Source organism: Methylosinus sp. shoA (assembly GCF_059718125.1).
In genome coordinates, this window is the sequence record NZ_AP046091.1 from 3,509,872 (window position 1) to 3,565,036 (window position 55,165).

Sequence of the window (55,165 nt, forward strand, 5' to 3'; positions counted from 1 at the left end):
TGAAATGTTTTTGCCGAAACGCGAATACCTCTGCTTTTTACTACAGCTCTGGCGATCGAAGATATTTGGTCTATTACGTCCTCACGCCTCGACTCGATGCCGGATTTTGCGCTCGCAATCTGAAAATGCGTGACTATTCCAACTATAAGCCCCTTAACGGATCTTGACCGGACAGCTTCTCGGTTTTCATTGATTCTATTGACGCTGCGCGCGATGTAGAACAAATTTTTCCAAATGCTATCCGGTATTTGGTCTGGATTTTCGGCAGCAAACTCGACGATCGATGCGCAATACGCCATTTCCCGGTCGGAGGGGGAATGCGGGAATAGCATCATGGCCTCGATTTGCGCCAAATGGAGACGGTTCGGGCGAGTAATAAAATCGGGATCGAGCTTGAGAATGGCGGGAGCGGTTTCACTCATTTGCGTCTGCTCCGCTTCGTATTATCGGACAACGTTGCGACTTCCGCGCCAGCCTTGCCCTGCATCGCCGCGGCGATCGTTGCGCCGATCGTGTCGGCGGCGCGGCGCAGCGGGTCCGCGTCCAGATGCGCGTATCGCGCCGTCGTCGCGGCCTGCGTATGGCCGAGCAGCTTGCCGATGATCGGCAGGCCGAGCGACGCGCCGGCGCCGACGCTGGCGAAGCTGTGGCGCAGATCGTGGAGCCGCACGCCCTCGAGGCCCGCGGCCTGCCGAACCGCCGCCCATGGGCGTTGCAGGTCGGCGCGCGGCGCGCCGTCCTTCGCGCCGGCGATGATATGCGGATTGCCTTCGATGCGCGGCAGGTCCGACAGCACGGCGAGCGCGGCGGCGCCGAGATAGATCGGCTTGCGGCCGGTCTTGCTGTCCGCCAGGAACAACATGCCGCGCTGGAAATCGACCTGCGACCATTGCGCGTCCAGGATCTCGCGAAGCCGCGCGCCGGTGAGAATGAGCAGCCGAATCGCCGCGACCGCGAAAGGGTCGAGCTTAACGAGCCTGTTCTCCGGCTTCGGCGCGTGCTTCGCCTTCGCCTTGGTCGCGTCGACCGCATAGGGCAGGCCGGCCGTCTCGCCCTCGGCGAGCGCCGCGCCGAGTCGGCCGAGCTCGTCGGAGGTGAGGAAGCGCTCGCGCTTGCTCTCGCGATAGCGATCGATCTCGCGCGCCGGGTTGTCGCCTTTGGGAACGAAGCCGCTCGCCATGCCCCAGGCGAACAGCTTCGCCCAGGTCGAGAGCGCGCGATTGGCGACATAGGGGCTCGCCGCCAGCTTCGCATGCAGCGTGGCGATTTGTGCGCGCGTGACGGCCTCGGCCTTCGCGGAGCCGTGCGCATCCTTCAGCCGCGCGAGCGCCGCCTTGTAGGAGGCCCGCGTCGAGGGCTTCAGCTTGCCGTCGACATGCTCGACTTCGAACGCGTCGCAGAGCGTCGCGACCGTCTGCGCCTTGCGCCGGTCGGCGAGTTCCTGCGCCGGATCGGCGCCGAGCCGCGCCCGCGCCAGCAGCTCGCCGGCCGCCTTTCTCGCTTGCTCCGGCGTCAGAGCGCCCACCTTGCCGATGGTGACGCGGCGCTTGGCGACGCCGCGGCCGCCGCCGTTGGGCCGATATTCGACGACGAAGGACTTCACCCCACTCGGCATGACGCGAAGGCCGAAACCGGGAAGGTCCGCGTCATAGGCGACGAACGGCTTGGCGATCGGTGCCAACGTGTCGACGGCGCGCTTGGTGAGCTTGACGATCATCCCCGAACCCCCGACTTATTTCCCATGTCGCCACATCACAGGCCCCGGAAAATCGCCACCATGTCGCCACCGTGCGGGGTATGCTGGGAAAAGGTCGGAAAAGATGATCGAACGAAAGTCACGATTCCGCAATGGGTTCGGTAAACGTCATCCACAAGCGGAAAACGCCAGAAATGTGCCAAAATGGGACTTTTAATCAGAGGGTCATGGGTTCGAGTCCCATCGCGCTCACCAAGGAAACCAATGCAATAGATAGGCGAAGCCGAAGGTGAGGGCGTAGCTTCGGCTTCAGAGTCGCCACGGCGACGAAAAACGGGGGCGGCGGGCAGGGTTCGCCATGTTCGACCTCGAATTCGCGATTCGTGCATTGGCGCTCGCTGCGCTGGCGTTGTTCTTGACGCCCGTGCGTGCGCTCGGCCTCTCCGCGAGAACGCGACGCTTCGTCCGACGCGCCGCTATCGCGCTTCTCGCCCTCGCGATCATCGTCGCCTTGGGCGCCACGCTCGACTGGTTCCTGAAGGGCGGACAGCCGGCGGCGGCGCGGTTCGATCGTTACATGCGGCCGTAGCAGTCGGCTGGGCTCACTTCGGCCCCGGCGATCCTCGGCGAGACGCTTCGTGGAGAGCGGCCCCGACGAATGTCGGCAGCCAGCCGCCGGGACGAGTGAGATCCAGCCGTTCCGGCCGTCGCGAAGCCCTGCCGGAAACGAGCGTGACGGCGCCCCGATAGGCCCATACCCGGAGATCGGTCCACAGCTTCGCCTCGCCGGCCTCGAGCGTCGATTTCGAAACGCACTTTTGCGCCACATAGCCCGGACCATGGCTCACGAGTCGTCGTAGGCGCGCTCGTCCGACCGCGTCGCTATCGAGGAGGCCGCGTCCGGCAAAGCCGTGCAAAGGCTTGAACACGAAATCGCTCTTCTCGCGCGCGAGCCGATCGATGTTGTCGCGACGCAAGACATGCGTCTCCGGCACGTGCTCGCTCAGCATGCGCCGGTCGCTCGGAGAAATCCCCAATTCGTCGTCTCGCTGCGGCAGCGACAGCCATTCGAGCAGTCGCTTGTCGCTGCGCGTCGAATAGGTGAAAGGGTTTGGGGCGACATAGACGGCGCCGCTCTCATGAGCGTCGCGCAAGGCCCGAAGCTCTTCGGACTCCCACAAGAAATCCGTCGAGCGATTAACGACGAATCCGACTGATTGTTCACTGAAGAGAAGGCTTCGGCCGTCCCAGCGGATGTCTGCGGGAGCCCCGAGGCCAACTCGCCGACCCTGCCGTCGGAAGAGGTCGAAGAGCAAGAGCAACTCTTGCCGAAATTTGCCGCTGCGTAAAGATTGCTCGTCGTCCAGAATGAGAATGAACTTGTCGGCGGCTTCTCCGAAAAACCCCTTCGCTTCCCGCTCCACCATCTCGACAATGCGTCGCTCCACGGCGGAGACCGACGGCGGCGCCTCGATGGCTTCGCCGTCGATTGGTTCCCCGGTCTCGAAATAGAGGCGATTGATCACGGCGGCGAGAAGAAGGCCCGAGCCATTGTCGTTGAACTCGATGAGCCGCCAGCCGCCCTCGGTCGGAAAATGAAAATCCCACGCGCTGAAGAAGCAGATTTCGGGGCTCGCGCGCCTCGCGACCGGCGGCGCCTCGCGCCGAACCGCGGCGCGCCATTTCTCGGTGGTCGTGATCCTGTCGAAGACACGGATGAACTCGCCGATCTCGTCGAGAGCGCGTCGCGAGACGATCTGACGCGCGGCGACGACAGAAAATTCGTCCGGAACCGCGCCGAGCCCCGCGGCTTCCAGAGCGCCGAAGAATCTATTCGCGAATTCCCCGTCGTTGCGCAATTTCAGCCCCCGTCGGCGAACGCTGCGCGCGACGATCGCGACATTGCCGCGCCGTCGAGCGGCGTGTCTTCATCGGCGGCCGGAGCTGTGCCCCAGCGCCCAGACATAAGCGGCGACCGCCTCGACGTTCTCTTTCGAGAGCTCGACGCCTCCGAGCGGAGGCATGGCGCCGGTGTGCTGCCTGGGCTCGGCCACGCCCTCCTCGATCGTCTTGGTGAGTCCCGCGAGGCTGCCGTCCGACCAGAGCCATGAGCCCGTGTTCAGCGCCGCGCCGACCGGCGTTCCGACGCCGTCCGCGCCATGGCATCCGGCGCATGTCGCGCCTCCCGCCTCTCCGTGGAAGACTTTCTTGCCGAACGCCACTCTCTCCGCGTTCGAGCCGGGCGGAACGGGCAGCGCAGCCTCGACGCCAGCGTCGGGATGGAGGCCTTCGGGCGGCGCAGCGCCGGGCGACGCGGCTCCCTGTGTGCGGACTGCCGGCGCGGCTTCGATCGGCGCGCTCTCGTCGCCGAAATACGTCACGCGCCAGATGCGTCCGGCCTGATCGTCGGAGATGAAGAGCGAACCATCGGGGGCGACGGCGAGGCCGCTCGGCCTATGCGCGGCGCGTCCCGGCTCCCTGTAGCGTCCCGCGAAGCCGTCGGCGAAGACGATGTGATCCCCCGCTGGCTTGCCGTCGGCGAGCGGCTGGAACACCACATTGTAACCGCCCTGCGGTCCCGGCGCGCGATTCCACGAGCCGTGGAAGGCGATGAAGGCGCCGCCCGAATAGGCCTTCGGGAAGAGCGAGCCGCGATAGATTTTCAGATCGTTCGGCGCCCAATGCGCGGGGTAATGGGCGATCGGGGCCTTCGCCTTCTCGCACACGCCGATCTTCTCGCCGCCGTCCCCGCCATATTCCGGCGCGAGGACGAGCCTCTTGCGACGAGGGTCGAAATAGCAATTGGGCCAGCCGTACCAGGCGCCGCGCTTCGCAACCATGATCTGTTCGGCCGGGAGCTCGAAGCCCTGATCCGCGGTGAAGAGCTCGGGCCAGTCCTCGTGCAGCTGGTCGCGGCCGTGCTGCGTGACGAAGAGGCGCCCGGCCGAGTCGAAGTCCAAGCCCTCGGTGTTGCGGCTGCCCGAAAAATAGCGCTCCTTCGGCGAAAAGGTCTGGCCGAGCGTGTTCGCGTCATAGCGCCAGACGCCGGCGCGCGTCTCTAGCTCCGTGCAGGGGTCATTGCCCGGCGAATGCGGCATGCGGTTCTTCACTTCGCAGGCGTTGGTCGCCGATCCCATGGAAACGAAGAGACGGCCTTCTGCGTCGATGGCGAAGGGATGCATGGGGTGATCGCCGGTGATCGGCATGCCGGAGAGAACGACCTCCGGCCGCGCGTCGCCGGTCGGCGCCCCGGAGCCGATATCGTAGCGCACGATCTCGTCGTTCGCCTCGGCGTAGATCCAATTTTTATAGCGCCAGACTCCCGTCCCACCATGCGCGCCCTCAGTGAAGCTCGGCCCGAAGCGAACTCGAACATCGGCCTTGCCGGTTCCTTTCGAATCCTTCAGCGCGATGAGGAAGCCGCCGTCATGCGGCTTGTCGTCGCCATAATAGACGCCGCTCCAGCTGTTGACGTAGAGCGTGCCATCGGGCGCGACCGCCATCTGGCGCGCATGTCCGATGCGGTCGGCGAACACAGTGGCGCAGAAGCCCCTCGGCAGAGAGAGGCCGGCGTCCTCGACGCAGCGGCTTTTCGTCTCCTCGGCCCGAGCGGGCGCGACGGTGACGCAGGACGAGACGACGCCCACGGCCAGAGCGAGGGCGCGTCGACGGGAAGAATTCGCCAAATTCATCACATTCTCCTCGAAGTCGATGGTCGTGGCGCAAGGATCGATCATTCGCCGATCCGAACCGGCGTGATCTTGAACGGAAGCTTCGGCAGGCCTTTCTCTTTCCGATCGAAGAGATGCGAGAGCTGGCCTTCCGTCACCCATGCGACGCCGTCGATGGTCGCGACGGACGTCGGTTCGTCGAGCCCGCTCTCGATGGTTTCGATCGTCGCCGCGTCGCCCGATATCGTCACGCGGTCGAGCGAGCCGGCGCCTTCGACCAGGAGGAAAGCGTTCCCGGAAAGGCGCCGCAGAGCGTCCGGCAAGCGGATCGGACGTGAGGTCGTCAATTTGACGACGGCGCCCGCCTTGCCGCCCTCGATCGTCACGCGGAAGAGTTCGCCGCCGTCGAACGTATCGACATAGAGGTTGCCGTCGCCGCCTATGGCGACGCCATCGAGGCCGACGCCGTTCGGCGGCTGAAACCGCGCGTCCTCGGCGAAGACTTCCAGAGCCTCGGCTCCAGGGCGAAGGCGCAGAATCTGTGGGGCGAGCGAGTTGGTGACAAAGATCGCGCCGTCGTCGGCGACCGCGATGTCGTTGCAGAGCGTCGCTCGGCCCGGGAGAGCGTAGCTCGCCTTGCCGTGGCCGGTCGCGAGGTCGAAAGCTTTCAGATGGCTGCCGGCGACCGAGCTCGGTCCGGCGACGCCGGACCCCGATGCGTCGTTGGAGCAGACCCAGAGCGTGCCCGTCTTTGCGTCGGCGTGGACGCCGAAGGTCGAGCGGGAGCCGAAGGCCCCCGGAGCGATCCACGTCTCGGCTCGGCCGGCTCCGGGCCCGACGCGCTGGACGCCGCCGGACGCGGCGCTGCCGACGTAGAGCGCGCCGTCGGGCCCCGCGGTGACGCTTTCGGGGTAAGCCTCGGCCCCTCCGATCTCGATGGCTACCGGGGAGGCCGAGGCGCATGCGTTCGCGGCGAGCGCCGCGACAATGGCGAGGCATGCGCGGAAGGCGGAAGAAAGCTTCATCGGCGGCGATCCTCTCGATCGATGGTTTTGCGAAAGCGGCGGCTCGGGGCGAGCGCCCAGTGGAGACATGCGATAAATGACGCGCGGCGCGATGGAGCAAAGCTCCCCGCTTCTCGCTTGGTCCGCGACAGCCGACGATTGCGCTCTATTCCTTCCACCTGTGAAGGTTCTGTAGCGTCACGCTAAAGTGAGGCTGCGCGAGGCGGCGATGACCCGCTCTGACGCGGGCGTGGGCGGCGCGTTCTGCCCGCGCCGGTCAAGAAACAGAAATCAGGTGTTCGATGACGCCGACAATCGAGCTGCTCGTCTTATTGCTAGCCGTCGTCGCGGCGATCGCCATCCTCGCGAATCGACTCGAGATACCCTCGTCCATTGTTCTGGTGGCGGCCGGCGTGCTGCTGGCGCTCATGCCGGGGCTCCCCGCCGTCGAACTGGCGCCCGAAGTCGTCCTGCTGCTCGTTCTGCCGCCTGTCATCTACACCGCCTCCTTCAACATGAGCTGGCGCGAGTTCCGATTCAATCTGCGCCCGATCGCTCTGCTCGCCATCGGCGGCGTCCTATTGACGACCGTCGTGGTCGCCGCCGCGGCGCATTGGCTGCTCGGTCTCGATTGGCCGGTCGGCTTCGTCCTGGGGGCGATCGTGTCTCCGCCGGATGCGATTGCGCCGCTGTCCATCGCGCGGCGGTTGCAGCTGCCGCGGCGGATAGTCGTCATTCTGGAAGGCGAAGGCCTGGCGAACGACGCGACAGCATTAATTCTCTATCGCTTCGCCATCGCGGCGGTCAGCCTCGGCGTGTTTTCGTTCGGCGAGGCCGTCGGAACGTTCGTCGCGATCATCGTCGGCGAAATCTTATGGGGCGTCGGCGTCGGCTGGGTCACGCTGAGACTGAGACGGTGGGTGAATGAACCTCTGATCGAGATCCTGCTGTCGCTGTTGACGCCCTTTCTCGCCTTCTGGCCCCCGGAACATCTCGGCGGCTCGGGCGTGCTGGCGACCGTGACCGCCGGTCTCTACATCGGCTGGAACGGTCCTCGCCTCATCAGTCCGGCGACGCGATTGCAGGGCGTGTTCTTCTGGGAGTTCTTCACTTATGTGATCGAGGGCATGCTATTTCTGGTCACGGGGTTGCAGACGCGCGTCGTCATCGACCGCATCGGCGACTATCCGACGTCCCGTCTCGCGGCCGCCGTCGTCGTCATCGCCGCCGTGCTGATCGCAGCGCGCTTCATCGGGATTTTCCCGGCGACCTATGTTCCGAGATCGATGCTGGTGGGATTTTTCAGGGGCAGGTCACTCGCCGCCATCGCCGAAATGAGGAAGTTATGCCGACCAGAAGCAAGGGCGTCAGACTATGGCTCCGTCCCGCCTGCCGTAGTCGGTCGGGGCGCGTCGAACCATCCTGCTGGATCATCCGCGACGGAGACTGGCAAATCCGCACTGGATGCGGCCCTGATGCTCGCGAAGAAGCTGAAAAAAGCTCGCCGACTACATCTCCAAGAAATACAAGCCGGAAAGGCGCGAACGTGATATCGGCGAAATTCTGATCGCCGACGTCATCGCGATTTATTTGGCCGATATCGTCGATGGCCAACCAGGCGCGGACAAGGCCGCGGAACGAGCCGAGCGGCTGCTCGCATTTTTCGGGACGAAGCGTCTTGCCGAGATCAACGGCGCCCTCTGCCGAGAATATGCGCGGTCGCGCTTCGGCAAGTCGTCGGAGACGCGGAAGGGCGGCAAGAAAGGGACCGGCGGTGGCGCCCGCCGCGATCTTCAGGACCTTTCTGCGGCGATCGGGCATCACCAATCCGAGGGGCTTCACCGCGGCGAGGTCAAGGTGGTCTTGCCGCCGCGCGGCAAAGCGCGACAACGCTGGCTTACGCGCTCGGAAACGGCCAGGTTGCTCTGGGTGTGTCGCACGACGCGCGAAATCCAAGAGGGGGCAGAGACCGAGAAGAGACCATTCGCGCATCTCGTCCGCTTCCTGCTGCTCGGGCTCTATACGGGCTCACGGCCAGGAGCGGTTTTCAACGCGACATGGTTCGATGGTCCCGGCCTGTCCTTGATCGACATCGATCGAGGGGTCTTTCATCGACATAAAAACGGCGCGAACGAGACTGCGAAGCGCCAGCCGGCCGTAAGGCTCGCTCCGTTCCTCCGGCGCATGTGTCGGAAATGGAAACGCGAGGACGAGGCGGATAAGCGCCGGCCGATTTATGTCGTCCATCATCACGGAGCAAAGATCGCGAGTGTCAAGACGGCATTGACGCGGGCGTGCAAGCTCGCCGCCATAGATGGTGGGGTAACCGCCTACACGTTGCGACATTCGTGCGCCTCGTGGTTCGTGTCCAAGGGCGTTCCGACGTTCCAGGTCACTGATTTCTTAGGGACATCGGAACAAATGATTATCGAGCATTACGGGCATCTCGCACCCGACTATCAGGAAGGGGCGGTGCGAGCGCTCTCGCGCAAATAAGCGAAGCTGTGCGCAAAGCTGTGCGCAATGACGTGAGACGCAATGCGGAATGCCTGTAACAGTCTGATTTGATTGGTGGGCCGGGCAGGACTCGAACCTGCAACCAGACCGTTATGAGCGGCCGGCTCTGACCATTGAGCTACCGGCCCCGCCGCCGTAAGGGCGCTCCGGGGAGTCCTGCTCCTATAGCGAAATCCGTCTCCTCTGCAACCGCGCGGCCACGAAATCTCGCCGAAGTTCGATTTCCAGCGGCGCGCCGTACGGCGATGCGCTAGATTGATACGTCACGCCGGACGGTTCCGGCGCCATCGGTCCTGGAGCGGCGATGACTTATTGTTGCGGCATTCTCGTGCGCGACGGCCTCGTGATGATCGCCGACACGCGCACCAACGCCGGGCTCGACAATATCTCCACCTTTCGCAAGCTGCACGTCTTCGAGCGGCCGGGCGAGCGGGTGATGATGCTCGCCACCGCCGGCAATCTCTCGGTCACTCAGAGCGCGGTCAATCTCTTGATCGAAGGGCTCGAAAATCCCGAGACGCACGAGGTCGAGACGCTGATGAAGGCGCCCGGCATGCTGCAGGCAGCCCAGCTCGTCGGCCGCGCTGTGCGGCGCTCCCACGCCATCGCCGGCGAGGGCGGAGAGCCGTCGGGCGTCAGTTTCGACGTGTCGCTGCTGTTCGGCGGCCAGATCGAGGGCGGGGCGCTGCGCCTCTTCATGATCTACACCGCCGGCAATTTCATCGAATGCACGCGGGACACGCCCTATCTGCAGATCGGCGAGCACAAATACGGCAAGCCGATCCTCGACCGGGCGGTCGGCTACGACACCGATGTGCTGGATGCGCTGAAGATCGGCCTCATTTCGATGGATTCGACGATCCGATCCAATCTCTCCGTCGGCTTGCCGATCGACATCGCGCTGGTGCGCCGCGACGCGCTGCGCGCCGAGATTTCGACGCGGATCGACGGGAGCGACTCCTATTTTCGCGATCTGCGCGACAGCTGGTCGCGCGCGCTGCGCGCCGCGCATATCGCGATCCCGACGCCCCCTTACGGCGGCCGGAGCGAATGACGGATCGTTCCGAGGTCGCGGCGGCGGATGCGGCGGCGATCGAACGGGCGGCGCGCCTGCTGCGAGAGGGCGGGCTCGTCGCCTTTCCCACGGAAACCGTCTACGGGCTCGGCGCCGACGCTGCTTCGGCGCGGGCTGTCGCGCGCATCTATCGCGCTAAGGGCCGGCCGAGCTTCAATCCGCTCATCGCCCATGTCGCCGATCTCGATGCCGCCTCGGCGGAGGCCGTTCTGCCGAAACCGGCGATTCGCCTGGCGGAAGCCTTCTGGCCCGGTCCGCTGACGCTCGTCGCGCCGCGCGCCGTCACGGGTTCGGTCTGCGATCTCGCATGCGCAGGGCTCTCCAGCGTCGCCTTGCGTGTTCCCGCGGCGCCGGTCGCGCTCGCGCTGATGCGCGCCGCCGGCCGGCCGATCGCGGCGCCTTCGGCCAATCGCTCGGGCCATGTCAGCCCGGTGACGGCCGCTCATGTGGTCGCGGATCTCGATGGGTTGGTCGATCTCGTGCTCGACGGCGGCCGCGCCGAACGCGGGCTCGAATCGACCATACTCTCATTCGTCGGCGAGACGCCGCGCTTGTTGCGGCCCGGCGCCGTGGCGCGCGAGGAGATCGAAGCTGCGCTGGGCATGAGCCTGGAGGACGTCGGCGGCGATGCGGCGGTCGTCGCGCCGGGAATGACCGCGTCCCATTATGCGCCGCGCGCTCGCCTGCGCCTGAACGCCGGGGAGTTGCGTGAGGGGGAGGCCGGGCTCGATTTCGCGGGGCGGCTCCGCGACGCCGGCGCGGACACGGGCGCGATGATCCTCGACCTCTCGCCGGCGGGCGATCTCGCGGAGGCGGCGGCCAATCTCTTCGGCCATTTGCGTGAACTCGACGCACTCGGCGCCGGGCGGATCGCGGTCGCTCCGATTCCTGCTCACGGCCTCGGCGAGGCGATCAATGATCGCCTGCGCCGCGCCGCAGCGCCGAGATGACGGCGAAAGCGGACTGAAGCTCGCGGTCCGCCGCGCCCCTCGAAGCGTCGGGCGTGTTTCCAGCTCCCGGATCACAATTCGCAGCGCATGGTCAGCGCCGCCTGCTTCCCGCCCGAGGGGCGCTTGTAATAATTCTCGCGCCGGCCGATCGTTGTGAAGCCGAGCCGCTCATAGACTTTGAGCGCCGCAGCATTGTCTTCTCCGACTTCGAGAAAGACGAGCCGCGCTCCGCCGCGCTCGAGATTGGTCAGATGGGCGGTGAGCAACTCGCGCCCGAGGCCGGCGCCGCGCCGCCTCGGATCGACTGCGAAGGTCAATATCTCCGCATCCGGCGGCAGCAGGCGCGACAGCGCCATGCCGCCGACCTCGTCCTTCAGTAATTTATCGTTGAAGGCGCCGTCGGCGAGCACATGCGGATCGGTCAGCATGCTCTCGAAGTCGATCTTCGACCAGGGAAAGGCGAAGGAGGCGGCGTGGAGCCGCGCGCAATCGAAGGCGTGATCCGCGCCGATCGGGCGGATGACGAAACGCGGCTGCGGAAAGAGCGTCGAGAACAGATTCATCGCCGGCGCGCTCACGCTCCGGCGGGGGCTTCGGCCGCCCCGCGGCCCTGGGGCTTGGCGTCGGGCGCCTTCAGATAGAGCGGGCGCGCCGGGGCCGTGTCGGGATTGGCCGCGAGGCCGAGCCGCGCCACGAAGGCGATGTCGGGCGCCGCCCGCGCATCGGCGATCTCGGCGGCGACGCCGGAAGCGCGCGCCTCGGCGGCGAGAAGCGGCGCGCCGGAGCCGACGAGCTTCAGCGGGCCGTCGCCCAGCGCGCGCAGCGCCTCATGCGCGCCGACGCGGCGCGGCGTCAGCAGCGTGCGCCCGTCCGGGCCATAGGCGGTCACATAGACATGGCCGTGGCGCGCGTCGATCGCCGCCGCGACGACGCCGTCGAAAGGCTCGAGAATATGAGGCGCCGCCAGCGCCGCGAGGGTCGAGACGCCGACGATCGGCGCGCGCAGCGCGAGCGCTATGGCTTGGCCGGCGGCGAGGCCGATGCGGATGCCGGTGAAGGAGCCGGGTCCGACCGTGACCGCGACGCGGTCGATCGACGCGAATCCGCCGCCCGCCGCGACGACCCGCTCGAGCAGCGGAAGCAACGCCTCCGCATGGCCGCGCTCCATCGGCGCCGTCTCGCCCGCGAGTGGCGCGGTGGCGTCCGAATCGATCACGCAGGCGGAGACGGCGGGCAGCGCCGTGTCGATGGCGAGGAGTCTCATCGGCGCCGATTATGACGCTTTTCGCGCGCCGATCAACGCGGTCTCACACCTGCTGCACGCTTCGCACCTGCGGAACATAGTGCCGGAGCAGATTCTCCACGCCGCTCTTCAGCGTGGCGGAGGAGGAGGGGCAGCCGGAGCAGGAGCCTTTCATGGCGAGAAAGACGACTCCGTCGCGAAAGCCGCGGAAGGAGATGTCGCCGCCGTCCCTCGCCACCGCCGGGCTCACGCGTGTGACGAGCAGTTGCTTGATGGTCGCAACCGTGTCGGCGTCGGCCGCGTCGAAGAACTCGGCGGGCGAGGCCTCGGCGCCGTCGGTGACGATGGGCGCGCCGGAGGTGAAATGCTCCATGATCGTGCCGAGCACGGCGGGCTTCAGATGCGCCCACTCGGCGCCCGACTTGGTGACCGAGACGAAATCCGGACCGAACATCACGGCCTCGACGCCGTCGATGGAGAGCAGCGCGCCGGCGAGCGGCGAGGCGGCGGCGGCCTCGCGGTCGCGGAATTCGCGGGCGCCCTCGGCGAGCACCGGGCGGCCGGGCAGGAATTTCAGCGTAGCGGGATTGGGCGTGGTCTCGGTCTGGATGAACATGGTCTTCTCCGCAGCGTCCGGTTCAAGGCCGGCGTGGCGACAGGCGTCCTCTCTACCATGAAATAGGGAGTGTCGCAGCACGCGCCGAGATCGCGTCGCCGCATCTCTGGGGCCGTGCAGCGATCGCACGCCGGGGACCGTCGCAATCGCGCCGGCGTTTTCACGCTTTCCCGCTCGTCTGGATTCGGGTAGAATTCCAACATTGGATTTGCGTTTTTCGTGTCGAACTTATTCGAGGCAGGAGAATATGATGAGGGCCATTCAGGGCAGACGAAAAACTGCGGCCGTGGAATTCGACGTCGAGACTTTCATGGAAAGTCTCGCAAATAAAGGTGTCGTCCTGGGACTTTATTGTGACGCTTTTGTCCGAGCGTCGCGCACGGCCGAACTGTCCGACGAGGACCACGAGACGCTGACGGCCCACAAATCGGAAATCGTGAAGTTCCTGTTGTGCAATATGAAGCCCGTGAAGTGATCGCCTCGATCGATTCTCGGCGCGCCGTCGAATCGGCGCGGTTCGACGCAGGCGGCCGGATATTCCCGGTCGCCGGCGCGTGAACCGGCTCGGCCGATGAGGAGAGCGGCCGTCACCCGGCTTTCGCCCCCGTGCGGATGATCGTCCCCACATGCTCGCCGCGCAGCGCGGCGGTCAGCCTTCCGGGGACGAGGCCGTTCACCAGCTGCACGCGCTCTATGTGGCGCGCAGTCGCCATCACCTCGAGCAGCGCGCGGTCGAAGGGCAGGGGAGCTTTCTGCTTCGCGAGCTCCGCCGCGCTCGTCTCGGCGAGCAGCTTCGCCTTCTTGCCGTCCGGTCCCTTGGGATCGGCCGTATATACCCCGTCCACATCCTCCACGATCGTCAGGCCGGCGGCGCCATAGGCGTCGGCGAGCAGGAACGCGCCCGTGTCGGCCCGATGCTGCGGGATGCGCGACGTCGGAAATTCGTGGTGGTGATAGGGCGGAAAGGCGCTGCCCACCACCGCCCGCACGGCGGTGAGATGGATGGCGAGCTGGTTGGCGATCGTCGGATGTTCGACATAGGAGACGCCTTCCGGCGCGAGCAGCGATGCGAGGATATGGCCGTTCTGTCCGGCCTCGCTCGCGGCGAGCGGGGCCAGCGAGCCCACGGGCAGGCCGAGATCCAGTCCGACGCCATAGAGATGGCGCGCCCGGATGCCGGCGCCGGTCAGGATGAGCAGGCGGTGCTCCGGCAGGAGTTTCCTGATCTCGTCCACGAGGGGGAGGATCGCTTCCGCGCCGCGATCCATGATGGAGCGGCCGCCGATCTTCACCACCTGCAGCCAGGGCAGCAGGCGGATCGGGCGCCGTCCGGCGACCGGACGGGTGAGCGCGCCGTCGAGCAGGGTCTGGCGCGCGAGCGGCGAGGCGACGTGCTTGATGCGGTCGGCTGTGTCGGTCATGATAAGAATCTTCATCTCGCGGTGATGATGGTCCCGACGTGCTCGCCAGCGAGCGCGCGGGTCAGATTGCGGGGCACGAGGCCGTTCACGACCTGCACCTCGCGCACATGGCGCGCCGTCTTCAGCAGATCGAGCACCGGGAATTCGAGGATCGAATCGTGCAGGCCCTTCGCTTTCATCTCGTCGACCGAGATCTTCGGGATGAATTTCGCGCTCTTCGCGGTCTTCGGATTGGCGGTGAAGAGGCCCCGCTCGTCCTTGACGAAGATCATCGCCTTGCAGCCGAATTGCTCGGCGAGCAGGAAACAGCCGGCGTCGGTGCGATAGGGCGGGATGACGCTCTCGGGGGCGGGGCGCATCCAGAGATTATACGGGGGCATGCCGCTGAACACGACGGCGTTGACCTCGGCGAGATAGAGCGGAACGGCCGAGAGCCCGGCGGCGTCGACCGCCGAGATTCCATGTTTTGCGAGCAGCTGGCCGAGCATTGCGGCGTTCTGGTCGGCGACGGAGGCCCCGAGCTGCGAGAGCACGCCGGCCGGCAGGCCGAGCCCGGCCGCGATCGAATAGAGATGCCGGGCGCGCGTGCCGGCGCCGGTTCCGATCAGCATCTTATGCGTCTTGCGGGCGGCGACGATCTCGTCCACCAGCGGGTAGAGCGCTGCGCGGCCGCGGTCGATGATGCTTTGTCCGCCGATCTTGATGACCGTCGCCTCGGGCAGAATACGGAAATCGGCCGACGCCTCGGCCGCCGCCAGGAGACTGGCGTCGGTGAGGGACCGCTGCATGAGGAGCGCTTCGAGCTCCGCCGTGGTGTTGGCCATGAATACGCCTTTCGTCGCTTCGATCCAGCAATATTCCTTCGATTTTGTCGATACAACTCGGGCAACTACCTTGCAATATGCGAAATTCCGGCAGGGCTGCTGCGCAATAGGAGAAAATTACGAATTCTTTACTTTACAGAAAAAAATGACACGAAATACATCGGTCGGCTCGGGCGTAGAGGTTTCGCGCCGGCCATCCGCGGATCGTCGTTCGGCGACGAATCTTCGTATTTACACATGGTCCTGCTCCTATAGCGTTCGACGGCGCGGCTCTGCGCGACGTCACGAGGGGGTTTTTCACATGATCGTCGTAAATTCCGCCGGTCGAGCCGGTCGCCGCGAGGACGAGCTGCCGATCGCCGAGGCTCCGCCGCCGCCTCCGCCGCGGGTCGAGGAGCGGCCGCGCCGGACCTCCTACACGGTCGGCGACGTTCCATCCTTCGACACGCTCGACCGCGCCGCCCGCGCCGTCACGGCGCGCTTCACTCAAGGCGTCTCGCCGCTCGCGCAAATGTCGGCATGGCTCGACTGGGCGACCCACCTCTCCCTCGCGCCGGGCCGGCAGATCGAATTAGCGCTCGCCGCGGCCCAGACTTCGGCGGTGCTCGCCTATTTCACGGCCCATGCGCTCGGCGGCGAAAACGAGGCGGGACCTTTTGCGCCGGAGACCAACGACCGGCGCTTCGCCGATCCGGCCTGGGACGCTCCGCCTTTTTCTTTGTGGAAGCAGGGTTTCCTCGCCACGGAGAGCTGGTGGCGCCTCGCGACGCGCGAGACGCGCGGCGTCACGCCCAATGACGCCGCGCGCGTGGCCTTCATGGCCAAGCAATGGCTCGGCGCTCTCTCGCCCTCCAATATCGCCTGGCTGAACCCGACCGTGATCGAGCGCACGCGGAAGGAGGCGGGCGCCAATCTCATTCGCGGAGCCGAGAATTTCTTCGAGGACGCCTTGCGCCTGCTGTTGCGGGCGCCCAATGGACACGACGGCTTCGCGGTCGGCGTCGACGTGGCGGCGACGCCGGGGGAGGTGATCTTCCGCAACGAGCTGATCGAGCTCATCCAATACGGTCCGACGACCGAGACCGTCCACGCCGAGCCGATCCTGATCGTCCCGGCCTGGATCATGAAATATTACGTGCTGGACCTCAGCCCGCAGAATTCGCTCGTGCGCTATCTCGTCGCGCAGGGCTTCACCGTCTTCATGATCTCCTGGCGCAATCCTCGTCCCGAGGACCGCGACCTCTCCTTCGACGATTATCGCGTCGCCGGCGTGCTGGCGGCGCTGACGGCGATCGACGCCGTGCTGCCCGGGCGCAAGGTCCACGCCTGCGGCTATTGCCTCGGCGGCACGCTGCTCTCCATCGCGGCGGCCGCCATGGCGCGCGACGGCGACGCGCGCCTCGCCTCGATCACATTGCTCGCGGCGCAGACCGATTTCAGTGAGCCGGGCGAGCTGATGCTGTTCGTCGACGCGGCGCAGGTCGCGTTCCTCGAGGATATGATGTGGGACCAGGGCGTGCTCGACACGCGCCAGATGGCCGGCGCCTTCGCGGCCTTGCGCTCGAACGATCTCGTCTGGGGCAAGGCGGTGCAGGACTATCTTCTCGGCGAACGCCGGAAACCGAACGATCTCATGGCCTGGAGCGCCGATCAGACACGCATGCCCTATGCGATGCACGCGCAATATCTGCGCGGGCTGTTCCTCGAGAACCGGCTGACCGCGGGGCGTTATGCGGTGGAGGGCGAGGTCGTCGCGCTGAAGGATATTTCGGCGCCCATGTTCGTCGTCGGAACCGAGACCGACCATATCGCGCCCTGGCGCTCGGTCTACAAGGCGAGCCTGTTCACCGATTGCGAACTGACCTTCGTGCTGACCAAGGGCGGCCACAACGCCGGCGTCGTGTCGGAGCCGGGGCGCCGCGGCCGCTCCTATCACATCGGTCTGCGCCGAGCCGGGGACTTCTATGTCGGTCCGGACAAATGGCTCGCCGGCGCGCGCCGCGTCGAGGGCTCCTGGTGGACGGAATGGGTCGCATGGCTCTCGGCCCGCAGCAGCGGGGCGCACGTCGCTCCTCCAGCGATGGGCGCGCGCGGTTTCCCGCCGCTCTATGCGGCGCCGGGCCATTACGTCCTTCAGGCTTGACGCGCTCGACGCGGCCGAAAATCCTTGCCAATATCGTGCGGGGCGAGGAAATGACGGACAGAGCAGGGGTCTTCTCGCCTCTCTCCGAAGGAGAGGGCGCGTCGCTCCCCCATGCGATCGCAAGGAAGGGCGGACCGCGTTGAGCTCATTGCAGCGTATCCCGTTTTTCGAAGGGCTCGACGCCGACGAGGCCGAGCGCATCGCGCGCAAATGCGTCTTTCGGCGCTTCGACGAGCGCGAGCTCGTCGTCGACTATGACGATCCTTCGAACGACGTCTATTTCATCATCTCGGGCGAGCTGCGCGTGCTGATCCGCACGCCGGCCGGCAAGGAGGTCATATTGACCGATCTGCGGCCGGGCCAGTTCTTCGGCGAGATGGCGGCGGTCGACGGCGCCGTGCGCTCCGCCAATGTCTCCGCGCTGACGCGGGCCGAACTCTGCATCATGCCGGCTGCCGTATTCAAGAACGTCGTCTTCTCTCAGCCGGCCGTGTGCGAGCGGCTGCTGCGCCTTCTCACCAAGCGCGTGCGCGACCTCAACGCCCGTCTCTTCGAGCGCTCGGTGCTCGATCTGAGGCATCGGCTCTACGCCGAGCTGCTGCGCCTCGCCTCGCCGCGCAAAGGCTTCGACGGCCAGTCGATCATCTCGCCGCCGCCGCTGCAGCACGATCTCGCCGCCCGCATCGGCTGCCGCCGCGAGCAGGTCAATCGCGAGGTGCAGGCGATGGTGCAGGAGGGCCTCGCCGAGAAGATCCGGGGCGGGCTGGTGCTGCTGCGTCCGACTCTGCTCGAGCAGCGCGTCTCCGAAAGTCTCGAGCAGGCGGGCTGAGAGCGCGCATCGCCGCGGCCGGCGGCAATCATGAGATCAGATCGGTTCGAAAATGAAGAACGGCGCCCATGGGCGCCGTTCGCTGTTCGTGGATGGGCGGGCCTGGATCAGTAGTTGTAGGCGCGCTCGCCGTGATCGGCGATGTCGAGGCCCTCGCGCTCCTGATCCGGGGCGACGCGCAGGCCGATGACCAGATCGACGAGCTTGAAGAGGATCGCCGAGCCGATCCCCGACCACAGGATGGTCGCGCCGACGGCGGTCGCCTGCGAGATCAGCTGCTGCGCCATGTCGTATTTGCCGGCGAAATTCTCGCCGATATTGGTGTAGTCGGTGATGCCGACGCCGCCGAGATCCGGGCTCACCAGAACGCCCGTGGCCAGCGCGCCGACAATGCCGCCGATGGCGTGCACGCCGAATACGTCGAGCGAGTCGTCATAGCCGAAGAAGTTCTTCACCTTGGAGACGAAGAACAGGCTGATCGGCGAGACGACGAAGCCGAGGACGATGGAGCCCACGGGGCCGACGAAGCCGGCGGCCGGCGTCACCGCGACGAGGCCCGCCACCGCGCCGGAGATGAGGCCGAGCAGGGAGGGCTTGCCCTTGACCGCCCATTCCGTCAGCAGCCAGGAGAGCCCCGCCGCGGCGGTCGCCACCATGGTGTTGACGAAGGCGAGCGCCGTTCCGCCATTGGCCTCGAGATTGGAGCCGGCGTTGAAGCCGAACCAGCCGACCCACAGCAGTGAGGCGCCGACCATGGAGAGCGTCAGCGAATGAGGCGGAAGCGCTTCCTTCCCGTAGCCGATGCGCCTGCCGATGATGATTGCGCCGACGAAGCCCGCGACGCCCGCATTGATGTGAACCACGGTGCCGCCCGCGAAGTCCAGCGCGCCGGTGCCGTTCATCCACGGCGCGAGGCCGCCGGCGATCCAGCCCGCTCCGGCGCCGATGCCGTCGATCTCGGCCTGGACGGCCGCCTTGGCTTCCTCCGTGCCGGCGGCGGCGAGCCTGGTGGCCGCGTCGACGAGCGCGTTCGGATCGGCGGCGGCCCACACCCAGTGCGCCAGCGGGAAGTAGATGATGGTGACCCACAGGAGCACGAAGAGAAGCGCGGCCGGGAATTTGATGCGCTCCGCGAAGGCGCCGACGATCAGCGCCGGGGTGATCATCGCGAAGGTCATCTGGAAGACCAGATAGGCGTATTCGGGAATGACGCGGCCCGGCGTGAAGGTCCCGACGGTCGAGGAGGCGTCGACGCCCTTCAGGAACAGCTTGTCGATTCCACCGACGAAATTGCTCAGCGAGCCGCCGTCGCCGAAGGCCAACGAATAGCCGTAGAGCGTCCACACCACGCCGACGAGGCAGACGATCGCGAAAATCTGCGTGAGCACGGAGAGCGCGTTCTTCGAACGCACGAGGCCGCCGTAGAAGAGAGCGAGGCCAGGGATCGACATCATCAGCACGAGCGCCGCAGAGATCAGCACCCAGGCGGTGTCGCCGGGATCGGGCGTCGGATCATTGGCGGCGAAGGCCGGATCGGCGGCGACGGCGGCGATCGCGACGCCGATGAGGGTCGAAGCCGCGGACAGGCTTCGAGGCAGACGAAGTCTCATTGGGAACTCCTGGTGATTTTTTCGTGAGGGTGTCAGAGGGCGTCGGCGTCGCGCTCGCCGGTGCGGATGCGGATCGTCTGCTCGAGCGGAAGAACGAAGATTTTGCCGTCGCCGATCTGGCCGGTATGCGCCGCCGTCGTGATCGCCTCGATCGCCTTGGCGACGAGCTCCGAGGTCACGGCCACCTCGATTTTCAGCTTCGGCAGGAAACTCACGGCGTATTCGGCGCCGCGGTAGATCTCGGTATGTCCCTTCTGTCGTCCATATCCCTTGACTTCCGTCACGGTGAGGCCGTGCACGCCGATATTCGTCAACGCGTCGCGGACCTCATCGAGCTTGAAGGGCTTGATGATCGCTGTCACGATTTTCATCTGCCTATCCTATGTTTTTCGACCTGCATGGCGACCGACGGCGCGTCGAGTCGACGGCGTCTGCGCGGCGATGGCCAAGACGAGCACCGTCGTGCTCACGGCCCGATCCTTCAAATGGCGTGCCAGAGGGAGAGATTTTCCGCCGCCGCCGCGCGTCGCGCAGGCGCGGCGGCGAAAGCGCGCGTCTGCGCCCGATCCTTTCGGCTGCACGCCATTGCGCGAGCGTCCATAGGCGGAGCGAGAGCGCCAATGTCGGCGGGCAGGCGCCTGAAATCGTGCAGCCGGCGCCTAGAAGATAAGCATATCCGGGCTCACGGCCGCGCCGGACGCTCGCGAATGAGCCCTTCCTGCGCGACAGAGGCGACGAGCCGCCCGTCCTGTGCGTAGACGAGACCGCGCGTCAGCGCCCGCGCGCCGGCTGCGGTCGGGCTGTCCTGCGCATAGAGCAGCCATTGGTCCGCGCGAAACGGACGATGGAACCAGACGGCGTGATCGAGGCTCGCCACCTGCATGTCGCGGTCGAAAATGGAGCGGCCGTGAACGACGAGCGCCGCATTGAGCAACGTCATGTCGGAAAGATAGGCGAGCACGCTGCGATGGGTGGCGTCGTCGTCCGGCAGGGCGCCGATCGCCTTGAACCAGATGAATTGTTGGGCAGGAATCCGTGGAGTGTGCGAAAAATAGGCGCTCGGATCGGCGAAGCGGATATCGATCGCCGCCGTCCGCGCGACGCATTCGGCGGCCATGGGCGGCAGGAAGGAGGCGAAGCGCTCGGCGAGCGCGCTCGTGGTCGGCAGGCTTTCCGGCGGCGGCGCCGCGGGCGCCGGAAAGGCGTGCTCGAGACCGGGCTCGACGATCTGGAACGAGGCCTCCATCGAAAAAATGGCCCGGTCACGCTGCGTCGCGACGACGCGCCGCGTCGTGAAGCTCGCGCCGTCGCGCACACGCTCGACGGCGTAATCGATCGGCGTGGAGGCGTCGCCGGCGAGAATGAAATAGGCGTGCAGCGAATGCGCGACGCGCTCGCGCGGCGTCGTGCGCTGCGCCGCCACCAGCGCCTGCCCGACCGCCTGACCGCCATAGACGCGTCCCGTCGCCCAGGGGCCGGCGCCGCGAAAACGGTCCACGCCGATCTCGTCGAGATCGAGGACCCGGAGCAGCGCGCTCGGTTCTTCGGGAGCGGCTTTCAATCGATTCGTCGCGCTTCTTCCGGCAGCATGATGGGAATGCCGTCGCGGATCGGATAGGCGAGACGCGCCGGGCGCGAGATCAGCTCCTGCCGCGCAGCGTCATATTCCAGCGTCGATTTGGTCAAAGGGCAGACGAGAATCTCGAGCAGCCTCGGATCGACCTTCGTCGCCTCGGGAGCGGGCGCCTCCTCGGCGGCCTCGGCTTGCTTGTCTGCGTCGTCGGTCATTGCGATGCCCTCCAGCCGCGGCGAAGCGCTCTTCCGCGAAGCTCCTCAGTGGAAATGCGGCGGCTCGTCGCTGTTCTGCGCGAGATCGAGCTCGGCCAGAGCGACGAGCATCTCCGCGCGCGATTTGAGGTCGACCGCCTCGAGCAGCGCCTGCTTCTCATTCGTGCCGAACGGGCTCATCATCGCCAGGGCGTTGACCAGGGCCTCGTTGGGCGCCGCGTCTATGCTCGTCCAATCGACTTCGAGTTTGGACCCTTCCGCGAATTCGCGCAACATGCGGATCATTCCGGAGCGGTCCACGTCCTCCTCGCCGGCGCCCGGCTCGAGATCGAGGAGGAACCGCTCATAGCTCACGCGGCATTTGCGATAGGCGAGCGTCGTCGGCAGCTCCTCCACGATGTCGAAACGGGCGATTCCCGTGAGCGAGATCAGATAGCGGCCGTCGCCCGTCTCGAGGAAGCGGGTGATGCGGCCGGCGCAGCCGATCCTGTGCAGAGTGGGCGCGGCGTCGCGCTCTTCGTGGCCGGGCAAAGGCTGGATCATGCCGATGACGCGCTGCGAGGCGATGGCGTCGTCGACCATGGCGAGATAGCGCGGCTCGAATATGTTGAGCGGCAGCTCGCCGCGTGGCAGCAGCAGCGCGCGCGTCAGCGGAAACACCGGCACGATCTCCGGCAATGCGCTCGCATCTCTATAGGGATGGTTGACGCTCATTTCTGCCGCGCAGCGCTCGACGCCACTCCTCAGGTCTTCAGGAGAACAACAGCGACGACAGGCGTCGTCTCGCGCCGATGGTCGCCTTGTCGAGCGGACCCCAGGCGTCGAAGAACTGTATGAGCTGCTTCCTCGCCCCATCGTCGCTCCAACTACGGTCCTTGCGGATGATGTCAAGGAGCGCCGTCGCGGCTTCGTCACGCTTGCCCTTGGCGTTGAGCGCCAGGGCGAGGTCGAAGCGCGCCTGCAGATCGTCCGGGTCGAAGGCGATGCGCCGGCGCAATTCGTCGACCTCGTCGAGCTCGGAGGCGCGCAGCGCATTCTCGAGCGCCGCCGCCGCGGCCGCGACATTGGCGTCGCCGAGCATGTCCGCGGAAAGGCTCCCGAGCAGCGCCTGCGCATCGGCGAGACGGTCCTGCCCGATGAACAGCCGGGCGAGCTCCGCCGCGGCTTTGACGAAAGGCGGATCGCGCGAGACGAGCTCGGTCAGGATGGCTTCGGCGCCCGCGAGATCGCCTTCGCCGATCAGCGCCTCGGCGGTGAGGAGGGCGTCCTCCCCCTCGTCCTGCAGCGGGCCGACGAGCCGCTCTATGAAGCCGCGCAGCTGATTCTCCGGCAGGGCGCCGACGAAGCCGTCTGCGGGCCGGCCGCGCACGAAGGCGATGACGGCGGGGATCGATTTGATCCCGAGCTGGCCGGCGATCTCCGGATGGTCGTCGATGTTCATCTTGACGAGCTTTATCTTGCCGCCGGCCGCCTCGACCACGCGTTCGAGCGCCGGCGCGAGCTGCTTGCACGGCCCGCACCAGGGGGCCCAGAAGTCGACCAGAACCGGCTGACGCAGAGAGGGCTCCATGACATCCGCGCGAAATCGCGCCGTCGTCGTCTCTTGCGCGCCGCCGCCCGCTCCGAATGCATCCGTCGCCATTGTAGCGAATCTCCCGCCAAGACCGCGTCCTCAACGCCTCACGAACGTCAGATAGACCGGTTTGCGTCCGGCCGCCATCGCTTTCGCCTCGTATTTCGTCTGCGTCCAACCGTCCCAGGGCGCGAGCCAGTCCTGCGCCGTCGTCGCGCGCCATTCGAAATCGGGCGAGGCGGAGAGGCGCGCCAGCGTCCAGCCGGCATAGTCGTCTATGTCGGTGGCGAAACGCAATTGTGCGCCCGGCGCCATGACGCGGGCGAGCTCGGCGATGTTCTCCGGCGAGACGAGGCGGCGCTTGCGGTGGCGTCGCTTCGGCCAGGGGTCGGGATAGAACAGATAGACGCGCGAGAGGCTCGCGGCCGGCAGCCAGTCGACGACTTCGATCGCATCACCCTGGCGAAGCCGGATGTTGCCGAGCCCTTCCGCCGCGATGCGCGCCAGCAGGCGGGCCATTCCGTTGACGAAAGGCTCGCAGCCGATGAAGCCGACGTCCGGCCGCCGCACGGCGGCCGCGACGAGATGCTCGCCGCCGCCGAAGCCGATCTCGAGCCGCGTCTCGCGCACGGGAGAGGCGAACAGCGCCCGCGCGTCCGGCGGCGCAGGCGTTGCGAGATCGAGCAGCAGCTTCGGCAGGAGCTCGTCGAGGAGGCGGGCCTGGCCGGGCCGCAGCGCCTTGCCCTTGCTGCGGCCGTAGAGTCGGCGCGGCGCGAAATCCTCGCCCGCGGCCGGCCCATCGTTCTGCTGCGCCCTCGGCTCTCCGCTCAGGAGAAATGCGTCTTGAGCGCGTCGACCAGATCGGTCTTTTCCCATGAGAAGCCGCCTTCCGCATCCGGCGTGCGGCCGAAATGGCCATAGGCCGAGGTGCGGGCGTAGATCGGCCGATTGAGCTGGAGATGCTCGCGGATGCCGCGCGGCGACAGACGCATGATCTGCGGCAGCACCGCTTCGAGCTTGTCCTCCGGAACCTGACCCGTGCCGTGGAGATCGACATAGATCGACAGCGGCTCGGCGACGCCGATCGCATAAGAGAGCTGCAGGGTCGCGCGGTCGGCGAGGCCGGCGGCGACGATGTTCTTGGCGAGGTAGCGGGCCGCATAGGCCGCGGAGCGGTCGACCTTGGTCGGGTCCTTGCCGGAGAAGGCGCCGCCGCCGTGCGGGGCCGCGCCGCCATAGGTGTCGACGATGATCTTGCGGCCGGTGAGGCCGGCGTCGCCGTCCGGCCCGCCGATGTGGAACTTGCCCGTCGGATTGACGTGCCAGACCGTCTCTTTCGTCACAAAGCCGGAAGGCAGCGCCTCGAGGATATAGGGTTCGACGATCCTGCGGATGTCCTGCGGCGTCAGGCTCTCGTCGGTGTGCTGATGCGACAGCACGATCTGCGTCGCCTCGACCGGCTTGCCGTTCTCGTAGCGCAGCGTCACCTGGCTCTTGGCGTCCGGGCCGAGGCCCTTCTCCTTGCCAGAATGGCGCGCATGGGCGAGCTTCTCGAGAATCTTGTGCGCGTAATAGAGCGGCGCCGGCATGAGGTCGGGCGTCTCGCGCACGGCGTAGCCGAACATGATGCCCTGGTCGCCCGCGCCTTCGTCCTTGTTGCCGGCGGCGTCGACGCCCTGGGCGATATCCGCCGACTGGGCGTGCAGCAGCACCTCGACGTCGGCGCGCTGCCAGTGGAAGCCGTCCTGCTCGTAGCCGATCGCGTGAATGGCCTTGCGGGCCACGTCGACGATCTGCTCCTTGGGAATGGCGGGGCCGCGCACCTCGCCGGCGATCACCACGCGATTGGTGGTGGAGAGAGTCTCGGCCGCGACGCGGATCAAATAGGGATCCACGCCGAATTTGGCTCCCTCACGAAAAAAAAGATCGACGATCTCGTCCGAAATTCGGTCGCAGACCTTGTCGGGATGACCTTCGGAAACCGACTCGCTCGTGAAAAGGTAATTCTGTCGCGTCACGTCCATCTCCGTCTGCGCGTGGATCCGTCATCGGACCATCGCCGATCGGCAGATCAGTACAGGCGGCGGCGCGCTCGTCAAGGCGCCCCGTCGAGGGTCAGGGGCGCCGCTCGCGCTTCGACGGGCTATTTCGGGGAGACGTCGCCGTTCGAGGGCGTCCCCTCGTCGTTCTGGTCGGCGAGGGTGGTGATGAGGTCGATCACCCGTTTGCGCACCTTCGGGTCCTTGATGCGGGCGAAGGCGCGGTTGAGATGGAGGCCCTCTGCGGTGGAGAGGAACTCGACGACATATTGCGAGGAGGATTCCTCGGCGAATCCGTCGCCCGCGGAGCCGGTCGTCGGGGCGCCCTCGAAGAAGAAGGACGGCGGGACGTTCAGCGTCTTCGAAATCTGCTGGAGCCGGCTCGCGCCGATGCGATTGGTCCCCTTCTCGTATTTCTGCACCTGCTGAAAGGTCAACCCTAGCGCTTCGCCGAGCTTCTCCTGGCTCATTTTCATCAAGACGCGCTGCATGCGCACGCGGCTTCCGACATGCCGGTCTATCGGATCGGGCGCCTTCTTCACTGCGTTTGATCTCCTCATGCCCAATTCCGCCGACCCGGGGCCGGATGGAAGTTGGATTACCATCGGGTTCGACGGCGTGTCACGTCCACATCACGCCAGCGCCACGGGATCGCATTAAGCACCCGCTCTAGCTGTCAAGTCAAACCCGCAGCGCCGCGAACACGCCCCAGGAGCGCAAAAATTATTGTGAAGAACCAAAGCGTTGAAGTCCAGCGAAAAGGATGCAGGGCAAAGGGCGGCGGGGGCGCCGGCTTCGGCAGACGGCCGTCGACCACGGCTTCGACTCCGAGTGGCAAACTCTCCAGTACTCGCCCGTACGGATCGACGATGGCGGATATCCCCGTATTGGCCGCGCGCACCAGAGGCAGGCCCTCCTCGATCGTGCGCAGACGCGCCTGGGCGAAATGCTGATAGGGGCCGCTGGTCGCGCCGAACCAGCCGTCATTGGTGACGTTCAGCAGCCATTGCGGCCGCTCCGGCCCGTCCGCCTCCACCGTCTCGCCGGGGAAGATCGCCTCGTAGCAGACGAGCGGCGCGGCGAGCGGCAGGCCGGGCGCGCGCAGACGCCTCGGGCCCGCGCCGGCGTCCCATATCCCCGGCACGAGATGGGTGACGCCGAGCGGCCCGAGGAGGCCCGCGAGCGGCAGATATTCCCCGAAGGGGACGAGATGAATCTTGTCATAGGCGGCGACGATGCGGCCGCGTTGCACGGCGATGACGGCGTTGAAGATCTTCGTCCGGCTCGCGCCGCCCGGCGCCTCCTCGACGCGCGCGGCTCCGGTCAAGAGCGTCGCGTCGCCCATCGTCGCAGCGATGCGCGCCATCGCTCGAGGCTCGCGCGAGAGGACGAACGGGAAGGCCGATTCCGGCCAGATCACATGCGTCACGTCGGCGACGCCGGAGTGGCCCGGGGCGATCGCCCGGTCCGACAGATCGAGATAGCGGCGCAAAATTTCCGCGCCGTTTTCTGGTTTGAATTTGGCGTCCTGCGGCAGGGCCGGCTGCATCAGCCGCAAGGTCACGCCCTCGACAAAGCCGCTCTCGCCGCGCGCGAGGCGCAGCGCGCCATAGCCGCCCATGGCGGCGGCGAGGATCAGCGCGAGGAGGATCGCCGGCGTCGCGCGCCGGCGGCCGCCGTCGGCGAGCGTGGCGGGCGCGGCGAACAGGATCACGGCGAGGATGTCGAGCCCGTGCAGGCCGACGAGCGAGGCGGTCTGGTCGAGCACGGGGACGCCGGCCAGCGCCATGCCGAAGTCGTTCCAGGGAAAGCCGGTCATCACATGGCCGCGCAGCCATTCCGAGACGGCGAGGCCCGCGGCGAGCGCGAAGACGCGCAGCGAGCCCGGCGACCACAGCAGCCGGGCGAGGGCGAAGCCGAGGGCCGTGAAACAGGCGAGGCCGGCCGGCACGCCGACGACTGCGAGCGGCAGCGCCCAGGCGAATTGATCGGCCTGCACCAGCAGCGCCGAGCCGAGCCACCACAGGCCGGCGAGAAAATAGCCGAAGCCGAGCCACCAGCCGGCCGCCGCAGCGGAGCCCCCCGAGGCGCGGACGAAGGAGAGGGCGCCCGCGCCGCTCGCGGCCGCCGCCCCGTCGAGCAGCCAGACGGCGACGCACATCGGGACGACCATCGCCGGCGCGAAATCGATCGGCGCGAGGGCGAGCGCCCCGCAGGCGCCGGCGAGAAAGGCGATGGCGCGGCGCGTCCAGCCTTCGGCGAGCATGATGCGCTGGGGAAGAGTGAGGACGGGCTCGGCGCTCGCGCCGGCGCCCCTGGTGATCGAAGCTTGCGCCATGGAGTCCTGCTCGATTCGAGACAGGCGATCCTAGCCGCTTCCCAGCCTGCGCCCTAGAGCTTCGCGTGAGCGACGTTCGACCCGGCGGTCGCGCGTAGACCGATCGGCGTGGCCGGATCGTAGGAGAATTTGGTTGGAGCCCAGCCGGACGGCGGCGTCGCGGCATATCCCTGCCGCTGAGTTTCGTCCACGGTGCGCTCGAGCGTTTCGTCGCCGCCAGCCCGGCCGAGGTCGACATCGGCATAGCGGCGACGATACAGATCATTTTCTTCATATATGCCGTCTCCAGAAATGACGAATGAACGTCGCGGGTGGCGGCGCGATGCGCGGATTGGACCATGAAACGCCCGAGCGTCATCGTCGAGTTTACGCCGGCGCAAATTCGAGGAGACGACGCAAATGACGGGAAAAAGGCTGCTCGTCGTCGCTCATGCGCCGTCGCCGAATACGCTTCGGCTGCGCGAGGCCGTGCTCGCCGGGGCGGGCGAGGTCGAGGGCGTCGAGGTCGCCTGTGTCGCGCCGCTCGCGGCGACGCCGGAGCATGTGCTCGCGGCGGACGCGATCATTCTCGGGACGACCGAAAATCTCGGCTATATGAGCGGCGCGCTGAAGGATTTCTTCGACCGCTGCTATTATCCCTGCCTCGGCCGCGCGCAGGGGCGCTCCTATGCGCTCTATGTGCGCGCCGGCAGCGACGGGACCGGCGCGCGGCGCAGCGTCGAGACGGTCGCGACCGGCCTGCGCTGGCGCAAGGTCCAGGAGCCGCTGATCCTGCGCGGCGACTGGCGCGAGGAGTTCGCCGATGCCTGCCGCGAGCTCGGAATGGCGATGGCCGCCGGGCTCGACGCGGGGGTGTATTAAGCCCGTCTCGAGGAGGAGGACGCTTCCTCTCGTTCGCCGCAGCCTCGGAGAGCCGGAGGGCGCCGCCTCGCCGGTCCCGACCCAAACGAGCTAAACTCCCGAGGTCGGATCGCGCAGAGGAGTGGGGTAATGCAGAACCGCCAGATTTTCGGCCTGTTGCTGCTGGGCGCCGTCATCGGGCTCGGCCTATTGGTGGTGAGTCCGTTTCTGGCGCCGCTGGCCTGGGCCGCCATTCTCGCCTATGCGACCTACCCCATGTATCGGCGGATCCTGCGTTTTTGTGGAAATCGCCCGTCCCTCGCCGCGACATTCGCGACCTTGCTGCTCGTGTTCGTTCTCGTGGCGCCGGCCACATTCTTGCTGATCCGCCTGCAGGCCGAACTCGCCGAGGCCTATCGCGAGCTGTCGACGCGATTCGCAGAAGGGCCTTTCGTGCTTCCGGAGCCGATCGCGAGGCTTCCCGTCATCGGCCCTGTTCTCGACGAGACCCTGACCGGCCTCTGGAACGATCCGGAGCGACGCAAAGAGCTGGTCAAGGAATGGCTCGAGCCCTGGATGAGCGGGCTCGCGGGGATTCTCGGGAAGATCGGACGCAGCCTCGCGCAGGTCGCCGTGACCGCCGTCGTCCTTTTCTTCTTTTATCGAGACGGAGGTCTCGTCGTCGACGAACTGCGCAAGGGGCTGCGCAAGGTCGTGGGGACGTCCGCCGACAATTATTTCGAGGCGGTCGGGGACACGACGCAGGCCGTGGTCTCCGGCCTGATCGTCAGCGCTCTGGCGCAAGGCCTCATCGCGGGGGTCGGCTATGCGGTCGTCGGATTGGAGACGCCCATCCTGTTGGGGGCGCTGACCTCGGTGACCGCTCTCGTTCCCTTTGTCGGCACGGTGGCGGTATGGGCGCCGATCAGCGTCTATCTGCTGCTTTCCGGCCAGATCGGCGCCGGTCTCGCGCTATTGGCCTGGGGCGGGCTCGTCGTGAGCTGGGTGGACAATATCCTGAAGCCGCTTCTGATCAGCAACGCCACCGACATTCCATTGGTGATCGTGCTCTTCGGCGTGATGGGAGGTCTGCTCGCATTCGGATTCGTCGGATTGTTTCTCGGTCCGCTCATTCTCGCCGTTCTTCTCTCGATCTGGCGGGAATGGTTGGCCGGGGATTTCGCGGCGCGACCCGAAGGCGAGCGCTCCGCCTCCGGATAGGCGAAAGCCGGGATTTCGCGCGCGTCCTCCCTCACTCGAACGTCACGCTCAGCCCCCGGCGTTCCAGCTCCTCCTCGATCGCGTCCAGAATCTTCTGCAATTCGACGATGTCGATCGAGATCTCGTCGTCGGGGGCGTCCCAATTGTCGATCTCGTCGAGGCGGATGAAAAAATCTGTCTGCTCGTCGGCGTCGGGCGGCGGCGGGGAATTCACGATCGTCAGCGTCTTGCCCTGCGAGCGGACGCGGATCGCCCCTTCCGTCATCTCCACCGCAATCGCCTTGCCCCGCGCCATGCCGCCACTCCGCTCTTCTACTCCAAAGCCAGTCCCGCATGCGCCGCCACTTTGCGCATCAGCGTCGGCAGGCCTTCGGCCGCGAGACGCCCGAGCTCCGTCCAGCGGCAATTCTCGATCGAAGGCCGCGGCGGCGGAAGCGTCGCCCGGAAGATCGTCAGCCGCAACGAAAAATGTGTGAACACATGCTCGACCGCCCCCGGCAGCTCGCGCCAGGGCGCCGCCGCCGGCGCATGCGCGGGCGCCTTTCTCGCGTCGAAATCGGCGCGGAACGCGGTCGATGGAAATTCCGCCATGCCGCCGAGCAGGCCGCGCGGCGGCCGCGTGCGGATCAGCGCCGCCCCGTCGCTCAGCAGCACGAAGGCCGCGCCGCGGCGCTCCGGCCGTTCGGCCTTGGGCGGCTTCACGGGGAAGGATTCGGCGCCGCCGCGGCGCGCCGCCTCGCAGGCGTCGTGAAAGGGGCAGTCGCCGCAGCGGGGGCCGCGCGGCGTGCAGATCGCCGCGCCGAGATCCATCAGCGCCTGGGTGAAATCGCCGGAGCGCAGGCCCGGCGAGAGGCTCTGCGCCTTCGCGCGCAATTCGCCTTTCGCCTCGCGCGCCGGCCGCTCCACGGCGAAGAGCCGGGCGACGACGCGCTCGACGTTGCCGTCGACGGCGACCACAGGCGCGTCATAGGCGATGGACGCGATCGCCGCCGCCGTATAGGGGCCGACGCCGGGCAGGGCGAGCAGATCCTGTTCCTCGCGCGGAAAGACGCCGCCGCGCATGGCGATCTCGCGGGCGCAGGCGTGCAGATTGCGCGCCCGCGCGTAATAGCCGAGGCCGGCCCAGGCCTTCATCACCTCGTCTTGCGGCGCGGCGGCCAGCGCCTCGACATTCGGCCAGCGGGCGAGAAAGGCGGCGAAATAGGGTTTCACAGCCTCCACTGTGGTCTGCTGCAGCATGATCTCGGAAAGCCAGACGGCGTAAGGGTTTGCCGTCTCTCCCGGCCGCGCCCGCCAGGGCAGCTCGCGCCGGCGGCGGTCGTACCACCGAAGCAGGGCCAGCGGATCGGGCCGGGGCGGCTGCGCGCCGAGGGGCCGCCGTCGAGAGGACGACCATCGAGAGGACGGCTTGGCGGGGGCTCTGGGCATGAGGTAACGTCCATAGCGAGATTGCGCCCCCTCCCGCAAGGAACGAGCCATGGCGGAAAAGCACAGAGGATCGCGTCTCCTCGGCGAATTGGTCGATCGCGCGATCGATCCGCTGGCGGCGCGCCAAGGGTTCGGCGAATCGGCGCTGATCCTGCGCTGGGAGGCGATCGTCGGCGCCCGCCTCGCCGCCATCTGCGAGCCGATCAAGCTGCAATGGCCGCCGCGGGCGAGGAACCGGCCCGCCGACAAGCGGGAGGAGCCGGCGATGCTGGCGCTGCGCGTCGAGCCCGGCTTCGGCCTCGACGTCCAGCATATGACCGGGGCGATCCTCGACCGGGTGAACACGCATCTCGGCTGGCGCTGTGTCGCGCGGCTGACGATGCGGCAGGAGCCGCTCGCGGCGCGCCGCCGCCCGCGCCGCGCTCCGGCGATCGACGCGGCGGCGCATGAGCGCGCCGTCGCGGCGACGGAAGGCGTGGCGGACGAGGCGCTGCGCGCCGCGCTCACCCGGCTCGGCGAGCGGGCGTTCGCTCGGGGGCGCTGAACGGCGCCGTCATTGCGCGCAGCGAGGCAATCCGGCGCCCTGGGGCGATTCCCGGAGAGCTTCGTCGCTTTGCTCGCAATGGCGTTCCTATTGGACGATCCAATAAATATCCGGATTGCCGCGGACATGCGCCTTGATCAGCCGCGTGAAGGGGGGCGTCGCTTCGATGACGATGTCGTCGCCCGCCAGGACGCGGCAGTCCTCGCTCTTGACGCCGCGCGCGAAGAGCTCTTGCGCGGCGGCGATGTCGCCCTGGTCGGTGAGCTCCAGGACTCGCTTCATATTGTCCCTGTCCTTGCAGCCGGCGAGGCCGCCGATCACCGCGACTTGCGAGAGCGCATTCGAAACGAACAGCGGCGCGAGCGCGGTCAATGAGAGAAGTCGAAGCAATTTCATCTCTATCTCCATCGAAATGGGTTTCGCCCATGGGCGAGGGGCGCAATGACGGACCGATCACGAGCCGGCTCGAAATGGCGACGATGAGCGAATCGGCTAACCTATCGTCGCTCATCCGCGCGGAAAATGCGCTCCGAAATGTCGCGCGAGGCAGAGCGATCGGGTCAAGAAGGAGGTGACAGACGGCTCTCGAGCCGAATCGGTCGACATCCCCTGATTCGGGCGGGAGAATGGGTCGCCATTCCGGCGCTGCTCGACATGATGGCCGTCGCTATCAAGGAACGCCGCGCGATGACGCCGAGCTGTTCGCCGCCGAGCAGAAAGCCGATGGATTCGAGCATGCGGCCGAGCGGCGCGGCCTGTGCTTCGTGCGGATCGATCCACGAGCCGGCGCATCCTCGGGGTTCGTTTCGGTTCGAACGACAAGCCGAAGCCTATCCCGTTTCGGCCGTCGCTCGCCCCCATAGGGTCTGGAGATGCGGGGGCTCGCTTTACCCGATGGAGGCGCCCGTGCTAGGAGCCGGCCTTCCGTCGATGTGCTCGGGTCGGTCGCATGGAGGACGAGGTTCCGGGGTTCGGGCCGCCGCTGGTCAGCATCGTCGTCACCAACTACAACTATGGGCGCTTCCTGGAGGAAGCGGTCGCTTCCGTCTTCGCCCAGACCTATCCGCATATCGAATGCGTCATCGTCGACGACGCTTCCACCGACGATAGTCGCGCGGTCATAGAGGCGCTGGCGCGGCGCGCGCCCGGCCTGAAGCTCGCTCTCCACGAGACCAATCGCGGCCAGACGATGGCCTTCCGCACCGGACTGCTGGCGAGCCGAGGCGAATATATCGTCTTTCTCGACGCCGACGACATTCTGTTCCCGCGCTTCGTCGAGACGCATGTCTTCGTTCACCTCTCGTCGCGCAAGGCGGTCGGCCTGACCTCCTCGGACATGGCGCAGGCGAAGGGACATCGCGTCGTCACCTCCGCCTGGGAGCGCATGAACCGCTATGTCCTCTCGGGACGCGGCCGGCGGAGCGACCTCCTGCGCCGCATCGACGTCTGCGCCCCGGATGTCTGGCCGATGACGAGCGACGGGCTCGACGACATCGAGTCGCGCGTTCATTTTCTCGACACGACCCATGAATGGGAGGAGTGGGTCTATGCGCCGACCTCCGGCAATTGCTTCCGCCGCGACGCGCTCGAGCTGCTTCTCGGCGCCGACGACGTCGGGGAGCTCACGTTTCACGCCGACATATATGTGAACAAAGGCGCCTGCCTGCTCAGCGGCGCGATCCTCGTCGATCTGCCGCTGTTCGTCTATCGCTTCCACGACCGCAACGGCGCCGCGCATCATCCGGAGCTCTACGGCTTCCGCGGCGCCGATATGAGCAAAGCCGCCCGCGCCGATCATATCGCCTGGCGCAAGCTCGTCGATCGCCTGACCGCGGACGCGGCGTCGCTCATCGCGAAAACAGGCCTGCAGCGCTATGCGGACATGCTGATCACGCTGCAGCGCGCATCCGCCATGGTCCCACAGGCGGACGCTCCGCAAAATCTCGAGGGCTATATCGAAGCGAAGCTGCGCGCGTCGTCGGCGGCGCTCGGCGAGAAGATCGGAGAGGGCGATCTTCGCGTGCTGCGCGGCAGGCTCGAGACGGCGCGGCGGCGACAGCGAAGGAAGAGGCGGCTCGCGGAGTTTTTTCTGACCGTCGGCCGCGCGCTCGACGCGCCGCGCATTTCCGCGCTGGGCGAGCGCCTGTGGCGCTCCTGAGCAGCCTCATCCGCGCCGCGAAGGCCGGCCTTTCGCCGTTGCGCGGCGGCGCGGCGCCGCGCTCGTTCGTCCGCCGCTCGCCACTTCGAATCGCAGAGCTCCTGCGATCGGCGTCGCTTCGACGAGCCGCACCTCGATCATGTCGCCGAGCCGGTAGCTCTCGCCCGTTTCGCGCGCCGTGAGCGCATGGGCGCCCTCGTCATAGCGGAAATAGTCGCGTCCGAGCGTCGCCGCCGGCACGAAGCCATCCGCGCCCGTCTCCGCGAGCCGCACGAACAGCCCGGCCTTGGTGACGCCGGAAATGCGCGCGGAAAAGCGCGCGCCGATCTGTTCGGCGAGATGGGCGGCGACGAGCCGGTCGACCGTCTCGCGCTCCGCCGCCATCGCCCGACGCTCCGCGCCGGAAATGCGCGCCGCGATCTCCGCGAGTTCGCCCGCCGCCGTGTCCGGCATGGCGCCCGGCCCGAATTTCAGCGCACGGACGAGCGCGCGATGCACGACGAGATCGGCGTAGCGGCGGATCGGCGAGGTGAAATGCGCGTAACGGCGGAGGTTCAAGCCGAAGTGGCCGTAGTTCTCATGCGTGTATTCGGCCTGCGCCTGGGTGCGCAGGATGATCTCGTTGACGATGTTCTCATGCTCCATGCCGCGCACGCGCGCGAGGATCACATTGAAATGCGCGGGCCGCAGCACTTGGCCTTTGGCGAGCTTCACGCCGATCGTCGCGAGGAATTCGGAGAGCGCGGCGACCTTCTCGCGCGAGGGCTCGTCATGGGCGCGATAAATGAGCTTCTGCCGGTTCTCCTCGAGGACTTCCGCGGCCGAGACATTGGCGAGGATCATGAACTCCTCGATCAGCCGATGAGTCGCGAGGCGAGGGGGCACGACGACGCGGTCGACCGTTCCGTCCGGCTTCAGCAGGATTTTTCGCTCGGGCAGCTCGAGATCGAGCGGCGCGCGCAAGTCGCGCGCATGATCGGCGGCGAGATAGGCGCGATGGAGCGGCAGCAGCACGCTCTCCATCAGCGGCGCGCAGATCTCGTCCGGCCGTCCGTCGATCGCCTCCTGCGCCTGCGCATAATTCAGCTTGGCCTTCGAGCGCATCATGACGCGATGGAAGGAATGATCGAGCTTGCGGCCCTTGTCGGTGATGCGCATGCGCACGGCGAGCGCCGGGCGATCCTCGTTCGGGCGCAGGGAGCAGAGATCGTTTGAGATGCGCTCCGGCAGCATGGGCACGACGCGGTCGGGGAAATAGACCGAATTGCCGCGCTCCAGCGCGTCTTTGTCCAGAGCCGAATGCGGGCGGACATAATAAGCGACATCGGCGATGGCGACGGTGACGATATGGCCGCCGTCATTGTCCGGCGCCGCATCGGGTTCGGCGAAGACGGCGTCGTCGTGATCCTTGGCGTCGGGCGGGTCGATGGTGACGAGCGGGAGCGCACGCCAATCCTCGCGATGCATGTCGAGCGGCGCGGGTTTCGCCGCAGCCGCCTCGGCCAGCGCCTCGGCGCGAAAGACGTCCGGTATGCCGTGAACCTTGAGCGCGATCATGCTGATCGCTTTTTCCGTCGACAACGACCCGAGCGTCTCGCGCACCCGTGCGCGTAGCGCGCCGAAACGTGTCTTGCCGATGAGGTCGACGGCGACGAGATCGCCCTCCTTCGCCTCGCCGAGATCCTCGGCGGCGATGGCGAGCTCGCGGCCGGCCTGCTTCTTGTCCACCGGCTCGATGCGCGCGACGCCGTTGGCGGCGACGCGCAACACGCCGACGATGCGTCCGCGCGCCTTGGACAGCAGCTTGACGATGCGGCCCGAGTAGGGCGGCTCGTTCGGCCCGGCGTCGCGATCCGGCTCGGCGCGGATCAGCGCGCGGTCGCCGACGCCGGGCAGGGCCTCGCCGGGCTTCGGGCGCCGGGGCGCTCGGACGAGAATGCGGGGAGCGGGACCGAGCTCGTCCGTGTTCCATTCGGCCGGGACGGCGATGAGCTCGCCGTCGGGATCGCGCCCCGAAATGTCCGCCAGCACGACCGCGGGCAGGACGCCGGGACGCGACAGGCGCTTGCCGCGCCGCTCCAGCGCGCCCTCGGCTTCGAGCTCGGCGATGAGGCGCTTCAGCTCGACGCGATCCGCGCCTTTGACGCCGAAGGCGCGGGCGATCTCGCGCTTGCCGATCTTGCCGATGGCGCCGACACGGCCCATCGCTTCGCGCTCGCGCGCGATAAAGGCGAGGATATCCTCTTTGGAGGGAAGGGTGGAGAGCGGGTCGGCCGCGCGCTGTCTGCTCAATGTGCGTCTCGAGAGGCGGCGCGCCGTCGTCGAAGGGGCGCGTCATCTCCAATTATAGACGGATCGCGTGCGAAACGACTAGCGCCGCGGCGATCCGCCGGGCGGGTCCGGTAGGGTTACCGGAAATAAACTCGAATTTTAGCGATCGATTCAAAGGGCGGTGAGAAGTTTCATGTACGTAGAAACCGTCGAAGTCGAGCAAAATCATTCTCGAGAGTTTCGTGATGCGTCATCCTGTCGACCAGAACCGAACCGAGCGTGCGACGCTCGTTTCCTGCGAGCGCGGCAATGCCGCGGTCATCTTCGGCCTTTCCTTCGTCCCGTTGATGCTGATGCTCGGGGCGGGCGTCGACTATGGTCGCGCCGTGGCCGCCCGAGCCAATCTTCAGCAGGCGACCGATTCGGCCGCGCTCGCCGTGGCCAAGACCATCGTCTCGACCACCACCGATCAGCAGGCCCAGAGCCAGGCGCAAGTCTATCTGCTGACCAATGTGCGAAACGCCGTCGCGGTGGTGACCCACGCGACGATCTCGTCGAACCCGCTTACGCTCTGCCTCGACACGCAGGCGCAAATTCCGACGACGATCATGAAAATCGCGCATGTCCAGACGATAACGGCGAAAGCGACGGCCTGCGCGCAGATGCCGGGCGGCGTGGATCCGAACACGACCTACGAGATCGCGCTCGTGCTCGACAACTCCCTCTCCATGTCCGCCAGCGCCAGCGGCAAGGGGAGCGGCAAAGGGAAGGGCGGCAAGTCGAAGATCGAGGCGCTGCGCGACTCCGCGACGAGCTTCGTCGAGACGATGTTCGGCAAGTCGAGCAAGGTGAAGATGTCGGTGACGCCCTTCTCCGCGGCCGTCCGGGTGGTCGACCCCGACGTCGCCGCCAACAGGAGCCTGTCCTGGATCGATCTGAGCGGCGCGAATTCGCAGCATTGGCTGGTCTTCGGGGGCGGGTCCACGGATCCGTCGACGGCGAAGGCGGCTGCCAAGGCGCAGGGCTTCACCAGCCGCTTCGACATTTTCACGAAGCTCAAGTCGCTCGACAAGAAATGGGATTGGGCGGGGTGCTTCGAAAGCCCGAAATATCCGCTGAACGTCAGCGACACGGCGATCGACGGCAGCGATCCGGAAACGCTGTTCGTGCCGTTTCTCGCCCCCGACGAGCCCGTCGTCTACGAGACCTCCAAGGGCAAAAAGAAGGACCTCGCTCGCTACGACAACCATTATCTCGCGGGCAGCGACTGCGACGGCTGCGACAAGGACAAGGCGGCCCAATGGAGCAAGCTGACCAGTCCCGCCAAATACAAGAAGCCTTCGACGGATGGGGCCGGCGTCGGACCGAACAGCAGTTGTCCGACATCTTCCAGCCAGACGATCCTGCAGCTCACCACGACGAAGGCGACCATCACTTCCATGATCGGCAAGCTCTCGGAGAACGGCTACACCAATCTGCACGAAGGTTTCATGTGGGGATGGCGGACGATTTCGCCGGTCGGGCCGTTCGCCGCGGGCCGCGCCTATTCGACGTCGGCGAACCGCAAGATCATCGTGTTCATGACCGACGGCTTCAACAATTGGAAGAGCCAGACGGACAATGCGACGGGCTCGGCCTATCAGGCGGCCGGCTACTACAGCTACAATGGCGCGAGAAACCGTCGTTTCCCCGACGGCTCCTCAGGCAATCGCATCGACTATCAGGCGTCGCTCGCCGCCGCCGCCAACAGCTCGACGGATTATCACGACACCTCGCGCGACATGCAGGACGAACTGACGCGCGAAGCTTGCGCCAACGCCAAGCGCGCCGGCGTCGAGATTTTCACGATCGGCTTCTCGACGGAGAACGATCCGATCGACGAGCAGGGCCTCCAGCTGATGCAGGATTGTGCGACGAACCAGGAGCACTATTTCAAGGCCGAGGACGCCGATCAGCTCGACGCCGCCTTCTCGACGATCGGCTCGGGGCTGGGCAAGCTGCGGCTGACGAGGTGACGGAGGCTCAGCGGCCGCGCCGATGACGCGCGGCCGCGTCGCGAAAGGGCGGAGATCGGCCGCCGGACATCGACGGGCTCACTTCCCGGAGGCCGCCTTCTTCGCCGGCTTCGCCTTGGCGGGCGTCGGCTTCTTTGCGGGCTTCGCATCCTCGAACGGAATTTCGTCGCTCTCCTCGATCTGCTTCTTCGCGGCGGTCTTCTTGGCGGGCGCGGCCTTTTTCGCCGGCGCCTTCCTGGCCTTCACCGGACCGCCCTTCTCTTCGATCAACCGGATCGCCTCGTCGAGCGTCATATCCTCCGGGCTCGTGTTCTTGGGCAGGGTGGCGTTGACCTTGCCGTGGTTCACATAAGGCCCGTAGCGTCCGTCGCGCAGGGTGATCGCGCCGCCTTGCGGATGGTCGCCGAGCACGCGGCCGCCCCCCGCCGGCGCGCCGCCCGCCTTGGCGGCGAGAAGCTCGACCGCCTGCTCGAGCGTCAGGCTCTCCGGAGCGGTCCCCTTGGCGATGGTGGCGTTGATCTTGCCCCAATTCACATAAGGGCCGAAGCGGCCGCTCTTCACCGTCACCGCGCCGCCCTGCGGATGTTCGCCGAGCGCGCGTCCGGGGTCGGACGAGCGGCCGAAGCGCGAGCCGCCGCTCTCCTTCGTGACGATGAGGTCGATGGCGCGATTGCCGCCGATCGTCAGAATGTCGTCGTCCCGGCCGAGATTGGCGTAGGTCTTCCCATGCTGCACATAGGGCCCGAAGCGGCCGACGCCGGCGACGATCGGCTCGCCGGATTCGGGATGCCGCGCCACCTCGCGCGGGAGAGACAGGAGGCGGATCGCCTGCTCGAGCGTCAGCTCGTCGGGCTTGATGGTCTTCGGGATCGAGGAGCGCTTGGGCTTCTCGCCGTCGTCGGCCGCCTCGCCCTCCTGCACATAGGTTCCGAAACGCCCTTCGCGCAGGGTGATCTCTGCGCCGCTCTCCGGATCCTGTCCCAGCACTTTTACGCCCGGCCGCGCGCCCTCCGTCGCTTCGCCTGTCGGCGGCGAGAGCGTGCGGGTGTAGCGGCATTCCGGGTAATTCGAGCAGCCGATGAAAGCGCCGAATTTGCCGATCTTCAGCGACAATTGGCCGGCGCTGCAGGCGGGGCAGGCGCGCGGCTCCGAGCCGTCGCCCTTGGCCGGGAAGACATGCGGTCCCAAGAGCTCGTTGAGGCTGTCGAGCACTTGGGCTGTCCGCAGCTCCATGGCGCCGTCGACGGCGCCGGAGAAGTCGGTCCAGAAGTCGCGAAGGACCTCTTTCCAGTCGATCTCGTTGTTGGAGACCTTGTCGAGCTTCTCCTCGAGATCGGCGGTGAAGTCGAATTCGACATAGCGGGCGAAGAAGCTCTCCAAAAAGGCGGTGACGATGCGGCCCTTGTCCTCTGGGACGAGGCGCTTCTTGTCGAGCCGCACATAGTCGCGCTCGCGCAGCACGGCGAGGGTCGAGGCGTAGGTCGAGGGGCGGCCGATGCCGAGCTCTTCCATGCGCTTCACCAGCGTCGCCTCGGTGTAGCGCGGCGGCGGCTCCGTGAAATGCTGGGTCGCCTCGATCTTCTCGCGCGTCGCCGGCTCGCCCGCTTTCATCGGCGGCAGGCGGCCGCCGTCCTCGTCCGCCTCGTCGTCGCGGCCCTCCTGATAGAGCTCCAGAAAGCCCGAGAAGCGCACCACCTGGCCCGAGGCGCGCAGCTCCAGCGCGCGCTTGCCGACGGCGGCGTCTATTTCGACCGTCGTGCGCTCGAGCTCGGCCGATTCCATCTGGCTCGCGATCGTGCGGGTCCAGATCAGCTCGTAGAGCCTGGCCTGCTCGGGCTCCAGATGCTTGGCGACCTGCTTGGGCAGGCGGCTCACGTCGGTCGGGCGGATTGCCTCGTGCGCCTCCTGGGCATTCTTGGCCTTCACCGTATATTTGCGCGGGGCCTTGGGCACGAAGCGCTCGCCATACTCCCTGGTGATGACTTTTCGGGCGGCCGCGACGGCTTCGGGCGCCATGTCGACGCCGTCGGTTCGCATATAAGTGATGAGGCCGGCCGTCTCGCCGCCTATGTCGACGCCCTCATAGAGCCGCTGCGCGATGCGCATCGTTTGCGCCGGCGCGAGGCCGAGCTTGCGCGAAGCCTCCTGCTGCAGGGTCGAAGTGGTGAAGGGCGCAGAGGGGTGCCGCTTGACCGGCTTCGCCTCGACCGAGCGGATGGTGAAGGCCGCGGTCTCGAGCGCCTTTTTGAAATCCTCCGCCTCCTGACCGGAGCCGATGTCGAGGCGGGTGATCTTCTTGCCGTCGGCGCCGGTCAAGCGCGCTGTGAAGGGCTCGCCGGCCTTCGTCTTCAGATGCGCGACGAGCGACCAATATTCGCGGCTGACGAATTTCTCGATCTCGAGCTCGCGGTCGCAGACGAGGCGCAGCGCCACCGACTGCACGCGCCCGGCGGAGCGCGCCCCGGGGAGCTTGCGCCAGAGCACCGGCGAGAGCGTGAAGCCGACGAGATAATCGAGCGCGCGGCGGGCGAGATAGGCGTCGACCAAGGCCTGGTCGATCTCGCGCGGATGCGTCATCGCCTCCTTGATCGCATCCTTGGTGACGGCGTTGAAGACGACGCGCTCGATGCGTTTTCCCGTGAGCGCTTTTTTCTTCTTCAAAATATCGAGCAGGTGCCAGGAGATGGCCTCGCCCTCGCGGTCCGGGTCGGTGGCGAGGATCACCTTGTCGGCGCTCTTGACCGCATCGGCTATGGCGGAGATGCGCTTCGCCGATTTGGCGTCGCTCTCCCATTTCATCGCGAAATCTTCGGCCGGATCGACCGAGCCGTCCTTGGGCGGCAGGTCGCGCACATGGCCGTAGCAGGCGAGGACGTTGAAGTCGCGGCCGAGATATTTGTTGATCGTCTGGGCCTTGGCGGCCGATTCGACGATGACGAGGTTCATCCGTCAGGTCCTCAGAAATCCGCGCGGACGGCCCCGCCTCGGCTCGCGCCGGGGGCCTGTCCCGCATTCGGGCGCGAAGATGGGCAAATCAGGGGCGGCCTGTCAAATGGGGGAGGGTGGGAGGCGCCGCAAGGCTCCCCGGAATCTTCCGACGATGGGCGCGATCGTCTTTCCGCGCAAGCCCTTCCATCAACTCCGTAGCGCGGCCCATGACGCCGCCGCAGAGGCCTCCCGCCCCGCGTGCGCCGCCACACAAATTTGCTCCAAATCCTGCGCTATCGGGACCAAGCCGCGGCGCCGTCCGCGTCCGCGCGGCGTCTTTGGACGAGGACCTATTCTATGCACCGCACGACATTCGCGACCGACGATCTGCGCGCCGCCCTCGAGGCCGGCGTCATCGACGCGCCGACGCACCGGCAGCTCGAAGCTTTCCTCGCCGAGCGCGCGAACGGCCGCGAAGCGGCCCCGCGCTTCGACGTCGTCAACGTCCTCTGGTACATGGGCGCGCTCATCGTCATTTCGGCGATGAGTCTGTTCAGCACCACGGCCTTCGGCCTGTGGGGCGCGCCCTCGCTGATCGTCACCTCGCTCGCCTATGGCCTCGCCTTCACGGCGGCGGGGGCCTATCTCTGGCGCCGCCGCGGGCTGCGCACGCCCGCCGGCCTGCTCGTCACCTGCGCCGTCGCCATGGCTCCTCTGCTCGTCTTCGCCTTGCAGCTCGCCGGAGGCCATGATCCGACCGAAGCGCCGAACTATCACGACTTCTATGTCTGGGTGCGGTCGAGCTGGCTGCCGATGGAGCTCGGTAGCGTAGCGGCGGCGCTGACCGCCCTGATTTTCTTTCCCTTTCCCTTCCTCACCATGATCATCGCCTTTGCGCTGTGGTTCATGTCGATGGATCTGACGCCCTGGCTGCTGCGCAGCGAGGCGTTCGGCTTCGAGCAGCGCGCCAATGTCAGCCTCGTCTTCGGGCTCCTCGTGATGGCCGCCGCCTGGCTCGTCGATCTCAAGCGCTGGCGGGGAGGCGACTTCGCCTTCTGGCTGCATCTCGCCGGGCTTCTCGCCTTCTGGGGCGGGCTCACGGCGCAGCACAGCGGCGACGAGACCGGCAAGGCCGTTTATTGCGCGGTCAATCTCGGCCTGGTGATGCTGTCGCTCGCGCTGATGCGCCGCGCCTACGCCGTTTTCGGCGCCTTCGGCCTCTCGCTCTATCTCGGCCATCTGGCGAGCGAGGTTTTCCAGGATTCGATCCTCTTTCCCTTCGCCTTGTCGGCGATCGGCGTCGCCATCATCGCCGTCGGCCTGCTCTTTCATCGATACGGGGGGCGGCTCGCCGGAGCCGTCGGCGCCGCGCTGCCGGACCAGTTGCGCGATCTGCGCCCGGCCCATGCGCGCGACGCCCGGCAATGAAAAAGCCCGGTCACAGGGACCGGGCCGTAACTCGCAAATGCGTCGGATCGATTATTTCGAACCGTACAGGCGAGTCATGATCACGAAGCCAGCAATCGCCATGCCGACCATGATCCCCGGAATAAGCAAGCCCTCCATCTTTTTCCCTCCTGTTTCTTCCAGCGCCAAGGCATTCTCCGGCGCTGATCTCGAGTTTGATATAAGCGGCGCAAGAGTCAAGCTCGCCGGTTCATGAACGATCGGGCGGAGCGCGCGCATCGACCTCGGCGCGCCGATATGCTATCGGCTGGCCGCGTCATTTCCATCGGAGAGAGGCCGTCATGACGGATCAGCTGTCCCCGGAAAAAATTCTCGGTCTCGGGCTCGGTTTCTGGCATTCCAAGACGCTGCTCTCGGCCGTCGAACTCGGCCTGTTCACGGTCCTCGCCGAGGCGCCGGCGGATTCGGAGACACTGCGCGGCCGGCTCGGCCTGCATCCGCGCTCGGCGCGCGACTTTTTCGACGCTCTGGTCGCGCTCGGCCTGCTCGAGCGCGAGAAGGGCGTCTATCGCAATTCGAAAGAGACCGATCTCTTCCTCGATCGCGCCAAGCCGAGCTATGTCGGCCAGATCCTCGAAATGGCCAATGCGCGCCTGTTCTCGAGCTGGGGCCGTCTCACCGAGGCGCTGAAGACGGGCCGCGCCCAGAGCGAGAGCGCCGGAGACGAGGATTTCTTCGGCGCGCTCTATTCGGATCCCGATCGGCTGCGCTCGTTCCTCACCGCGATGAGCGGCATCAGCGCCGGGCCGGCGCAGGCGATCGCCGAAAAATTCCCCTGGAAGGACTATTCGAGCTTCGTCGATGTGGGCGCCGCGCAAGGCATGGTTCCCGTGACCCTGGCGCGCGCCCATCCGCATCTGGCCGGCGGCGGTTTCGACCTTCCGCAGGTGAAGCCGATCTTCGACGATTTCGCCGCCGAGAACGGCCTCGCCGATCGGCTGACCTTCTATCCTGGCGATTTCTTCCGCGACGAATTGCCGAAGGCCGACGTCATCGTCATGGGCCATATTCTCCATGACTGGAACCTCGAGCAGAAGCGCCATCTTCTCGCCAAGGCCTATGCGGCGCTGCCGAAGGGCGGGGCGCTCCTCGTCTATGAGGCGCTGATCGACGACGAGCGCGAGACGAACGCCTTCGGCCTGCTGATGAGCCTCAATATGCTGATCGAGACGCCGGGCGGTTTCGATTATACGGGCGCCGACTGCCAGGGCTGGATGCGCGAGGCCGGCTTCTCGCAGACGCGGGTCGAGCATCTGCTCGGACCGGATTCCATGGTCATCGCCGTCAAATGATCACGGGCACTCCTTCTGCACGCGGGCGAGCGCCTCGGAGAGGCCTTTGAGCGAGTAAGCGTCGGTCGTCACATTGCCTTTGATGGACGGCGCCTTGACGACGAGCTTGGCGCCGTTCTTCATCGCCTCGACGAATTCCTTCTCCTTGGCGGGATTCTTCACCCAGGCGTTCGTTCCCTTGGTGACGAGCTCGAAAGAATTGCCGTCGATGTCTGCGGCGGCGGCGCCGCCGTCCTTGAGCGGGAAGCCCAGAATGATCGCCACCTCGTTGCGCACGCCTTCGCCCGGGCGCGTCGAGATGAAAATATAGGCTTTGTCGCGCTGGAGCTTGGCCGGCTGCCGGTCCTTCGGCTCGGCGAGCGCATAGCAGGTCTTGTCCTTGCCCTGCCCATGGGCGGTCATCGCATTCCAGTCGCCGAAGGTTCCGACCGCGGTCGGCGGCTTGGCGGCGCCCTTGTCCTTCTCGGCGGGCTTTTCCTTCGCGTCGGTCTTGCCCTTCGCGTCGGTCTTGTCCTTCGCGTCGGTTTTGGCGTCCTTCACGGTCTTGCCGGCGGCGGGCTCGCCCGCTTCGGGCTTGCCGGCGCCGGGCTTCGCATCCGCCGGCTTCTTGGCTTCCGCCGTTTTCTTGCCGTCGGCTGGCTTCTTGGCCTCGGGCTTTGCGGTCTCCGGCTTCTGCGTCTCGGTCTTCTTCGCGTCGGGCTTGGCCGCCGCGGGCTTCTTCTTGTCGGCCTTCGCCTCGCTCGCCGCATCTTCGGCGGCGGGCTTGTCCTTTGCGAAGGCGGGCGCGGCGGGAACCGCGCCGAGCGTGAGGCCGAGAGCGGCGACGAGGGGGAAGGAGACAAGGCGAATCATCATGCGAATTTTATCGTTCCGCCGCGTGGCGAGCCAGTGGCGACGACGCGGCGAAGCGCCTTTCCCTGCAATGTTTCTCGGGCGTGGGCTGGCCGTCTCCGCCGCGGGCGTTGCGCACTGCTCGGGCTTCGGCGCCGGTCCATAATCACGAACTGCTCGACTTCGGCGACATTCGAGGCCGTCGTCTGCAGCCGGATCTTGTGAAATTCGGAAGCATTCGCGCTCTGGTTTTCAAAATCATCCGAGCCGCACATCCGTCCTGTCGAAAGCCGTCACCCCAGCGCTTGCGCCCCGGCGGCAATGCGCTTAACACCCCGCCCATGTCAGACGTTTTCCGCCCCAAGTCCGAGTTTCTCGCGACGCTCGTCGCGCGCGGCTTCGTGCATCAGTGCTCCGATTTTTCGGGGCTCGACGAAAAAGCCTGCTCGGGCGAGCTCGTCGCTTATGTCGGCTTCGACTGCACGGCGCCGTCGCTCCATGTCGGCAATCTGCTGTCGATCATGATGCTCGCCTGGCTGCAGCGCACCGGCGGCAAGCCGCTGCCGCTCGTCGGCGGCGGCACGACGCGGGTCGGCGACCCCTCCGGCAAGGACGAGAGCCGCAAGCTTCTCTCCATCGAGACGATCGACGCCAACAAGGCCGCGATCCGCAAGACATTCGAGAAATTCCTCGCCTTCGGCGCGCGCGAGACCGATGCGGCGCTGCTCGACAACGCCGACTGGCTGACGACGCTCAATTATATCGATTTCCTGCGCGACATCGGCCGGCATTTCTCGGTCAACCGGATGCTGTCGATGGATTCGGTGAAGCTGCGCCTCGATCGCGAGCAGGAGCTCTCCTTCATCGAGTTCAATTACATGTGCCTGCAGGCCTATGATTTCGTCGAGATCGCCCGGCGCCACGGCGCCTGCCTGCAGATGGGCGGCTCCGATCAATGGGGCAATATCGTCATGGGCGTCGATCTCGGCCGCCGCCTCGGGACGCATCGGCTCTATGCGCTGACCGCGCCGCTGCTCACCACATCTTCGGGCGCGAAGATGGGCAAGACCGCCGCCGGCGCCGTCTGGCTCGACGCGTCGATGCTCTCGCCCTACGATTATTGGCAATATTGGCGCAACGCCGAGGACGCCGACGTCGTCCGCTTCCTGAAACTGTTCACCTTCCTGCCGCTCGACGAGATCGAGAAGCTCGGCGCGCTCGGCGGCGCCGAGATCAACGAGGCGAAGAAGGCGCTGGCCACCGAGGCGACCGCCCTGCTGCACGGCCGCGAGGCGGCCGAGACCGCCGCCGAGACCGCGCGCCGCACTTTCGAAGAGGGGGCGCTGGCCTTGTCTTTGCCGAGAGTCGCGGTCACGGCGGAGGAATGGTCGGCCGGGCTCGGCGTGCTCGCGGCTTTCGTCAAGGCGGGACTCGTCGTCTCGACCGGCGAGGCGCGCCGGCAGATCAAGTCGGGCGGATTGCGCCTCAATGACGAGCCGGTGACCGACGAGCGGGCGACGCTCGGCGACGCCGATCTCGTCGACGGCGTCGTCAAGCTGTCGCTCGGCAAGAAGCGCCATGTCCTGCTGGCGCCCGAGGGCGCTCAGAGAAACTGAGACAGGCCCGGAACCGAATCGGCGATCTGCTTCAGCTTCTCCTGGCCGACGATCCCCTCGGCATAGGCGAAGAATTCCTTGGCCAGCGCCTGGCTCTGCTCGATCGAGAGGCCGGCGCCGGAGAGTCGCCCCGCGAGCGCCATCAGATCGCCTTTGGAGCCGCCGACGAGGCCGCCGAGCCCACCGAGCAGACCGCCCAGCAGCCCGCCGCCGTCGGCCCCCGGCGCCGCCTCGGCCGCGGTGATCGCCTCCTCGGCTCCGGGCAGCTTGCCGATCAGCTCGGCGATGGGGCCGTCGGGGAACTCCTTACGGAAGAAGCCGAGGACATGGCCGACCGCCAGCCTCGCCGTCTCCGGCTCGACGCCGAGGGCCGCGGAAATGCGCGCAACCAGTTCATCCATGGGAGCTCCCTTCAAAATCGAGCAGCGGCGCAGGCCCCTCCCTCGCTTCGCGAGCCTTCGATGAAGCGTCGAGTCTTCCGCCTCGGCGGGGGAGGGCGCTTTGCGAACGATCAGCCCTTCGGCCAGAGGAATTGCGACAGTTTCGGAATCGTGTCGGTCATTTTCTGCAGCTTGGGCCGGCCGATCGTCTGCTCCGCGTGAAAGAAGACGATCCGGGCGAGCTTCTGCAGCTGATCGGGCGAAAGGCCCATGGAGTTCAGCTTTGCGGTGAGCGCCAGCACCTCGGCCTTGCCGCCGATGGCGCGTCCGACGCCGCCGAGCGCGCCGAGCAGGCCGCGCTTATAGCGCTGCGCCGTGGCGGCGGCGATCGCCTCGCGCGCGCCGGGGGTTTTCTCGACGATCTCCTTTCCGAGGTCTGGAAAGGCGCTGACGAAAAACCCCAGCACATGGCCGGCTGCGATGCGCGCCGTCTCGGCCTCGACCCCGAGCGCGAGACTCAGCCTGGCGACCAACTCCTCCATGCCCCTCTCTCCGAATCTCGCAAATCGCCGCCGCGGTCAGCATGGCACAGCCGCGCCGCGAAAGCGACGGTCAGGCCGCGTCGAGCCCGTACAGCGAATGCAGAGTGCGCACCGCGAGCTCCGTGTAAGCGGCGTCGATCAGCACCGAGAATTTGATCTCGGAGGTGGTGATGGCGCGAATGTTGACGCCCTTGTCGGCCAGCGCCTTGAAGGCGCGCGCCGCGACGCCGGCATGGCTGCGCATGCCGATGCCGATCGCCGATACCTTGGCGACGTCCTTCGCGCCGGTCAGCGCGGCGTAGCCGATCGAAGGCCGCGCCGTCTCGAGTATGGCGAGGCTGCGCTCATATTCGGCGGCGGGAACCGTGAAGGTCATGTCGGTCATCGTGTCTTCCGAGGCGACCTGCACGATCATGTCGACATTGACGCCCGCCTCGGCGAGCGGCACGAACACGGCCGCCGCGACGCCGGGCTTGTCGGCGACGCCGCGCAAGGTGATCTGCGCCTCGTCGCGCGAGAAGGCGATGCCGGTGACGACTTGCGCTTCCACTATATCCTCCTCCTTGCAGATCAGCGTGCCGCTCCTGGGGTCGGCCGGATCGTCGAAGGACGAGCGCACATAGGTGCGCACGCCATGCACCATGGCGACCTCGACCGAGCGCACCTGCAGCACCTTGGCGCCGAGCGAGGCCATCTCCAGCATCTCCTCGAAGGAGATGCGGTCCATGCGCCGCGCCTTGGGCACGACGCGCGGATCGGTCGTATAGACGCCGTCGACGTCGGTGTAGATGTCGCAGCGATCGGCCCCGATGGCGGCCGCCACGGCCACGGCGCTCGTGTCCGAGCCGCCGCGGCCGAGCGTGGTGATGCGTCCGGTCGGCTGGTGAACTCCCTGGAAGCCGGCGATCACGGCGACCTCGCCTCGCTCGAATCCCGAAAGGAGCTGCGCGCTGTCGATCGACTGGATGCGCGCCGAGCCATGGGCGTCGGAGGTGAGGATCGGGATCTGCCACCCCTGCCAGGAGCGTGCGGCGACGCCGATATTCTGCAGGGCGATCGACAATAGGCCCGCGGTCACCTGCTCGCCCGAGGCGACCACCGCGTCATATTCGCGCTGGTCGTGCAGCGTGGCCGCATCTTTGCAACAGGCGACGAGCTCGTTGGTCTTGCCGGCCATGGCCGAGACCACGACGGCGATCTGATGGCCGGCTTCGACCTCGCGCTTCACATGGCGCGCGACATTCCGGATGCGCTCCACATTGGCGACGGAGGTGCCGCCGAACTTCATCACCAGACGAGCCATGACCGACCATGAGGAGTGCGAGACGGGAGGAGTGGAAGACGGGCCGCAGCTCGCGCGCGAGCCGGATGGCCGCTCGCATCCGACCAAAAGCGGGCGTATATGTGACGGCCTCGGAGACGGAGTCAACGCCGCGCGCAGATTTGGGCAGGCGATCGGTGAAGGTTTTCTCATGCCGAGGAGGCTCCGAAGGAGCCGACTCGAAGCACGCGGAAATCTTCATTCCGCGTGCTGAGGACTAAGGTCCTTCACCCGATCGCCTCGTCAGGTTCGGGGCGGCCGATCCGAGCGCTGTGAGGCGAGAGTGCGCCCACCCCCGAGAGAGGGGCGGGACGCTGGATCCGACGACGACAAATCAAAAAGAGGTTCGTGTGCCGCAAGATTCGTCCCGTCCCCATTCCGCGAGCGTCGATCCCGCCGACGTCGCCCGTTTCGATCGGCTCGGCGAGCTGTGGTGGGACGCCTCGGGCAAGATGGGCATATTGCATGAGATCAATCCGATCCGCGTCGACTATATCTGCGATCACGCCTGCCGGCGGTTCCGCATCGACGGCGGGCGGCGCGACCGTCATGGCGTCCGGCCGCTCGAAGGGCTGCGCATCGTCGACATCGGCTGCGGCGGCGGCATTTTGACCGAGGCGCTGTCCGGGCTCGGCGCCCGCATGACGGGGATCGACCCGGCGCCCAACAACATAGCGGTCGCGCGCCGCCACGCCGAGCGCTCCGGCCTCGCCATCGACTATCGCAACACGACCGCCGAGGCGCTCGCCGCCGAGGGCGCGCGTTTCGACATCGTCGTCGCGATGGAGGTGCTGGAGCATGTCGAGGGACAAAAGGACTTCGTCGCGACGCTCGGCCGAATGGTCGAGCCCGGCGGCCTCCTCTTCCTCGCCACCATCGACCGCACGCTGAAGAGCTACGCCCTCGCGATCATCGGGGCGGAATATGTGCTCGGCTGGGTGCCGCGCGGCACACATGACCACGACAAGTTCGTGCGGCCGGACGAATTGTCGGCCTGGCTGCGGCGCGCCGGCCTGCGTGAGGTCGACCGCTCCGGCATGAGCTTCCAGCCGCTGACGCGCAGCTGGCGTAGGAGCCGTGACACCGATGTGAATTATATGATGGCGGCCGGCAGGGACGGTTAGCGCATCGAGTTCCCTCCCGTGGAGCCGCCTCGGAAGGCTCTTCACATTGCCCGTAGGGCCGAGGCGCCCGGCCGCCGCTTCGGCAAGTCCGGCGTCAGTTTTGCCGAGCAATCTGGTTTCCGGACAATTTCTGGAGCATTGCCCGATGACGCTTCATGTTTCGTCGCCGTTCCCCCCGGTCGCCGCTCTCGATCAGTGGCGCGCCCGCTATCCGAAATTCGGCGCGGCGCTCGATCGCGGCGAGCCGCCGTCCGCCGCGCTGCGCTATCTGGGGCTTTCCCTCTGGCGGGACGGCGCTGTGCGCGAGGCCGTCGAGATCCTCGAGGCGGCCGCCGGCCTTTCGCCCGACGACGCGGCCTTGCTCGCCGATCTCGGCGCGCTGCTCTCCTTCGCCGGGCGAAAGGCCGAGGCTCTGAGCGCCTTCGTCGCTTCGCTCGAGCGAGATCCGTCGCGCGTTCAGGTCTGGCTCGGCGTCGCCGCCCTCTGCAACGAGATCGGCGACAAGGCCGCCGCCGAGAACGCTTTCGCCGCTGCGCTCGAGCTCGAGCCGACATCGGCCGAGGCCTGCGCGGGGCTCGGCCTCGCCTATCTCGAGCGCCGCCGCTTCGATGACGCCGTGCGCCTGCTCGGCGATGCGGTCGCGCGCGGCGTCGAGAGCGGCGCGGTGCAGGCCTGTCTCGGGCAGTCTCTGTTTCTCATCGGCCGCTTCGCCGAGGCGCGAGCGGCGCTCGCCGAGGCCGCGCACGCTTTTCCGGGCGAAGCCGGCCTCATTCGCAAATTCGCCGCGGCCACGCTGGTCGCCGCCGCCGTCGATTCCTCGGTCGAAGCGGCGATCGAGGCTTATCGCGCGGCGGCTGGCCCGCATGCGGAGGACACGCTCGTCGCCTGCCGCGCCGCCTTTCAGGCGCTCTGCGGCTTCGGCCATGGCGAGGCGGCGATTCGCCTCGGCGAGGCCATCATCGCCGTGGAGCCTGGCGATCCGATCATCCCCTTCCATCTCGACGCTCTGCGTGGACGCGCGCATGAGCGCGCGTCGCCCTCTTATGTCGCCGCCTGCTTCGACCGCTATGCGGAGGATTTCGACAGCCATCTCGTCGAAATTCTCGATTATCGCCTTCCCGAGAAGCTCGGTCCGCTGCTCGATGCGGCCGGCCGCCGCTTCCCGCGCATTCTCGATCTCGGCTGCGGCACGGGCCTCGCCGCCGCGACGCTCGCGGCCGTCGGCGAGGAGATCGTCGGCGTCGATCTCTCCGCCCGCATGCTGGACAAGGCGAGGGCGCGCAATGTCTATGCGCGATTGGTCGAGGAGGACGCCATCGCCTTTCTCGATGCGAACGACGCGCGCTTCGATTTGATCGTCGCGCTCGATATGATCATCTATCTCGGCGATCTGTCCGCGCTGTTTACGGGCGTCGCGCGCAATCTTCGCCCGGGCGGCCTGTTCGCTTTCAGCTTCGAGGCCGGCGCAGGATGCGACTATGCGCTCGCCCCCTGCGGACGCTTCGCGCATGATCCGGCCTATGTCGAGGGGCTGTGGAGCCGGGAGTTCGATTGCATCGTCGCGCGGCAGACGACGATCCGGCTCGAGGCCAACCGTCCCGTCGCGGGCCGGCTGGTCCTGCTGCGGAGAAAATGACGGAGGGCGAAGTGTTCCGTCATTGCGAGCGAAGCGAAGCAATCGCGAGCCGCGGGGCGGCTCCCCGATCTCGTCGCTCCTCACAATGACGTGAGGAGCGACGTTTTTCCGACGGTCCGCGTCAAACGTCGAAGCCGCCGTCGCCGCCGTCGTCCTGGAAGCCGCCGTCGTCATAATCGGCGCTCTGCGCGTCGGGGCCTCCGGGGTCCGGGCCGTCATACCCGGCGTCCGGATAGGGCTGGCCGTAGCCGCCCTGGTCGCCGTAGTAATTATTGATGATCGTCTCGCCGCCGAGCCCGGCATGGTCGAAGCCTTGGCCGATGCCGAGATTGCTTCCCGCTCCGCCGCCGTGGAACAGGCCGCGGATCGAATCGGCGAGCAGCACACCGCCGGCGACGCCAGCCGCCGTGCCCAGCGCGCCTTTCAAAAAGCCGCCGCCGCCCGCGGCCGCCTGCTGCGGAGCGGGAGCGAAGCCTTGCTGCGGAGGATAGCCGGGAGGCTGGGCGTAGGCGGGCCCGCCGGCCGGGGCCGCGCCCCAAGGGCCCCCTTGCGGATAGGTGGGCCGGCCATAGCCCGGAGGCGGGGCCGGACGCGGCGGGGGAGGCGCCTGACGCTGGCCGAACAGGCTGCCGAGGAAGCCGCCGGAGGCCGGCTCCGGCTGGCTCTCGAGCTGATGAACGCGGCTCTCCAGCTCCTGCAGCCGCTGATTGGCGGCCTGCAGCGCTTGATCCTGAACGAGCACCGTCTGCGCGAGCAGATAGGGCGCGGCGGGCTGCGACCTCAACTGCTCGACGATGAAGCTCTCCGCCTCCTGGTCGCGCGGGGCGGCGGCTGCGCTACGCGTGCGCTCGAACAGACCGGCGAGCAGTTGGCGTTCTTCGGGTGACATGTGTCTCTCCCAGTTGGAACCCGCCCTTTGAGGGCGCGGCGCCAGCAATATGGGAGCGCCCTCGGGGTCTGCCAAGGCCCCGGCATGGCGAAGCCGGCGTCAATCGCCATTGAGGGCCATATCGTCGCGATGAACGACCTCGTCCGGCCCTTTGAAGCCGAGAATGCTCGCGATCTCGCGGGAGGAGCGGCCGATGATGCGCAGCGCGTCGGTCGCGTCATAGGTGACGAGCCCGCGGCCGATCTCGCCGCCGGCGGCGTTGCGGATCACCACGCAATCGCCGCGGGCGAAGCCGCCCTCGATCGCCGTGACGCCGGCCGGCAGCAGGCTCTTGCCGGAGAAGAGCGCCCGCTCGGCGCCGTCGTCGACATGCACCACGCCCTTGGGCTCGAGCGAGCCGGCGATCCATTTCTTGCGCGCCGTGACCGGGGTCGAGGAGGTGAGGAACCAGCTGCAGGGCCCGCCCGTGGCGATGCGCGTCAGCGGGGCCTCGACGCGACCGTCGGCGATGACCATATGGGCGCCGCCGGTGGTCGCGATCTTGGCCGCCTCGATCTTGGTGCGCATGCCGCCCCGCGAATAGAGCGAGGCGGCGCCGCCGGCCATGGCCTCGACCTCCGCCGTCACCCGCGGCACGACCTCGATCAGCTTGGCGGACGGATCGCCGGCGGGCGGCGCGGTGTAGAGGCCGTCGACATCGGAGAGCAGCACCAGAAGATCGGCGCTCGCCATTGTCGCGACGCGGGCGGCGAGCCGGTCGTTGTCGCCATAGCGGATCTCCGCCGTCGCCACCGTGTCGTTCTCGTTGATCACCGGCACGGCGCGCAGCGCCAGCAGTCGATTGAGGCATTCGCGCGCGTAGAGGTAGCGGCGGCGCTCTTCAGTATCGCCGAAAGTGACGAGGATCTGTCCGGCCGTGACGCCGAGGCCGCCGAGCGTCTCCGACCAGAGACGGGCGAGCGCGATCTGGCCGACTGCGGCGGCGGCCTGGCTGTCCTCCAGCGGCAGCGGTCCCTGCGGCAGGCCGAGCACGCTGCGCCCGAGCGCCACCGCGCCCGAGGAGACGACCATTACGTCCGCCCCGCGCCGGTGCAGAGCGGCGAGATCGCCGCCGAGCTTGGCGAGCCAGTCGCGCTTCGCCTCGGCCCTGCGCGGATCGACCAGCAGGGAGGAGCCGACCTTGACGACGATGCGGCGAAAGGAGTCGAGGGTCGGGCGCGTCACGATCTGTCGGGCTCTCGGAAAAACGCGGGCGGATTCGCCGCGCCGGCGCCTTATAGCGCGTCCCGCGGCGCGGCGCAGCTGGCAGGCCGGCGCGGCGGACGCGATCGCGCAGCGTAATCGATCGCCCGCGGACCGCCGCCGCCGGCTGAAGCAGCCTCGGCATCGAGCCGAGAGCCCGTGCGGAGCGGGCGCGAGCGCCGCCGTGTCTGCGAGCTGCGCCTCGGGAGCGGCGGCGCTCCGCGCCGACGACGATCGTCACATGCGCGCTGCAATCGCCTTGTATTTATGTTTCCGCCGTCCTAGGTTCCCCACGACTTCGGCCGGCCGGGATGGCCGGGAGCAAAGGGGAGGGTTTCGCCATGGGTGGTCTGTCGATCTGGCATTGGATCGTCGTCGGCGCCGTGGCCTTCATCCTGTTCGGCGGCAAATTCAAGATTTCCGACGTGATGGGCGACGTCGCCAAGGGCATAAAGGCGTTCAAGAAAGGCCTCGCGGAGGATGACGGCGCGAAGGCCGAGGAGCCGCAGAAGGCCCTCGAGCATCAGCACGCGCGCGACATCCCGGACGCCGCGGCGCACGACAAGCCGGCCGACGTGCGAAAGGCTTGAACGACCGCCGCTCTCCAGCAGGTTTCGCCGCGACATGTTCGACCTCGACGCCGGCAAGCTGATCGTCATCGGCATCGTCGCGCTCATCGCGATTCCGTCGAAGGATCTGCCGCGCGTGCTGCGTCAGGTCGGCCATGCGACCGGCCGCATTCGGCGCATGGCGGCCGAATTCCAGAGCCAATTCATGGAGGCGATGCGCGAGGCCGAAGTCGCAGATCTCCATAAGGATTTGAAGAGCGAGGTCGATTCCGCCTTCGCCGCGGTCCAGACGGACGTCGCCTTCGATCCGCTGACCCAGGCGCGCGAGCAGATCGTCGGCGCGATCGAGGAGCCGGAGCCGCAGCAGCAGCCGACAGAGGATCATCCGGCGGAGGATCAGCCGGCCGAGAGGCCGCGCACATGACCGACGCCGACATCGAAGCGACCAAGGCCCCGCTCATCGAGCATCTGATAGAGCTGCGCGAGCGCCTCATCCGCGCGTTGATGGGATTTCTCGTCGCCTTCGTCGTGGCCTTCTTCTTCGCCAAGGACATTTATAATCTGCTCGTCGTGCCCTATACGCGCGCGGCCGGGCCCGAGGCGAAGCTCATCTACACCGCGCCGCAGGAATATTTCTTCACGCAGATCAAGGTGGCGATGTTCGCGGCGGCCTTCATCTCCTGTCCGATCGTGTTCAGCCAGCTCTACGCCTTTGTCGCGCCGGGCCTCTACAAGCACGAGCGCGCCGCGTTCCGGCCCTATCTCGTCGCGACGCCGGTCTTCTTCGCGCTCGGCGCGCTGGTGGTCTATTTCCTCGTCATGCCCAATCTGCTGCATTTCTTCATCTCGATGCAGCAGGCCAACGAGCCCGGCAAGGCGCAGATCGAGCTGCTCCCGCGCGTGTCGGAATATCTCTCGCTGATCATGACCCTGGTGCTCGCCTTCGGCGTCGTGTTCCAGCTGCCGGTGGCGCTGACGCTGCTCGGCCAGATCGGCCTCGTCTCCTCGCAATTCCTCGCCGAGAAGCGGCGCTATGCGATCGTGCTCGTCTTCATCGTGGCGGCGATTTTGACGCCGCCCGACGTGTTCAGCCAGCTCGCCCTCGCGCTGCCGGGGCTGCTGCTCTACGAGGCGTCGATCTTGTCGGTGCGCTGGATCGAGAAGAAGCGGGCCGCGGCCGAGGAGCCGCAGGCGACAGGTTGACCCTATTTCCCGCATGCGGGATGAGGGCGCGCACGAGCGGCGGATAGATTTATGTACGACATCAAATGGATTCGCGACAACGCCGCCGCTTTCGACGAAGGCCGCCGCCGCCGCGGCCTCGAGCCGCTCGCCGAACGTCTCTTCGCCCTCGACGATTCGCGCCGAGCGGCGATCGGAGCGCTGCAGGCGGCGCAGGAGCGGCGCAATGCGGCGTCCAAGGAGATCGGCCTCGCCATGCGCGAGAAGGACGCCGCCCGCGCCGAGGCGCTGAAGGCGGAGGTCGCCGAGCTGAAGGAGGATTTCCCGCGGCT

53 protein-coding genes and 1 tRNA gene (2 of these 54 running past the window's edge) are annotated in these 55,165 nt (G+C 67.0%); 22 read left to right on the top strand and 32 right to left on the bottom strand.

The genetic code is table 11. The annotated features are described in order from the left end of the window. Positions 1-422, bottom strand: the 5' portion of a protein-coding gene (locus tag AC6IW9_RS16235) for a hypothetical protein (protein ID WP_497765128.1). The gene continues 277 nt to the left of window position 1, outside the view; the window shows 422 of its 699 coding nt (coding positions 1-422); the start codon lies at positions 420-422; its stop codon lies beyond the left edge, outside the window. Further along, the gene (locus AC6IW9_RS16240) at positions 419-1,717 is read right to left on the bottom strand and encodes a site-specific integrase (RefSeq protein ID WP_497765129.1); all 1,299 of its coding nucleotides are present in this window, start codon (positions 1,715-1,717) and stop codon (positions 419-421) included. The genes AC6IW9_RS16235 and AC6IW9_RS16240 overlap by 4 nt, the downstream gene beginning before the upstream one ends. 337 nt (positions 1,718-2,054) lie before the next feature. Here AC6IW9_RS16240 and AC6IW9_RS16245 point away from each other — a divergent pair, with 337 nt between their 5' ends. Beyond that, complete coding sequence (locus AC6IW9_RS16245; protein WP_497765130.1) at positions 2,055-2,285, top strand: hypothetical protein; 231 nt, start codon at positions 2,055-2,057, stop codon at positions 2,283-2,285. Between the two features lie 13 nt (positions 2,286-2,298). Here the strand turns inward: AC6IW9_RS16245 and AC6IW9_RS16250 are convergent, their stop codons facing one another. The 3 genes from AC6IW9_RS16250 to AC6IW9_RS16260 form a co-directional block, all read right to left on the bottom strand. Then, positions 2,299-3,555 (bottom strand): ATP-grasp domain-containing protein, encoded by a 1,257-nt coding sequence (locus AC6IW9_RS16250; RefSeq protein WP_497765131.1) that lies wholly within the window; start codon positions 3,553-3,555, stop codon positions 2,299-2,301. Positions 3,556-3,624: 69 nt separating this feature from the next. Further along, complete coding sequence (locus tag AC6IW9_RS16255) at positions 3,625-5,433, bottom strand: PQQ-dependent sugar dehydrogenase (RefSeq protein WP_497765132.1); 1,809 nt, start codon at positions 5,431-5,433, stop codon at positions 3,625-3,627. Further along, positions 5,430-6,392: a Vgb family protein gene (locus tag AC6IW9_RS16260; protein WP_497765133.1), complete on the bottom strand. Its 963-nt coding sequence runs from the start codon at positions 6,390-6,392 to the stop codon at positions 5,430-5,432. Before AC6IW9_RS16260 ends, AC6IW9_RS16255 begins: the two co-directional genes overlap by 4 nt. A 281-nt stretch (positions 6,393-6,673) precedes the next feature. On the opposite strand from AC6IW9_RS16260, the gene AC6IW9_RS16265 reads away from it, so the two are divergent. Beyond that, positions 6,674-7,921, top strand: coding sequence for a cation:proton antiporter (locus tag AC6IW9_RS16265; protein WP_497765134.1), 1,248 nt, complete (start codon positions 6,674-6,676; stop codon positions 7,919-7,921). Between the two features lie 40 nt (positions 7,922-7,961). Next, positions 7,962-8,867, top strand: coding sequence for a tyrosine-type recombinase/integrase (locus tag AC6IW9_RS16270; protein WP_497765135.1), 906 nt, complete (start codon positions 7,962-7,964; stop codon positions 8,865-8,867). Positions 8,868-8,940: 73 nt separating this feature from the next. Here the strand turns inward: AC6IW9_RS16270 and AC6IW9_RS16275 are convergent. Continuing rightward, positions 8,941-9,016 (bottom strand) — tRNA-Ile (locus tag AC6IW9_RS16275). Positions 9,017-9,192: 176 nt separating this feature from the next. On the opposite strand from AC6IW9_RS16275, the gene AC6IW9_RS16280 reads away from it, so the two are divergent. Together AC6IW9_RS16280 and AC6IW9_RS16285 are read left to right on the top strand one after the other, a co-directional pair. Then, positions 9,193-9,942 (top strand): proteasome-type protease, encoded by a 750-nt coding sequence (locus tag AC6IW9_RS16280; RefSeq protein WP_497765136.1) that lies wholly within the window; start codon positions 9,193-9,195, stop codon positions 9,940-9,942. Beyond that, positions 9,939-10,913, top strand: a complete 975-nt coding sequence (locus tag AC6IW9_RS16285; protein ID WP_497765137.1) for an L-threonylcarbamoyladenylate synthase — start codon at positions 9,939-9,941, stop codon at positions 10,911-10,913. The genes AC6IW9_RS16280 and AC6IW9_RS16285 overlap by 4 nt, the downstream gene beginning before the upstream one ends. Before the next feature lie 71 nt (positions 10,914-10,984). On the opposite strand, the gene AC6IW9_RS16290 is transcribed toward AC6IW9_RS16285, so the two are convergent. Genes AC6IW9_RS16290 through AC6IW9_RS16300 form a run of 3 tightly spaced genes read right to left on the bottom strand, consistent with a single transcriptional unit; the run spans position 10,985 to position 12,772 of the window. After that, positions 10,985-11,476: a GNAT family N-acetyltransferase gene (locus AC6IW9_RS16290; RefSeq protein ID WP_497765138.1), complete on the bottom strand. Its 492-nt coding sequence runs from the start codon at positions 11,474-11,476 to the stop codon at positions 10,985-10,987. A gap of 11 nt (positions 11,477-11,487) precedes the next feature. Then, positions 11,488-12,177, bottom strand: a complete 690-nt coding sequence (gene tsaB, locus AC6IW9_RS16295) for a tRNA (adenosine(37)-N6)-threonylcarbamoyltransferase complex dimerization subunit type 1 TsaB (RefSeq protein ID WP_497765139.1) — start codon at positions 12,175-12,177, stop codon at positions 11,488-11,490. A 43-nt stretch (positions 12,178-12,220) separates the two neighbouring features. Beyond that, the gene (locus AC6IW9_RS16300) at positions 12,221-12,772 is read right to left on the bottom strand and encodes a NifU family protein (protein WP_497765140.1); all 552 of its coding nucleotides are present in this window, start codon (positions 12,770-12,772) and stop codon (positions 12,221-12,223) included. Between the two features lie 310 nt (positions 12,773-13,082). Between AC6IW9_RS16300 and AC6IW9_RS16305 the strand changes: the two genes are divergently transcribed. After that, positions 13,083-13,247 (top strand): hypothetical protein, encoded by a 165-nt coding sequence (locus AC6IW9_RS16305; protein WP_497765141.1) that lies wholly within the window; start codon positions 13,083-13,085, stop codon positions 13,245-13,247. 112 nt (positions 13,248-13,359) lie between these two features. On the opposite strand, the gene AC6IW9_RS16310 is transcribed toward AC6IW9_RS16305, so the two are convergent. Both AC6IW9_RS16310 and AC6IW9_RS16315 read right to left on the bottom strand, forming a co-directional pair. Continuing rightward, positions 13,360-14,193, bottom strand: a complete 834-nt coding sequence (locus tag AC6IW9_RS16310) for an amino acid kinase family protein (RefSeq protein WP_497765142.1) — start codon at positions 14,191-14,193, stop codon at positions 13,360-13,362. Positions 14,194-14,204: 11 nt separating this feature from the next. Then, positions 14,205-15,017 carry an amino acid kinase family protein gene (locus tag AC6IW9_RS16315; protein ID WP_497765143.1) on the bottom strand — a complete coding sequence of 271 codons (813 nt, stop codon included), beginning with the start codon at positions 15,015-15,017 and terminating at the stop codon, positions 14,205-14,207. A gap of 301 nt (positions 15,018-15,318) precedes the next feature. Here AC6IW9_RS16315 and AC6IW9_RS16320 point away from each other — a divergent pair, with 301 nt between their 5' ends. Beyond that, positions 15,319-17,160, top strand: a complete 1,842-nt coding sequence (locus AC6IW9_RS16320; RefSeq protein ID WP_497765144.1) for a PHA/PHB synthase family protein — start codon at positions 15,319-15,321, stop codon at positions 17,158-17,160. 139 nt (positions 17,161-17,299) lie between these two features. Next, positions 17,300-17,989: a Crp/Fnr family transcriptional regulator gene (locus tag AC6IW9_RS16325; protein WP_497765145.1), complete on the top strand. Its 690-nt coding sequence runs from the start codon at positions 17,300-17,302 to the stop codon at positions 17,987-17,989. 107 nt (positions 17,990-18,096) lie between these two features. On the opposite strand, the gene AC6IW9_RS16330 is transcribed toward AC6IW9_RS16325, so the two are convergent. From AC6IW9_RS16330 to lnt, 10 genes are all read right to left on the bottom strand, one after another. Further along, on the bottom strand, positions 18,097-19,599 hold the full coding sequence (locus AC6IW9_RS16330; protein WP_497765146.1) for an ammonium transporter: 1,503 nt from the start codon (positions 19,597-19,599) through the stop codon (positions 18,097-18,099). Positions 19,600-19,631: 32 nt separating this feature from the next. Then, complete coding sequence (locus AC6IW9_RS16335; RefSeq protein WP_003610684.1) at positions 19,632-19,970, bottom strand: P-II family nitrogen regulator; 339 nt, start codon at positions 19,968-19,970, stop codon at positions 19,632-19,634. Between the two features lie 311 nt (positions 19,971-20,281). Next, positions 20,282-21,160, bottom strand: a complete 879-nt coding sequence (locus tag AC6IW9_RS16340) for an acyl-CoA thioesterase (protein WP_497765147.1) — start codon at positions 21,158-21,160, stop codon at positions 20,282-20,284. Continuing rightward, positions 21,157-21,387, bottom strand: coding sequence for a Trm112 family protein (locus AC6IW9_RS16345; protein ID WP_497765148.1), 231 nt, complete (start codon positions 21,385-21,387; stop codon positions 21,157-21,159). Before AC6IW9_RS16345 ends, AC6IW9_RS16340 begins: the two co-directional genes overlap by 4 nt. 45 nt (positions 21,388-21,432) lie before the next feature. Then, entirely contained in the window at positions 21,433-22,101 is a 669-nt protein-coding gene (locus AC6IW9_RS16350) for an LON peptidase substrate-binding domain-containing protein (protein ID WP_497765149.1), read from the bottom strand. Between the two features lie 37 nt (positions 22,102-22,138). Continuing rightward, complete coding sequence (gene trxA, locus AC6IW9_RS16355; protein WP_497765150.1) at positions 22,139-23,029, bottom strand: thioredoxin; 891 nt, start codon at positions 23,027-23,029, stop codon at positions 22,139-22,141. Positions 23,030-23,059: 30 nt separating this feature from the next. Further along, positions 23,060-23,836, bottom strand: a complete 777-nt coding sequence (trmB, locus tag AC6IW9_RS16360) for a tRNA (guanosine(46)-N7)-methyltransferase TrmB (RefSeq protein WP_497765151.1) — start codon at positions 23,834-23,836, stop codon at positions 23,060-23,062. After that, on the bottom strand, positions 23,788-24,984 hold the full coding sequence (metK, locus tag AC6IW9_RS16365) for a methionine adenosyltransferase (RefSeq protein WP_497765152.1): 1,197 nt from the start codon (positions 24,982-24,984) through the stop codon (positions 23,788-23,790). Before metK ends, trmB begins: the two co-directional genes overlap by 49 nt. A 119-nt stretch (positions 24,985-25,103) precedes the next feature. Further along, complete coding sequence (locus AC6IW9_RS16370; RefSeq protein WP_497772543.1) at positions 25,104-25,541, bottom strand: helix-turn-helix domain-containing protein; 438 nt, start codon at positions 25,539-25,541, stop codon at positions 25,104-25,106. Between the two features lie 134 nt (positions 25,542-25,675). After that, positions 25,676-27,337 carry an apolipoprotein N-acyltransferase gene (gene lnt / locus AC6IW9_RS16375; protein ID WP_497765153.1) on the bottom strand — a complete coding sequence of 554 codons (1,662 nt, stop codon included), beginning with the start codon at positions 27,335-27,337 and terminating at the stop codon, positions 25,676-25,678. 399 nt (positions 27,338-27,736) lie between these two features. On the opposite strand from lnt, the gene AC6IW9_RS16380 reads away from it, so the two are divergent. Then, on the top strand, positions 27,737-28,198 hold the full coding sequence (locus tag AC6IW9_RS16380) for a flavodoxin family protein (protein WP_497765154.1): 462 nt from the start codon (positions 27,737-27,739) through the stop codon (positions 28,196-28,198). 129 nt (positions 28,199-28,327) lie between these two features. After that, positions 28,328-29,398, top strand: a complete 1,071-nt coding sequence (locus AC6IW9_RS16385) for an AI-2E family transporter (protein WP_497765155.1) — start codon at positions 28,328-28,330, stop codon at positions 29,396-29,398. A gap of 31 nt (positions 29,399-29,429) precedes the next feature. Here the strand turns inward: AC6IW9_RS16385 and AC6IW9_RS16390 are convergent, their stop codons facing one another. Both AC6IW9_RS16390 and mutY read right to left on the bottom strand, forming a co-directional pair. After that, a complete protein-coding gene (locus AC6IW9_RS16390; RefSeq protein WP_497765156.1) occupies positions 29,430-29,693 on the bottom strand; it encodes an Imm74 family immunity protein in 264 nt (87 codons plus the stop codon). A gap of 17 nt (positions 29,694-29,710) precedes the next feature. Further along, entirely contained in the window at positions 29,711-30,826 is a 1,116-nt protein-coding gene (gene mutY / locus AC6IW9_RS16395) for an A/G-specific adenine glycosylase (protein WP_497765157.1), read from the bottom strand. 49 nt (positions 30,827-30,875) lie between these two features. On the opposite strand from mutY, the gene AC6IW9_RS16400 reads away from it, so the two are divergent. Continuing rightward, positions 30,876-31,370 (top strand): DUF721 domain-containing protein, encoded by a 495-nt coding sequence (locus AC6IW9_RS16400; RefSeq protein ID WP_497765158.1) that lies wholly within the window; start codon positions 30,876-30,878, stop codon positions 31,368-31,370. Positions 31,371-31,457: 87 nt separating this feature from the next. On the opposite strand, the gene AC6IW9_RS16405 is transcribed toward AC6IW9_RS16400, so the two are convergent. After that, the gene (locus AC6IW9_RS16405; RefSeq protein WP_497765159.1) at positions 31,458-31,766 is read right to left on the bottom strand and encodes a hypothetical protein; all 309 of its coding nucleotides are present in this window, start codon (positions 31,764-31,766) and stop codon (positions 31,458-31,460) included. Positions 31,767-32,319: 553 nt separating this feature from the next. On the opposite strand from AC6IW9_RS16405, the gene AC6IW9_RS16410 reads away from it, so the two are divergent. Further along, the gene (locus AC6IW9_RS16410; protein ID WP_497765160.1) at positions 32,320-33,528 is read left to right on the top strand and encodes a glycosyltransferase family 2 protein; all 1,209 of its coding nucleotides are present in this window, start codon (positions 32,320-32,322) and stop codon (positions 33,526-33,528) included. Between the two features lie 6 nt (positions 33,529-33,534). Here the strand turns inward: AC6IW9_RS16410 and rnr are convergent, their stop codons facing one another. After that, a complete protein-coding gene (rnr, locus tag AC6IW9_RS16415; protein WP_497765161.1) occupies positions 33,535-35,820 on the bottom strand; it encodes a ribonuclease R in 2,286 nt (761 codons plus the stop codon). Positions 35,821-36,044: 224 nt separating this feature from the next. On the opposite strand from rnr, the gene AC6IW9_RS16420 reads away from it, so the two are divergent. Then, positions 36,045-37,814, top strand: a complete 1,770-nt coding sequence (locus AC6IW9_RS16420) for a TadE/TadG family type IV pilus assembly protein (protein ID WP_497772544.1) — start codon at positions 36,045-36,047, stop codon at positions 37,812-37,814. A gap of 78 nt (positions 37,815-37,892) precedes the next feature. Here AC6IW9_RS16420 and topA read toward each other — a convergent pair whose 3' ends face one another. Continuing rightward, positions 37,893-40,760 carry a type I DNA topoisomerase gene (gene topA / locus AC6IW9_RS16425; protein WP_497765162.1) on the bottom strand — a complete coding sequence of 956 codons (2,868 nt, stop codon included), beginning with the start codon at positions 40,758-40,760 and terminating at the stop codon, positions 37,893-37,895. 339 nt (positions 40,761-41,099) lie between these two features. Between topA and AC6IW9_RS16430 the strand changes: the two genes are divergently transcribed. Continuing rightward, positions 41,100-42,170 (top strand): hypothetical protein, encoded by a 1,071-nt coding sequence (locus tag AC6IW9_RS16430; RefSeq protein ID WP_497765163.1) that lies wholly within the window; start codon positions 41,100-41,102, stop codon positions 42,168-42,170. A 320-nt stretch (positions 42,171-42,490) separates the two neighbouring features. Continuing rightward, complete coding sequence (locus AC6IW9_RS16435; RefSeq protein ID WP_497765164.1) at positions 42,491-43,501, top strand: methyltransferase; 1,011 nt, start codon at positions 42,491-42,493, stop codon at positions 43,499-43,501. Here AC6IW9_RS16435 and AC6IW9_RS16440 read toward each other — a convergent pair whose 3' ends face one another. Beyond that, entirely contained in the window at positions 43,502-44,356 is an 855-nt protein-coding gene (locus AC6IW9_RS16440; RefSeq protein ID WP_497765165.1) for an invasion associated locus B family protein, read from the bottom strand. It abuts the gene before it with no gap. Positions 44,357-44,673: 317 nt separating this feature from the next. Between AC6IW9_RS16440 and tyrS the strand changes: the two genes are divergently transcribed. After that, entirely contained in the window at positions 44,674-45,948 is a 1,275-nt protein-coding gene (gene tyrS / locus AC6IW9_RS16445) for a tyrosine--tRNA ligase (RefSeq protein ID WP_497765166.1), read from the top strand. Here the strand turns inward: tyrS and AC6IW9_RS16450 are convergent. From AC6IW9_RS16450 to AC6IW9_RS16460, 3 genes are all read right to left on the bottom strand, one after another. Continuing rightward, the gene (locus tag AC6IW9_RS16450) at positions 45,936-46,349 is read right to left on the bottom strand and encodes a DUF2267 domain-containing protein (RefSeq protein ID WP_497765167.1); all 414 of its coding nucleotides are present in this window, start codon (positions 46,347-46,349) and stop codon (positions 45,936-45,938) included. The two genes, tyrS and AC6IW9_RS16450, sit on opposite strands and share 13 nt — an antisense overlap. A gap of 110 nt (positions 46,350-46,459) precedes the next feature. Beyond that, the gene (locus AC6IW9_RS16455; RefSeq protein ID WP_497765168.1) at positions 46,460-46,870 is read right to left on the bottom strand and encodes a DUF2267 domain-containing protein; all 411 of its coding nucleotides are present in this window, start codon (positions 46,868-46,870) and stop codon (positions 46,460-46,462) included. A 70-nt stretch (positions 46,871-46,940) separates the two neighbouring features. After that, positions 46,941-48,173, bottom strand: a complete 1,233-nt coding sequence (locus AC6IW9_RS16460; RefSeq protein WP_497765169.1) for an aspartate kinase — start codon at positions 48,171-48,173, stop codon at positions 46,941-46,943. Between the two features lie 368 nt (positions 48,174-48,541). Between AC6IW9_RS16460 and ubiG the strand changes: the two genes are divergently transcribed. After that, positions 48,542-49,315, top strand: a complete 774-nt coding sequence (gene ubiG, locus AC6IW9_RS16465) for a bifunctional 2-polyprenyl-6-hydroxyphenol methylase/3-demethylubiquinol 3-O-methyltransferase UbiG (protein ID WP_497765170.1) — start codon at positions 48,542-48,544, stop codon at positions 49,313-49,315. A 145-nt stretch (positions 49,316-49,460) separates the two neighbouring features. Beyond that, positions 49,461-50,951, top strand: a complete 1,491-nt coding sequence (locus tag AC6IW9_RS16470) for a class I SAM-dependent DNA methyltransferase (protein ID WP_497765171.1) — start codon at positions 49,461-49,463, stop codon at positions 50,949-50,951. 121 nt (positions 50,952-51,072) lie between these two features. Here AC6IW9_RS16470 and AC6IW9_RS16475 read toward each other — a convergent pair whose 3' ends face one another. Further along, positions 51,073-51,840, bottom strand: a complete 768-nt coding sequence (locus tag AC6IW9_RS16475; RefSeq protein ID WP_497765172.1) for a DUF2076 domain-containing protein — start codon at positions 51,838-51,840, stop codon at positions 51,073-51,075. 99 nt (positions 51,841-51,939) lie between these two features. After that, a complete protein-coding gene (proB, locus tag AC6IW9_RS16480) occupies positions 51,940-53,064 on the bottom strand; it encodes a glutamate 5-kinase (protein ID WP_497765173.1) in 1,125 nt (374 codons plus the stop codon). Positions 53,065-53,423: 359 nt separating this feature from the next. Here proB and AC6IW9_RS16485 point away from each other — a divergent pair, with 359 nt between their 5' ends. The 4 genes in view from AC6IW9_RS16485 to serS are tightly spaced (at most 51 nt apart) and all read left to right on the top strand, a layout consistent with a single transcriptional unit that may run on beyond the window. Then, complete coding sequence (locus tag AC6IW9_RS16485) at positions 53,424-53,672, top strand: twin-arginine translocase TatA/TatE family subunit (RefSeq protein ID WP_497765174.1); 249 nt, start codon at positions 53,424-53,426, stop codon at positions 53,670-53,672. A gap of 34 nt (positions 53,673-53,706) precedes the next feature. After that, on the top strand, positions 53,707-54,075 hold the full coding sequence (locus AC6IW9_RS16490) for a Sec-independent protein translocase subunit TatA/TatB (protein WP_497765175.1): 369 nt from the start codon (positions 53,707-53,709) through the stop codon (positions 54,073-54,075). Then, entirely contained in the window at positions 54,072-54,854 is a 783-nt protein-coding gene (gene tatC, locus AC6IW9_RS16495) for a twin-arginine translocase subunit TatC (protein WP_497765176.1), read from the top strand. Before AC6IW9_RS16490 ends, tatC begins: the two co-directional genes overlap by 4 nt. 51 nt (positions 54,855-54,905) lie before the next feature. After that, a protein-coding gene (gene serS / locus AC6IW9_RS16500) for a serine--tRNA ligase (protein WP_497765177.1) crosses the window boundary here: on the top strand, positions 54,906-55,165 show its start. 1,066 nt of this gene lie beyond the right edge of the window; only the first 260 of its 1,326 coding nucleotides appear in the window; the start codon lies at positions 54,906-54,908; its stop codon lies beyond the right edge, outside the window.

Bases quoted from the DNA above. Each gene is read 5' to 3' on its own strand.
- AC6IW9_RS16245 (WP_497765130.1), top strand. From the start codon at position 2,055: ATGTTCGACCTCGAATTCGCGATTCGTGCATTGGCGCTCGCTGCGCTG.
- AC6IW9_RS16350 (WP_497765149.1), bottom strand. From the start codon at position 22,101: ATGAGCGTCAACCATCCCTATAGAGATGCGAGCGCATTGCCGGAGATC.
- AC6IW9_RS16265 (WP_497765134.1), top strand. From the start codon at position 6,674: ATGACGCCGACAATCGAGCTGCTCGTCTTATTGCTAGCCGTCGTCGCG.
- tyrS (WP_497765166.1), top strand. From the start codon at position 44,674: ATGTCAGACGTTTTCCGCCCCAAGTCCGAGTTTCTCGCGACGCTCGTC.
- AC6IW9_RS16400 (WP_497765158.1), top strand. From the start codon at position 30,876: ATGGCGGAAAAGCACAGAGGATCGCGTCTCCTCGGCGAATTGGTCGAT.
- AC6IW9_RS16385 (WP_497765155.1), top strand. From the start codon at position 28,328: ATGCAGAACCGCCAGATTTTCGGCCTGTTGCTGCTGGGCGCCGTCATC.
- tsaB (WP_497765139.1), bottom strand. From the start codon at position 12,177: ATGAGACTCCTCGCCATCGACACGGCGCTGCCCGCCGTCTCCGCCTGC.
- AC6IW9_RS16320 (WP_497765144.1), top strand. From the start codon at position 15,319: ATGATCGTCGTAAATTCCGCCGGTCGAGCCGGTCGCCGCGAGGACGAG.
- metK (WP_497765152.1), bottom strand. From the start codon at position 24,984: ATGGACGTGACGCGACAGAATTACCTTTTCACGAGCGAGTCGGTTTCC.
- AC6IW9_RS16450 (WP_497765167.1), bottom strand. From the start codon at position 46,349: ATGGATGAACTGGTTGCGCGCATTTCCGCGGCCCTCGGCGTCGAGCCG.
- trmB (WP_497765151.1), bottom strand. From the start codon at position 23,836: ATGGGAAAAGACCGATCTGGTCGACGCGCTCAAGACGCATTTCTCCTG.
- AC6IW9_RS16435 (WP_497765164.1), top strand. From the start codon at position 42,491: ATGACGGATCAGCTGTCCCCGGAAAAAATTCTCGGTCTCGGGCTCGGT.
- AC6IW9_RS16455 (WP_497765168.1), bottom strand. From the start codon at position 46,870: ATGGAGGAGTTGGTCGCCAGGCTGAGTCTCGCGCTCGGGGTCGAGGCC.
- AC6IW9_RS16255 (WP_497765132.1), bottom strand. From the start codon at position 5,433: ATGATCGATCCTTGCGCCACGACCATCGACTTCGAGGAGAATGTGATG.
- AC6IW9_RS16240 (WP_497765129.1), bottom strand. From the start codon at position 1,717: ATGATCGTCAAGCTCACCAAGCGCGCCGTCGACACGTTGGCACCGATC.
- topA (WP_497765162.1), bottom strand. From the start codon at position 40,760: ATGAACCTCGTCATCGTCGAATCGGCCGCCAAGGCCCAGACGATCAAC.
- AC6IW9_RS16380 (WP_497765154.1), top strand. From the start codon at position 27,737: ATGACGGGAAAAAGGCTGCTCGTCGTCGCTCATGCGCCGTCGCCGAAT.
- AC6IW9_RS16430 (WP_497765163.1), top strand. From the start codon at position 41,100: ATGCACCGCACGACATTCGCGACCGACGATCTGCGCGCCGCCCTCGAG.
- mutY (WP_497765157.1), bottom strand. From the start codon at position 30,826: ATGCCCAGAGCCCCCGCCAAGCCGTCCTCTCGATGGTCGTCCTCTCGA.
- AC6IW9_RS16390 (WP_497765156.1), bottom strand. From the start codon at position 29,693: ATGGCGCGGGGCAAGGCGATTGCGGTGGAGATGACGGAAGGGGCGATC.
- tatC (WP_497765176.1), top strand. From the start codon at position 54,072: ATGACCGACGCCGACATCGAAGCGACCAAGGCCCCGCTCATCGAGCAT.
- AC6IW9_RS16405 (WP_497765159.1), bottom strand. From the start codon at position 31,766: ATGAAATTGCTTCGACTTCTCTCATTGACCGCGCTCGCGCCGCTGTTC.
- AC6IW9_RS16285 (WP_497765137.1), top strand. From the start codon at position 9,939: ATGACGGATCGTTCCGAGGTCGCGGCGGCGGATGCGGCGGCGATCGAA.
- AC6IW9_RS16290 (WP_497765138.1), bottom strand. From the start codon at position 11,476: ATGAATCTGTTCTCGACGCTCTTTCCGCAGCCGCGTTTCGTCATCCGC.
- AC6IW9_RS16485 (WP_497765174.1), top strand. From the start codon at position 53,424: ATGGGTGGTCTGTCGATCTGGCATTGGATCGTCGTCGGCGCCGTGGCC.
- AC6IW9_RS16310 (WP_497765142.1), bottom strand. From the start codon at position 14,193: ATGACCGACACAGCCGACCGCATCAAGCACGTCGCCTCGCCGCTCGCG.
- AC6IW9_RS16440 (WP_497765165.1), bottom strand. From the start codon at position 44,356: ATGATGATTCGCCTTGTCTCCTTCCCCCTCGTCGCCGCTCTCGGCCTC.
- AC6IW9_RS16470 (WP_497765171.1), top strand. From the start codon at position 49,461: ATGACGCTTCATGTTTCGTCGCCGTTCCCCCCGGTCGCCGCTCTCGAT.
- AC6IW9_RS16490 (WP_497765175.1), top strand. From the start codon at position 53,707: ATGTTCGACCTCGACGCCGGCAAGCTGATCGTCATCGGCATCGTCGCG.
- trxA (WP_497765150.1), bottom strand. From the start codon at position 23,029: ATGGCGACGGATGCATTCGGAGCGGGCGGCGGCGCGCAAGAGACGACG.
- AC6IW9_RS16460 (WP_497765169.1), bottom strand. From the start codon at position 48,173: ATGGCTCGTCTGGTGATGAAGTTCGGCGGCACCTCCGTCGCCAATGTG.
- AC6IW9_RS16260 (WP_497765133.1), bottom strand. From the start codon at position 6,392: ATGAAGCTTTCTTCCGCCTTCCGCGCATGCCTCGCCATTGTCGCGGCG.
- AC6IW9_RS16345 (WP_497765148.1), bottom strand. From the start codon at position 21,387: ATGACCGACGACGCAGACAAGCAAGCCGAGGCCGCCGAGGAGGCGCCC.
- lnt (WP_497765153.1), bottom strand. From the start codon at position 27,337: ATGGCGCAAGCTTCGATCACCAGGGGCGCCGGCGCGAGCGCCGAGCCC.
- AC6IW9_RS16300 (WP_497765140.1), bottom strand. From the start codon at position 12,772: ATGTTCATCCAGACCGAGACCACGCCCAATCCCGCTACGCTGAAATTC.
- AC6IW9_RS16410 (WP_497765160.1), top strand. From the start codon at position 32,320: ATGGAGGACGAGGTTCCGGGGTTCGGGCCGCCGCTGGTCAGCATCGTC.
- AC6IW9_RS16420 (WP_497772544.1), top strand. From the start codon at position 36,045: ATGCGTCATCCTGTCGACCAGAACCGAACCGAGCGTGCGACGCTCGTT.
- AC6IW9_RS16280 (WP_497765136.1), top strand. From the start codon at position 9,193: ATGACTTATTGTTGCGGCATTCTCGTGCGCGACGGCCTCGTGATGATC.
- AC6IW9_RS16305 (WP_497765141.1), top strand. From the start codon at position 13,083: ATGGAAAGTCTCGCAAATAAAGGTGTCGTCCTGGGACTTTATTGTGAC.
- AC6IW9_RS16475 (WP_497765172.1), bottom strand. From the start codon at position 51,840: ATGTCACCCGAAGAACGCCAACTGCTCGCCGGTCTGTTCGAGCGCACG.
- AC6IW9_RS16330 (WP_497765146.1), bottom strand. From the start codon at position 19,599: ATGAGACTTCGTCTGCCTCGAAGCCTGTCCGCGGCTTCGACCCTCATC.
- AC6IW9_RS16315 (WP_497765143.1), bottom strand. From the start codon at position 15,017: ATGGCCAACACCACGGCGGAGCTCGAAGCGCTCCTCATGCAGCGGTCC.
- AC6IW9_RS16335 (WP_003610684.1), bottom strand. From the start codon at position 19,970: ATGAAAATCGTGACAGCGATCATCAAGCCCTTCAAGCTCGATGAGGTC.